Consider the following 57,671-nt stretch of genomic DNA (forward strand, 5'->3'; position numbering starts at 1 on the left):
ATACTGCTGATGCTGCCGGCGCAGTTTTCTTTGAAAATACAGGAACTATAAAAAGATCCAACTTTACACAAAACCAAGCGTCCATTGGTTATGGTGGTGCAGCATACTTTTATAGTTCAGGCATCGTTGAAGATTGCATATTTACAGACAACAAAGCCACATCTGGTGGTGCCATTTATTTTGGTGAATATGGCCATGTGAAAAATTCTACTTTTGATCATAATTCAGCAGCTTCCCAAGGTGGTGCAATTAATGAATACGGATATGTGCTGATAGAGGAATCTAATTTCACTGACAATTCTGCAGATAGGGGTGGCACAGTTTATTCCCGTAATGGAGGAGAACTGTCAGGATGCAATTTTATAAATAATTCAGCTACATATGGGGGAGCAGTCTATTTTATTGAAGAAGCTACCCTAAATAAGTGTAATTTCACAGAAAATAAAGCCAGTGCGGGAGGAGTGGCCTATTTCTATTATATGGGAAAAGTAAATCTATGTAATTTCACTGCAAACTCTGCAACAAACGGTGGAGCAATTTATTTTAGAGGCGAAGGAATAATAAATCTATGTAATTTCACTGTAAACTCCGCAACAAACGGTGGAGCAATGTATTTTGAAGGAAATGGTAATGTTAATGACTGTAATTTAACAGCAAACACTGCAACAAATGGTGGAGCAATATATTTCAATAAATTTGCAACCATGAACAACAATTATTTCACGGAAAATGAGGCTAAACATTATGGTGGCGCATTATACCTTGTCCAATCAAACACTATTGAAAAATCTTATTTCACATCAAATAAAGCTCAGGTCGGCGGTGCTTTTTATATTTCTGCAGATGGGACTGTTAAAAATAGTGAATTCAAAAATAATACAGCAAATTACGGCGCAGCATTTTTTCTGGGTTATGATAGTTCAATTTTGATTGAAGATACCGATGACGATATTGCCTCATCCGATTCAGATTCTTTTCATGCTGTACATGCAACTAAAAAATATGAAAAAAGCATTTTGGGTGATGATGAAGCTACAGTTGAACCTGTTCCAGAACCTTCAGGAACTGTTGAAAAGTGTATTTTTATTGAAAATACTGCAAAAAAGCTGGGTACAGTATATTTCAACATGCGAGGCAAAGTCTATGATTCATATTTCACAAATAATTCTGCATCAGAAAAAGGGGGAGCAATATATTTTATAGCAGACGGAAACATTGAAAATTCCGAATTTAAAAATAATTCTGCAAGAAACGGGGGTGCAGTCTACTTTGACCAGTCATCATCGTACGTTGAAGTTAATAAATGTATATTCACATTGAACAGGGCAGTAAACGGAGGAGCAATTTATACAAACGCAAAAACAAATATTAAAAACAGCAATTTCACTGAAAATATAGCAAAATATGCTAGCGATGCAATATACATATTTCATGATGGGGGAGCTATTTTTGCAGCATCCTCATCTAATGTGAATATAGAAAAATGTACATTCACATCCAACACTGCATCCGGGCATGGGGGTGCAGTATCACTTTACGGTACAGGCACTGTCACTTACTCCAATTTTATTGGAAATTCCGCATCAGGATACGGCGGTGCAATTTATAGTGAAAACAAATTTGATATTGACAATTCCCTATTCGAATACAATGCTGCAGCAATTGGATCTGCAATATATCTTAAATCTGTTGATTGCACACTTTCAAATTCTGTTCTTCTAAACAATCGGGCCAATTCATACATGATAATAATAACAAAGACAGGATTCAACATTGAAATCGAATTTCAGGGAAATGACAACATGATTAACGCAATCTATTCTTATAACGCAGATGCGCTTACATGTACAAATGTGACCTACTGGGGCGAATATGGACTAATGAACACAGGAAACAGTCCAGTTAAGACCCAAAGAAGCAATCTTGAAAAAGGTCAGAATATAAGTATAACTGTTTATGACAATGACATATTAATATTGAACACAACAAAAGTCACTGATGCAAACGGTAAGGTGGCTTTGAATGTTGTTGCAGGAAACATGACAGTAACTGCCCGCCACAACGATGATTCATATTATCGTGCAATTGAAAAAACTGAAAAATTTGAAACTGACGGCATTCAAACAGTTATGAAACTAGAAATTGACAATGATACTGCAAATGCAAAAATCAGCACAGTCTCAGGCGATAAGATTTCAGGACACATAACATTCACAGTTTCAAATGAAAGCGGAATCATAACAACTGAAAGCATATCCATATCAAACAATACTGCCGCTATGGATTTGACCAAACTGGACTTTGGAAAATACAATATAACTGTATTATTCAACGGAAATCTCAATTATTATCCAAGTACAGCCAATGAAAGCTATGAAAAAATCCTTCTGGATTCCATCATGGATATTAACGTTTCAGATATTACAGACTCACAAAAAGAAATTATCAATATCACAGTCAACGGCAAAAAAGACGAAAAAATCACAGTTTATGTAAACACTAAAGAATACTTAGTGACTGATGGTACATTGATACTGGAGGGACTTGAAGAAGGTATATATAACGTAGTGGCATATTATGATGGCAATGGATCATATTCCAAAGTATCAAACAGCACACAGTTCAAAGTTATCAGAGATTTGGCCTATTATGTTGAAATATCTAACTTTACATCAACTGAAAGAAGTATCAATATAACTGCAAAATCGAATATAAACAACAATCTAATAAATGGAAAACTTTATTTCATCCTGCCTGACTCATCAAAAATCGAAGCGCAATACACGAATGGAATATGGTGGGTGGAAAAAGCATTCAATGATGCTGGAGACTATTTAATAGATGCGGAATTTGTCGGCTTGGACAATGTTGAAATAATTAAGGCCAATGTTTCCATAAGGAATTTATCCCCATTTAAAATCACTGCCTGTGATGCATGTTATGGTCAAAATCTCTCAGTCGAAATCACACTTCCAGGCAAGGCATCCGGAAATATTACCCTATATATTGGAAATGAAAGCTATATAATCCAATTAAATGATTCCCGCCCCGATGTATTTAATTATACCATTTCCAATCTCCCAGTAGGAAATTACGCAATTTATGCTGTATACAGCGGAAACGTTAAATATCTGTCAAACACATCTGCAGACACATTTGAAATTTATACGGCATCTTCATTAATTAAAATAGATTTGAAAGATGTTTATCTTGTTGGGGAGGATATTTTAATTTCATTAACTCCAGTTAACTCAACAGGAACAATTGATCTTTCAATAAACGGCAAAAATTATGTTGTAGTTAACAATCAGGTTTTAATAAACGGAGGATTGTCATATGGGGAATATAACGTTAATGTTAAACTAAATGCTGATTCAAACCATCTTGAATCTGCTAACAGCACCATATTTGAAGTGAAGAAAGTTAATGACTATATTTTCCAAGCGAATGCAACAGACACTGTTGTGGGAGATAAATCAGTTCTAAATATAAACCTGCCTAATGACGCCAAAGGTAATCTGATAATAAACAGCAAAACCTATGCAATTAATAAAACAATTTCCCTGGATTTGGAATTGACAGCAGGCCACAAATCAGTTAACGTCACATACAGTGGGGACGACAAATATGCCGCCAAATCAATAATTGTCAATTATGCAGTTGATAAAGGCTCTTCAGCAATTAACATTGACATTAACGACATTTACTTAGTTGGCGATGATATATTAATTATATTAACAGCAATTAACTCAACAGGAACAGTTGATCTTTCAATCAACAGTACAGAATACACTGTCGTTAACAATCAGGTTTTAATAAAAGACGGATTGAAATATGGCAAATACGTCATTAATGCCAAACTAAATAATGATTCAAACTACTATGGATCAACCAATACTGCAGAATTCGAAGTAATAAAAATAAACGACTATATATTTGAAGTTATTGCATCAGACACCACTGTAGGAGACAATTCCGTCCTAAATATAAGTTTACCTCACGATGCCCGAGGCAATTTGACAATTAACGGAAAAATCTATGCAATCAATAAAACAATAACATTAAATAATGAATTAACTGCAGGAAATAAATATGTTAACGTCAAATACAGTGGAGACGACAAATATGTCGGCAAATCATTAACTGCAAATTATTTTGTCAATAAAGCTCCATCTTCAATTACAATTAGCTTAAATGGGAGTTATTATGTGGATGATGAAATTGTAATAGAATTATCTCCAGTTAACTCCACAGGAACTGTTGATTTATACATAAATGGTGAAAAATATGTGGTTAGCGATAATCAGGTAATCATTAAAGAGGGATTAATCTATGGCAGCTATACTGTTTTAGCTATTTTAAACGGCGACGACAACTATCTTGAATCATCAGACATCGCAGTATTCAATGTTTATAAAATTACACCGGAAATTACAGCAGCAGACATTGAAATTCTTCCGGGATTCGATGCAATAATTAAAATAACAAGCAAGGACGATATTACAGGAATAGTTAATGTGAAAGTTAACGGCAAAACATATCTCTTTGATGTAAATGACAATATTATCATTTCAGATTTGGATTCGGGAAATTATTCTGTGATGATTTCATATCTTGGTGATGAGAGATACTCTCCTGCCAACACTACTTCAAACATTTATGTAAAAGATGGTGACCTGATTAGAATAAGCACTGAAAATGTTATTAAGTACTATTCCGGGCCTGAAAGACTCCATGTTATCATAACCAATCATTCGATAGGAATTTCAGGCAAATCTGTATCAATCACAATCAATGGCATCACATACAACAGAACTACCAATGAAGAGGGAATCGCTTCAATTGCAGTTAACTTGAACAGCGGAAACTATACTGCCATTGTCAATGTTGAGGAGTATAATTTCATGAAAGAAGTTGATGTATTGATACTGGCGACTATACATGCAGAAGATGTTGTTAAAGTATTTAGAAATAAGACTCAATATTATGCATCATTCACTGATGCAGAGGGTAACTTGTTAAAAAATACGTCTGTTTCCTTTAACATAAACGGCATATTCTATGAGAGAATTACCAACGAACACGGAGTTGCGAAATTGAACATCAATCTCGAATCAGGCGAGTATATCCTTACTGCAAGAAATCCTAAAACTGGTGAGACAAAATCAAATAAAATTGTGGTTTTAAGTAAAATTGAATCTTCAGACCTAACAAAATACTATAAAAATGACTCCCAGTTTATAGTTCGTGTAATTGATGATTATGGAAATCCTACAGGTAGTGGCGAGAATGTGACTTTCAACATCAACGGAGTATTTTACACAAGATCCACAAATCAGACAGGACATGCGAAGCTGAACATTAACTTGGCGCCAGGTAAATACATCATTACCAGCTATTACGGCGATTGTGCTGAAAGCAATGAGATTGAAGTCCTGCCTGTTTTAACTGCAGATAATATGGAGATGACCTACAAGGACGGATCCAAATTTATAGCAAAATTGCTTGACGGTAAAGGCAGACCTCTTGCAGGCAGCAATGTTACTTTTAACATTAACGGAGTTTTCTATAATCGCATAACTGATGTAAATGGCGAAGCCAAGCTCAATATTAACCTGATGCCTGGTGAATACATTATAACATCAATTTATGATGGTGCAATGATTTCAAATACAATTAAAATCAATAAATAATGAATCCATATTCATTATTTTTCTTATTTTTTTAAATTAAATAATCATAGGCATAATATATTTTTATATTAAAAAACTAAATCATTGATAAAGCCCTTAAAATTAATTTCAGGTGATGGTTTAGGTAATGCTTTTGTTTTCAATCGACTTTTTTTTTATTTGTGCTGTTTAAAAAGCCAATCCCGTACGGGCTCGAGATTATATGCATAGTCAAATGATGCCATATGTTCTCCTGCACCCATTTTGTTGTCTGTTGAGTTTCCGGTTACAGTGCCCTGCTTAAATGATATGAAATTGATGTTGCTGTTTTTGCCAATCATCTCATTGATTTTATTGTCATTGTCACCTGATTGTGCATCAATGCCTTCTAAAACTTCATATTTGACACTTTTATTGTCAAGCATCTGTTTAACTTCTTTTTGACCTGTAGATGCTTTTTGATCTCCTTCAGACACTATATAAAAGAATTTTTGTGAATCCAGATTGCTTAATTCATTAATGTCCCATTGGCATGAAACAAACATTTCGGCCGCAAATAAATCAGGATATTGGCTTGCCAGATACAGGATTGTCATTCCTCCCATGGACTGGCCGGTACCATAAATTCTGTTTGCATCGATGCTGTAGCTGGTTGAGACGTTATCAATCAAATTCTTTGTCGCATTCAAGTATTCGCTTTTTTCATTTCCCTGCATATCATCAATGATTACATCCGAATATGTCGGAACCAGTACAATACATTCCTCCTTGCTGTTTTTTGAATCGTTTGCCCAGATTATACCTCCCAATCCCTGTTCAAGTGAGGCTTTCTCACCCTTTCCAACAAGGCTTGAATCCGCAATAAAAACCACTAGGGGATAATTTTTGTTTTTGTCATAATTGTCCGGCAGGTAAATGTTGTATGGTATTTCCAGGCCGGTTTTTGAATCATTAAATGTCTTCTGCTCAAATTTGTCTTCCACATTCTTTAAAATTCCGTCAACATCTGAACTGCTGTCAATACTGTATGCAGCACCAATTATCAGACATGCCAGAATGAGAATTGCTGATATTAATATTATCTTTTTTATGTTCATGATATTATTAAATGATTTATTGGATAAATATTTTGATGTTGGTAGGACATATCCTAAAAAGCAAAAATGTTTAGGTTATCCAATTCAATTTCTGGTAAATCCTTGAGCCTCACCGGCTTTATGATAATTTTTAATAATATGTTAAACACAATATTAGTTAATGGTGAAATTATGGACAAGAAAAATATAATAATTATTGTTCTGGCTATTGTAATCATTGCATTAATTGCAGTTGTTGCAAGCAGTTTTGTGAACTTAAGCTCTGAAAAGGGACCTGTTGTTTATAACAATACAATTGAGGGATTGGGAACTTTCAATACAACAAATGTGACCAATTTTACATTAAATGAATCAAGCAACAGTGTTCAAAACAATTATGTGGGAAATGATACGATTGCTCAAGTAACTACAACATCAAGTAGTTCCGCTGTTGATATAACAATTTCAGAAGCAGATAGAGTTAATGATTCAGCAAAAGGCCATACCATCTATAAGACCACGGCCAATATTGGTATTCATAAAGGGGAAGTCAGATATTTCTCCATATTGAAAGACCAGGATAATCAGAGATATGTTATGATTAGTACGGGTGATTATAATCTGACCTCTATGATGGTTGATTCATTTAAATTTTATTAGTTTGGAGTTTTTCCAAGCTATTTTATTTTTTTGATTATATTTTAATTTTCATGATATTCTATTTCCTAATTTAAATTTAATTTGTTATTCATTAGAATAATAATTGATTTTTTTTAAACGATCGTTATTTTTTAATATGTGTATGTATATATATTGTATTAAAGACATTGTATTTTTAACGTGTTTTATTATTATGTTGGGTTTTAGTATGGTAGAAACAAAATCAAAAGGAATTTCATTTTATAATTATCTTATTAATAATGGGTATTATTTTAATAAAGAATTAATAGAAAATTATCTTTTATCATTAAAAGTTAAACCTTTTGTGATTTTTACAGGTAATTCGGGAACAGGTAAAACAAAATTGTCCCAATTATTTGCTAAGTATATATCTTCTTTTGGTGATTTAAATGATGATTCATTAGATATTTTTGAAAGTGATGATCGTTCTGATACAATTTCGGATGAATTTGTTGTTGTTAAAGCCAAAACTAATTATTCTTCTTGGAAAAATAAAGGTTGGACTTTGGGTAAAGATGATTTTAAAAATATTTTACCAATTAGGGAATGTGAAACAAAGTTTAATATGATTGTTGATGGAATTTCTGCAATTGGATCAATTAATTTAGGCTTTCAATTGTATTATGAAAGTAATGAAATTCAAAATTATTTTAAAGAGTTATATGAAGATGACGATTCTCAAGTAGTTGATTTAAAAATAGATTGTGAATCTTTGCGTAATTTTATTTCTGATGATTATTTGGAGCCAAATGGGTCAATTATTATCACTCAAAAGTCAAATAAATCTTCTTACAATGAAAGACAATGGATGATGAATAAAGATATTTTTAAATATCTTCCTTTCCATAATGGCTATTTTGAATGTAATGTTGATGTAAATGACATTAAATCTAAAGCAAAATTTAGGATTGTTCCTAAATTATCATTTAGTCCAAATGATGAATTGCAGAATTATCTTCAAAAAAATCATGGGAAGATTGTTAATATAGAGCTTAAAATTGATAAATTTGATTTTGATAATTTTGAACAAAAATTTGATAATAATGAAGATAATTTAAAAGAAACAAATGAGTTAATTTCTAGTAATCCTATAACTCCTAAATATGCAATTATTCCGGTAGGTGCTAATTGGACAGATAATTCTAATATTTTGGGTTATTTTAATGCTATCACTGAAAAATATCAAACAACTCCTGCTTATGACTTAATTTATGAAGCGAGTTCTGATAATTATAATTCATATTTCTTAATTCTTGATGAAATGAATTTGTCTCATGTTGAACGTTATTTTTCTGATTTTTTATCAGCTATTGAAAGTAAAGAATCAATTCCTTTATATGGTGGCTCACAACTAAAATTAACACTTCCAGATAATTTATTCATAATTGGTACAGTTAATGTTGATGAGACAACATACATGTTCTCTCCAAAAGTTTTGGATAGGGCTAATACTATAGAATTTGATACATTGTCTGTATCAGATTATATTAATTTGAATTTGGATAATGATGATTTTAAGGGAGATATTAATTATCTTCAGTCTCCATTAATTGATTCAGATATTTCAAATTTAAACATTGTTGATTTAAAAGAAATTTTATCTGAAATTTCATGCACTGGTGGAAATTTATTGCAAGTCTTAACAAATGAGCTCAATTCTTTCCAATCAAAACTTAAACCTGCTGGCTTTGATTTTGGATTTAGGGTCATTAATGAAATTTTAAGGTTTATGGTTGTTGCCTGGAGATATGAAAATTCGCCAGATAATTGGGATAATTGGCAGAGATATTTTGATGCTCAAATTAAGCAAAAAATACTTCCTAAACTTCATGGATCTCAAAAAGCTATTGGTAATGTATTGAATGATTTATTTAACTCATGTTTGATTAATTCAGATAATAATGAACAAGCAAAATTATTTGATTTATCTGAAAATAATTGTAAATATTATACTTCAGCTTTAAAGCTTCAAAACATGGCTAAAGTATTGTCTGATCAAAGATATGTTTCATTTATTAATTAGATTTCAATGATTGAACAAAAGGTTATTATTCATTTAAAAGATGAGTTTTCAAATGATATTGGGACTTTAACTGTTAGTTCTATTGATTATAGGAATGATTATGGATCATTCTATCAAATATCTGATTCAATGGTCTTGGAAAATATTGATTTGGTTGATGAAGCGGATAATTTAACTCCTATTCAATATTATAATAAAGAATCTTCTCAATTTGCACATTTGATGCTTTTGGAAGAAACAGAATATCAAGTTTTATTCGAATCCGATGATATTAATGCTACTTATGATGTTTTATATTCCTTGAATAAAATTAATAAAAGTCATTTTAAAAAGTTTAGATTTGATTTAGGTAATGATAATAAATTTAAACTTGCAGGAACATTAAACTTTAGAAGTTATGTAGGTAAATCATTTTTAGATGTTAAAAAAGGTAATCTGAAATCAATTCCAATACCTATTGAGGTCAGGTCTAAAAAAATTGATTATTTTAATCAATATTCGGCAATGATTGCTGATTTATCACAACATGCATTAAGTTTAATTTTTGAAGTTAATTCACCATTATATCAAGAATTTGAATTGACTGATAGCGAAAAATTAACTTATTATGAAGATTTCATGTTTTTAGAATATTTGTTTAGACAAGATAATTTACCTTCGGTTTTTGAGTATTTATCAAAAAACTTACATTCTCAATTGATAAATCATGATGAAAGTATTCCTATTTCTTTAGCCAATAATTTAAATTCATCTTCTTTAAACAATATCGTTTCAAGACCAAATAAACTATTTAAAATAGATTCTCCAATCAAAATGGCTGAAAAGTTAAATGGTTACTTGCCGTATACAATTAATCAGACTAAACATGAAGATTCAATTGACACTCCTGAAAATCAATTTTTAAAATATTTTTTGAAAATGCTTCAAAATTTAGTTCAAAAATTATTGTTTAGTTCTAAAAAAGGTTATATTCAGGATAAATTAAAATATTTCAATGAAGAAGTTAGTTATTACTTGTCTTATAAATTTTTTAATCAAATCTCAACAATGGAATATGTACCGTTTAATTCTCAGGTATTGCAGAAAAAAGAAGGGTATAGAGACATTTTCCAATATTTCTTAATGCTTGAATTTTCATTTAGATTAAGTTGGGATGAATTGAATAATAAATTTAAAGGATTTGAAAAGAGACTGTCAGAATTATATGAATATTGGTGTTATTTTGAAATTTTAAAAGTTTTAAATGATTTAAGTATTACTAAGATTAATTTTGAAGATGTTTTTGAAGTAAATAAAACTAATTGGAAAGTTAATGTTATCAAAGGTAAACGTTCATCTAAAAAATTCAAATTAAATGTTCGTGGACATGAAGTTAATATAGAATTGTTCTATAATTTAACATTTTCAGATAAATCCGATTATAGGTCATATTCTCTTGCTTTTAAACCAGATTATACATTGTTAATTACCACTCCAGTAAAGCAACATTTTATTCATTTTGATGCAAAATATCGCTCTGAATTGGAAATCATTGATTTTTATGAAAAAATAGGTGAAAAATCCAATTCTGAAATTGAAAAAGAAATTGATAAAAGAGATGCTCTTGAAGAAAAAGAATATGTTTTTAAAGATGCTGACATTTATAAAATGCATACATACAAGGATTCAATATTACTAAGTTCCGGTGCTTATGTATTATATCCTGGAACCAAATCACAATATTTCTTGCAGGAAGATTTGGTAATTCCTTCTGTTGGAGCATTTTCATTAACTCCTGGAAATACTGAAATTGAAGAAGATAACCTAACTAAATTTATTAAAATAGTTATTGAAACATTATTGTTCCAAGATGGATTAATAATTAAAGAATGGGTAAGTTCTAATTAATTATCATCAACTTTATAACGTCAGCTGCATAATATTTAATTAGAGGTTTTAATTAAATGTTGTGCAATATATCCATTTCAACCATAAATAACAATCTATCCACTTTTTATAAAACTAATTATAATGTTAACTTATTTTATCCCTTTTTAGATAGATTGATGGAGTTTGACTTGGATAAAGATTTTTTGCATGATGAATTCAACATTCTTTTAACAAAAGATGATTTGGATTCAATTGACAGAAACAATATAAAAAATGAAGATATTAATTTTATTAACGAACTGGATAATTTATTCAAAACCAGTAAACAGATAGAAATCGAAGGCAGATTTCGCCGATTCATTAAAATAGAGGAATTAAATTGAAAACTTTAAATGTTGTTGCAGCTATTATTCACAAAGACGATAAAATCCTGGCCACCAAAAGGGGCTATGGTGAGTTCATCAACCAGTGGGAGTTTCCCGGAGGCAAAATCGAAGATGGAGAAAGCAAAGAGGAAGCTCTTAAAAGGGAAATCAAAGAGGAGCTGAACATTGAAATTGATATCAAAAACTTCGCTTTGGACATTGAGTATCAATACCCTACTTTTTATCTGAAAATGAGCTGTTTTGACTGTACAATCAAAAGCGGAACTCCAGAGCTTATTGAACATAATGATGCCAAATGGCTAACCAAACATGATTTGGACTCTGTTAACTGGATTCCTGCAGACTTGGATGCTGTGAGCTATTTAAAGGAGACCATGTTTGAAAGCGAAATCATGGAAAAGATGAAAAGAATTGATGAAGAGATGCAGAAGTGTAACTATGATTTGGATAAGCTAAAGGAGCTTTATGACAAGACTGAAGACAAGTTTGAAAGGCAAATGATTTATGCAGAAATCAGAAGCATTGAAATCTCAAACATGATTATTGTTGATAAAAATGATTAATGAGGATATTTTAAACGGGGCTAGAACTGCGTTCATTGATGAGCATATTTCATCCAGTCCTGATTTTAAGCCTAAACTGCTTTTCAATTCCCCAAACACTAAGGTAAGAAATGAACTGATAGATAACCTTAGAAATTGTGATGAATTTATTATTTCAACTGCTTTTATTACTTTAGGGGGAATTGTACCTCTTTTGGAGGAATTTAAAAACCTTGAATCTAGAAACATTAAAGGAAAAATCTTAACAACTGATTATCTTAATTTCACAGAACCTAAGGCTTTAGAAAAACTTCAAAGCTTTAAAAACATTGAAGTGAAGATGTTTACTACTGAAAGTGAGGGTTTTCACACTAAGGGATATATCTTTAAAAAGGGAGATAACTATTCAGCTATTGTGGGAAGTTCCAACTTAACCGAAGCCGCTTTAGTTAAAAACAAGGAATGGAATGTCGGTTTTACTACAACCAAAGATGGAGAAATCATCAACAATTTATTAAATGAATTCAACCAGTTGTGGGACAAATCAAAAGAGCTTTCAGATATCCTTCCTGCTTATGAAAAATTATACAATGACAATCTGAACTTTAAGCAGCTTAGAAAAACCACCGAAGAATTAAAGAAAAAGAACATCACTGATCTGGTTCCAAACTCCATGCAGGAGCAGTTTTTAACAAACATCAGAAATCTTATCAAATCAGATGAAAAAAGAGCCATTCTTGTTTCAGCAACAGGTACAGGTAAGACCTATGCTTCTGCTTTTGCAGTTAAGGATTTCAATCCTAAACGATTTTTATTCATTGTTCATCGTGAACAAATCGCAAAGCAGTCAATTAATGCCTATAAAAACGTTATCAAAGATAAAACCTTTGGGCTTTTGACAGGTAATAAAAAAGACTTCAATGCAGACTATATTTTTGCAACGATTCAGACTTTATCGAAAGATGACATTTACACCAAATTTGAAAAAGATGAATTTGACTATATTATTATTGATGAGGTTCACAAAGCCGGTGCTTTAAGCTATCAAAAGATTTTTGAGTATTTCAAGCCTAAATTCTATTTGGGTATGACTGCTTCACCGGAGCGTACTGACGGTTTTGATATTTATGAACTCTTTGATCACAATATTGCTCATGAAATCAGACTTCAGGAAGCATTGGAAGAGGATTTGTTATGTCCATTCCATTATTTCGGTATTCATGACGTAAAATTTGATGATGAGGAAATAAACGATGATTTTAGGGATTTCAATTATCTTGCATCAAATAAAAGAGTTGATTATCTTTTAGAAAAGTCAGAGTTTTACGGATATTCTGGTGATAGAATAAAGGCTCTGGTATTCTGTTCTAGAAAAGATGAAGCCAAACTTCTTTCCCAAGAATTCAATAAGCGTGGACATCCTTCAGTTGTGTTAACTGGAGATGATTCACAGGCCAAAAGGCTTGATGCAATTGACAGATTAACTAATGACGATAATCCAAACAAGTTAGAATATATTTTTACTGTTGACATTTTCAATGAGGGTGTTGACATTCCTGAAATCAATCAGGTTCTGCTTGTAAGGCCGACTGAATCTCCAATTATTTTCATCCAGCAGCTTGGAAGAGGTTTAAGAAAGTTTAAAAACAAGGATTTTGTTGTAATTCTGGATTTCATCGGAAACTATAAAAACAATTATATGATTCCGTTGGCATTGTCCGGTGACAGATCTTATGATAAGGATAAGTTAAGACGTTATTTAATGGAAGGAAATAAAATTATTCCTGGTGTTTCTTCAATTAACTTTGATGAGGTATCCAAGCAAAAAATCTATGAATCAATTAACAACACTTCCTTTTCGAGAGTTGCACTTTTTAAGGAAAAATACAATAATTTGAAGTTCAAATTAGGAAAGATTCCTCTATTGTGTGATTTTTACAATAATGCTGATTTCAATCCTGAACTTATATTGGCCCATAATCAGTTTCCTTGTTATCATTTATTTTTAAATAAGGTTGAGGATGACTATTTGGACACTTTAAGTGATGATGAGATCAATTCACTTGTTTTCATTTCACAGAATCTGGCCAATGGAAAAAGGCCTCATGAAATATTGATTCTTAAATGCCTGATGGCCAACAATTGCTTTGATGTGGATAAAATCAGTAATCTGCTCTTTAAAATGTATGGTATTGAAGATGATTTAAAATCAATCGAGTCAGCTATTAACATTTTAAAGTTGGACTTCTTTGTAGATAAGGAAAAGGCAAAATATGGCATTACAACATTTTTTGATGAGAATAATAGAATTTCTAACCAATTTAAAAATTTTATCAGCCATGATTCATATAGAAAGCATTTGGATGATGTTTTGGATTATGCTCTTTTAAAATATGAAAATGTTTATTTGGGCCAGAATGAAGGAGTCAACCTTAAGCTCTTTGAGAAATACTCCAGAAAAGATGCATGCAGGCTATTAAACTGGCCTCATGACGATTCATCAACAATGTATGGATATAGAATAAAGCATGGAACATGCCCTATTTTTGTAACCTATGATAAAAACGAAGACATTTCAGAAAGTACCAAATACAAGGATGAGTTCATATCAAAAGAAGCTTTTTCATGGATGACAAGATCAAAGGTCAAACTGGAAAGCAAGGAGGCTCAGGCAATTATAAAAGATAAGGATTTAAAAATTCATATGTTTGTTAAAAAGTCAGATGATGAGGGTCGTGACTTTTACTATATTGGGCAGGCAACTCCTGTGGAATGGCATCAGACAACAATTAAAAACGATAAGGGCCAAATTCTACCTATTGTTAATTTTAAGTATTCTCTTCACAATATTGTTGGTGATGAGCTGTATGATTATTTTACAAAGGATTTTGAAGACTAATTATTCCTTTCTTCAAGAATTTCTCTTTGAACATTTTCATCTTTCAACTTTCCAAAAGCGCTTTCATAGACTATTGCTTCACTTTCATTAATGGCAATTTCTTTTAAATGATTTTCATCATTAATCTTTTCAACTATATCCCATCGGTTGAATACGTTATCTTCTACTTTATATAAATCAAACAATGTTTCTTCATCGTCAATCTGGTTAATTGCAGTTCTTCTAATGTCCGGATTGAGGTCGTTTTTGGCGATGTCTGCTAAAAGAGTTTTATCTGTAATGTATGTGACCTTTTTTTGCCTGCGGGTGGTAATTATCTTTTCAACTTTCTCATCGTTGTCCATACTGTCCATCATTTTCAGGATATCGGCATCATAAATCTTTTCAGCTATTGTTTCTTTAAGGGATGTGTCCTTTTCGTTTAAAAATAGTTTGTATAAAACATCTTCATCGTCAATCTGGCTTATGCAGTATTCGCGAATGGGAGTGAATGAGTCGTTTATTGCAATGTTGGCTAAAATGTCCTTGTTGTGTATAAGTCTTGCAGCATTCAGTCTGACCTGCCAGTGCGGGTCTTCAAATGCGATTTTACTTAGAAGTTCCAAATCACTGTCTATTTCTTTCAGGCCTTCGATTCGAATTTCATAATCTTCATGCTGCCATTTCTGTTTTTTCAATCTGTCAAAGACTCCCATCCTATCACATTAATTATTATGTAGTTCTGACATATTATTTCTTTGCATTTTAATTAATTGCTCAGATAATCTTTTGACTACTTTTATAATTTCATCATCAAATTATCATAACATTAATTAATATAATCAATCTCTGGTGTAAATTTATTTTATTTTTGATTCGATAGCTACCATCAATAACTAAAAAATTTACTTTTATACACAACTTTTATATACTTCTTAAACACAATATATTATCATGGAATTTGAAGCTTTCAGATTAAGGGAATGTATTTCAAAAGACAAATCAAGAATTGACAAATTTCGTTTTGATGATTTTGTAGTTAATTTAATCGGGGAAAATGCACTGGTCATTGTCAGATACTACAAATATGAAGCCATCGTTAAGGACTCTGATATAAGTCAAAGACAATTGCATGAGATGATTTCTGCCGATTCTATTTTTGGACGCCAGTTAAAGGATGAAGCATTCTATAATAGGTATAATCTTTACGACCAAAAGATTGATCTTGAATATGCAGGAGATTCATATTCTTTTGAAATCAAGGGCGTTGGTCCGCAGGCAATTCAGCTTTCCAGAAATTTCACTTACGAAGATATTGTAAATGCTGATGATTCACTATCTCTAAGGTTAAATAGTATTATTCAGGAAAAATATTTGGGTTTTCTCAAGGATAAACGTTTATCAAATTCTTTATATGAAACCTGGCAAAAAGAGGAATTGGAACGAGAAAAACGCATGAAACAAATTCTGGAAGAAGAAAGAATTAGGATTAAAAAACAGCAGGAACTTGAAGAATTCCTAAATTCATAAAATAAAAAAGTTGATTATTCCAAAGGGAATAATCATACAGGTTCATTGATTTCACTGAACCAGTCTGTTTTTGTAATTGCAAGATACATTATAACAAATATCACTACTTCCATAATGATTCCGAGTATTGTGTCGGTAGTGGATATTGTTGATGTGGTCATTTCAAGTCCAAACATAACTGCGAGGGCTGAACTTAAGTTGTTGATGGTATGCACTGCGGAGCTTATTTCTATACCGTTGGTTTTCCAAGCGAAAAATCCCATAACTAGTCCTGAGATAAAAATAATGAGGACTCCTAGGTTATTGTAACCATGTAATGCTGCAAAGATTATTGCCTGAATAACAATTGTCAGAACAGGTATTTTAACCCATGATCCTATGCTTTGCATAATCAAACCACGGAAAGCAAATTCTTCAGAGATGCACTGCAGAGGCACTAAAATAAGGCATACAATAAAGAACGGTATTGAAAAATGATTTGTTCCTTTTATTCCAACAGTAAAAATGTTTATTATTTCAAAGATTACGTATATGATAATTGGAATTAATAATGCCTTGAAGTAAAGTCTGTAATTAAATCCTCCGCGTGAGGATGCATATGATGAAAGAGGTCTGTCTTTTATGACTTTTGTTGCAACATAGAGTGCCGGGAGTATAATGATAATTCCCAAATCACTATAAATTTGTCCTGCTTCTGTATTCATTACTTCATATCCGCCAAACACAATGGAACTTATCATATTTTGTCCAAATATTGCATAAAAGATTAATGTAATAATACCATTTAATATAAGATACATTATTGCTGTAACAATGAAAACTAGTATTGGCTTATACCATTTGTAGTTTTCAAATGTTGTCGGAAATGTAATAAATTCAGATATTTTATTTTTTTCTGTCATGTTATTATGTTTTTGATTAGTCAATATATGTATTTTACCATATTTTTAAAAATAGTGCTGTGATGGTCTTTAAATAATAGTTTAAGAAAAAAAGTTGATTACTCCGAAGAATAATCATAATTTAATTTTCAATTTCGCCGAACCAGTTGGTTTTCTGGCCCACATAATACATTACAGCGAAAAGTATTATTTCCAAAACTATTGCTAATATGACGTCATTTAATTTTGCTGTTGATGAGGTCATTTCAAGTCCAAACATCACTGTCAATGCAACAATCATGTTGTTTACAGTATGCAGTGCTGCACCTACTTCTAGACCGTTGGTTTTCCATGCAAAGAATCCCATAACAAGACCTGAAACAAATACTTCAAAGATTCCTAAGCTGTTGTATCCGTGTGCTGCTGCAAAGATTATGGCTTGGATGACTAGTACTAAAATAGGATTTTTAAACCATGATCCGAATGACTGCATTATTAAACCACGGAATATGTATTCTTCAGCAATACACTGCAAAGGCACCAGTACAATGCATATGAAAAGAAACAGCAATGAAAAATGATTTGTTCCTTTTGCACCATTAATGGCGAGGCTTATCGCTTCAAAGATTATGTATATGATAAATGGAATTATCATAGCTTTGAAATAGAGCTTGTAGTTCCATCCTCCACGTGAAGAGGAGTATGATGAAAACGGTCTGTCTTTCACGATTTTTGTGGCGACAAATAGTGATGGAATCAGGATGATTACGGCTAAATCAGTGAATATCTGTCCCATTTCGGTATTCATAACCTCATAGCCATGAGTCATGGACAATATGAAGTTCCATCCATAGATTGAACTGAATACAGCTATTAGTATTCCACTAAATATTGCAAACATTACTATGGTTGCAATTATAACAAGAATCGGCTTATACCATTTGTAGTTTTCAAATGATGCCGGTAATGTAATAAAATCTGATTTTTCTGTCATAATGATATGTATTTATTTAAGTTATATATTATTTTTTTTATCTAAATGATGCAAGAATACCACAACTTCTGTAAAGTTGTGGATGAATTGCAAGTTGGGTATACTATTATTTTTTTAATTTTTAAATAGTTATTTTCTTATAATAATTATTATGAGCAGTAATTTGAATAGGAATCAGCATTCAGTATACATATTAACTTATCATTTAGTATTGGTGATTAAATATCGTAGAAAGGTAATTAATGAAGATATATTCGATTCATTAATGGTTATTTTTGATAATATTGGTTTTAAATATGGTATTCAAGTTAAAGAAGCGAATTGGGAGGTTGATCATATTCATATTTTATTTGAAGCCAAACCAAGTACAAATTTGGTTAAATTCATTAATTCTTATAAAAGTGCAAGTAGCAGAATAATAAAGAAACAATATCCAGTTTTAAAAAAGAGTTTATGGAAAGGTGCATTTTGGAAAACAGGTTATTTTATTACAACAACTGGTGGAGCAAATATTGAAACAATCCGTCAGTATATTGAACGACAACGAGAAAAATAATATAATTAATCAATAATTTTCATTTGAAATGATTAGTTTTCAAATGCTCTCTCACTTTCTTTATATAGGTGTTGTTTTCTAATATATTAAACATGTCAAGTCGTATTGATGAAAATAACTATCATGGGGGAGAACAAGATGTAACTGAAGCAATCAAGATTAGATTATATCCTACCGATGAGCAGAAAAAGATAATTAATCAAAATATTGGAAATAGGGGCTTTATTTGGAATAAAATGCTTGTAAAAATCAAATATGAAAATGTGAAACCAACACAGAAAACATTAAACAATATCCTTAAAGAACTAAGAAGTGAATATCCGTTCCTTGAAAAAAGCGAATCCAGCAGCCGGCAACAGGTTTACCGGGATCTTATAAAAGCATATAATAAACATAAAAAAGAAGGTGCTGGATTTCCCAAGTTCAAATCAGAAAAAAATCCTAATATTTCATTTAGAATACAAGCCAACAACAATAACATCCACTTAAATGAACGAAAAAACAGAATACAAATACCAAAAATTGGTAAAATCAAATTCAAAACCAGCAAAGAACATAAACAAAAAATACAGGAATCCAAAATCAACAACATAACAATCAAACACGAAAACGGCATATACACAGGAATAATAAACATCAACACAAATCATACTCCCTTGGAACACAGTTTTGAAGCAGTAGGCATTGACATAGGCATCAGAAGACCATTAACCTGTAGCAACGGTTTAAAAATCGAAGAATTTGATTTAACACGAGAAGAAAAAAACGTTAAATATTATCAGCGTGAAATGAGCAAAAAACAACCGGGAAGCAAACGATATCGTATAGCTCAAAAAAGATACTGGAAAGCATTGAACAAGAAAATCAACAAGAAAAACGACCAATATCACAAAATCACACACCATATAGTAAAAAACAATCAGGTAATAGCACTAGAAACACTAAACATAAAAGGATGGTTTAAAAATAAGCATTGGGCTCCAAAATTACAACGCATATCATTATACGAGATACTAAGACAATTAAAATACAAATCAGAGCGTAACAATCGTAAAATAATTCAAGTGGGAAGATTTTTCCCTTCAAGCCAAAAATGCAGCAACTGCGGATACCAATATCATGATTTAGGATTAAGTGAAGAAGAATGGATCTGTCCGGAATGTGGAAAACATCATGATAGAGACTTAAACGCAAGTATTAATATAAAAAATGAAGGATTAAGATTAATCCGAGAAAAAATAATAAAGACAATTTCATATTGGGATTGTCATGGCCTGCGGTGCGCGGGTATCGGCTCGAAAGTATTAACATTCCACTCAACAAGGGGCATGTTAAAAAATCGAGAATCCCCAACTTCTTAAAGTTGGCGGAAGTTCAATCAATAAGTACTTGCGATATGAATTTTAATATTTCATAATATTTTTATGGAATGTCCATCATATTTTATATCATGAAAAAAATCATTTTTGTCTTGACATTAATCATGTTTTTATCAATAGCCGCTGTCAGTGCAGATGATTTAAATTGCACTGATGAATCTTTTGTTGACTTTGATGCTGCTGATGATTCGCTGCCGTCATTTGATGATGAATCTGGAAATGGAAATATTCATCAAAAGGAAAATTATACTCCCTCTTCTAATTGGGAAAATAGTACTCCTTTTTACTATCATAATCAAAATATTGAGGACTGGTTTAGTGAAATCTATAACAAATACAAAAATGATGTCCTGGTTTTGGAAAATGGTAGTCTTCATTTAAGTGTTGAAGATTGGCCTGCTGATTATTATGGCCCTGAGAATCCTCCTGTTATTCCGGATTATATTTTGAATGATCCAAGAATTTGGAATAGTTCTAATCTTTGGCCTGCTGATTATTATGATCCTGAGAATCCTCCTGTTATTCCGGATTATATTTTGAATGATCCAAGAATTTGGAATAGTTCTAATCCGTGCGCCAGGCCTGGAATGACTTTGAAGTTCATACGGGCTGATGATTTGGTTAAATATTATGGCGAAGCGAAAAACTTTGATGTATGGGCTTTTGCTATTGATTCAGACTATGTGGTATTCACCATTAACAATCAGGAATATCGAAGGACCATTGTTAATGGTTCTGCTTCATTGCCGATTAATATGGGTCCTGGAATGTATAACATCACCTCCTCTTATCCAAGGGTAAATCAGTCCATTAAAAATACTATAACTGTACTTTCAACTATAGAATCAAATGACCTGGTCAAATATTATAAAAATGCAAGCCAATTTGAAGTCAGACTTCTTGATAGCAATGGAAACCACACAAACTCATCCAAAAAGGTTACATTCAACATTAACGGAGTATTTTACACAAGACAAATCAATGATGATGGCATTGCCAGATTAAACATCAATTTAAACCCTGGCCAATACATCATAACCACCAATAATCCTTTCACTGGTGAAAACAAATCAAATGTGGTGACTGTTCTTCCATACATTGAAAGCCATGACTTGGTAAAGTATTATATGAATGATTCTCAGTTTGTTGTTCGTATAACTGATGAAAAAGGAAACTATGTTGGTGCAGGCGAGGAAGTGACATTCAATATCAACGGTGTTTTCTATACCAGACATACCAACGCAACGGGTTATGTCAAATTGAATGTTAACTTAAATCCTGATGATTATATTATAACTACTCAATATGGAGGTTGCTCTGTAAGTAATAACATTAAGGTTTTATCTGTTTTAAATGCAAGTGACTTGGAAATGTCTTATCATGACGGATCTAAATTTACTGTTAATTTGCTTGATAATGCAGGAAATCCTTATTCAAATCAAATTGTCACTTTCAACATTAATGGTGTGTTCTATAATCGCACAACTGATGCTTATGGTGATGCAAAACTTAATATTAACTTGCAGGCTGGGGAATACATAATAACTTCAAGTTATAATGGTTCAAACATAGCAAATACTATAATAATTTATGCTTAGTGGATGGATAATATTCATTCACTCTTTTTTTATTTTTCCTGTTAAAATACATTAAAGCATAAAATAAGTAATTTAAGGAATTTAAAAATACTTAATCATCAACCATATTAATGAATTCATTATTCATTTGGCACTGTCAAATAAATAGTTATATAAAATATCAGTTTATGAACTTAGGTGTATGGTGAAAATGGAATATAAAAGACTCTAATTGTGATAAGTTTGTTAGTTTGACGGTTTTATATTTTGTTTGGCTCATTTTGAAACCAAAGAAGATGTGGGATTTATAATGGATAAATTCCATATACTTCTTTTTCATAGTTTAACCATGTTTTAAGCATTTCATCTTCGATTGAATATTTTTTGTTTCTGTAACTTATTATTCCTTTATCTTTGAGGCTTGTTAGATATTTATTAAATGTTCCTCTTGAAATATTTGTTTTTTTTAGTAATTCGCTCCAGGTTAGTGAATCTTCTTCAACTAATTGTTCGACTATGTTTTTTTCGTTGTTGTTTAAGCTGCTCCAAATTTTTATCCACATTATTAGGATTTGTTCCATGTTTGTGAAAAATGTTTTTTTAACTATTTCTGGTGTGTATATTTGATTGCTGTCCATTACATTGTAAAAACTGTTTATATATAATGGTATTCCTCTTGTGCATTTGTAAAATCTTTCGAATCCTTCTTCTGTGAATTTTATTTCGCTCATTTTGTCTTTAAAGTATGCTTTTGTTTCTTCTTTACTGAATGGATTAATTGTTATTTGTTGTAATCTTCCACCAAATGCTCCGCTTTCACCATTTAATTCGTTTATAATATCTGAACTTCTTGATATTGATCCGGTAAATATGTAGCTCACATTATGTTGTGTTTGGTTGTAACTTCGAATTAACCAAAAGAATTTGTCAAGATGATTTATTTTTCTTAACATTTGGAATTCATCTATGATTATTACGAATCCATTTAATTCATCCAGTTCATCTACTATTTTTTGAGGAAACTCCATTACAAATTGACTTAATTTTCCGTAGTTGGTTTCAGTTTTAGGTATGGGCATGTCTAGTATGGTGGTTATGTCATGGAAATCATATTTTTTGAGTTTTAGGTTATTAATTAATTCAGTTATTTTTGCTTTGTACTTATTTTTGTAGTTATTTGCTTGTATGTTTTGATTCATTTCTTTTAATAGTTCTATAAGCACTGTTTCTATTGTTAATTCTTCCTTTGTTCGTGCATAAAGTTTTGCGATATCAATGTATGTGCATATTATATTGGGTTCTATTTCGGTCATTATTTTTTTTAGAAGATAGGTTTTTCCTACTCCCCTGTATCCGGTTAATAATATCTGTTGGGGTAAGGAGTAATTTAGGGAATCTATTTGGTATTTGAGTTTTTTGATATCTTCTTTTCTGTTGTAGAAATATTCATCTAAATTGTTGTGTAAAAATAATGGTTTTGAATTCATTTAATTCACCTATTAGTTTATTTATTTATACTAGTATATTAAATTATACTTTATTATATAGTATAAAAAATTATACTTATCTGGTGGAGTATAAAGATTTATACTTGTTAATTTTTTCATCAAAATATTAATCATCAACCAACGCCTTTTTTTATTTTTCATTAAAACTCTTTAAATCATAAAATAAGTAATTTAATGAATTTAAAAAATTTAATCATCAACCATATTGATGAATTCATTATTCATTTGTCACTGTCAAATCAATGGGTATATAAATATCAGTTTATCTGCCCCCGTTCTTCAAAATCGTTATATATTTATATATTGGTGGATAGACTTTTAGTCATGTTTTAGAAGTTTTAAACAAAGGACATGTATTTTTATGATTGTTTGAATGAAATAAAACATTTTTATTATACAATTTTCAGGAGTTCGGGGAGAAAATGAAATACAAGAAAATAATGTTCATGCTGGTGCTTGCTGTTTTTCTATTAAGTATAACTTGTGTTAGTGCAAGTGAAATAGATGATACTTTAGCAAGTGAGGATACAAATACTATTGGGTTATCCGTTGATAAGGATATTATTGAGGATAATCTGCAAACAAGTGAAGAAAACGATGAATTGGCTTCAACTGATTATGATGAGGCTATTGCGCAAACTGATACTGAGGTATTGGGTGCGGATTCAGCTACATATTTTGATTTGGCTGAAGAAATTGGCCAGCCAGGAAACATTAATTTAATCCATAAAAACTATACTTACGATGGGGGTGAACCCATTACTATCCTTGAGGACAATAAAGTCATTGATGGTAACGGTGCAGTCATTGACATGAACGGATCAACAATCAGGGCATTTTATATTAGTGGTTCAGGCGTAACAATTAAAAACCTAACCATTAAAAATGTTAATTCTGATGGTGGTGGAGGAGCAATTTACTTTTATAGTACTGGTACTGTGACAAATTGTAATTTTACTGATAACATTGCTTCAATTGGTGGTGCCATCACGATGTATTCTGGTACTGTGACAAATTGTAATTTTACTGGCAACACTGCAACTGTAAATGGTGGTGCAGTTTACTTCAACAGTACTGGTAATGTGACAAATTGTAATTTTACTGGCAACACTGCAACTGTAAATGGTAGTGCTGTTTTCTTCTACAGTACTGGTAATGTGACAAATTGTAATTTTACTAACAACACTGCAAATAGAGATGGTGGTGCAGTTTACTTCAATAGCAATGGTGAAGTGACAAATTGTAATTTTACTGGCAACACTGCAAATAGAGATGGTGGTGCTGTTTACTTCAATAGCAATGGTGAAGTGACAAATTGTAATTTTACTAACAACAAAGCAACTGGAACTGGCACTTATGATGGTGGTGGTGCAGTTCACCTCCAAGGTACTGGTACTGTGACAAATTGTAATTTTACTAACAACACTGCAAATAGAGAGGGTGGTGCAGTTTACTTCTTTAATCAAGGTACTGTGTCAAATTGTAATTTTACTGGCAACACTGCAAATAGATATGGTGGTGCAGTTTACTTCCAGAGTACTAGTACTGTGGCAAATTGTAATTTTACTGGCAACACTGCAACTGGAGATGGTGGTGCTGTTTTCTTTAATGGTAAGGGTGATGTGGCAAATTGTAATTTTACTAACAACAAAGCAACTGGAGATGGTGGTGCTGTTTTCTTTAATGGTAAGGGTGATGTGACAAATTGTAATTTTACTAACAACAAAGCAACTGGTACTGACTCTCGGGGTGGTGCTATCACGATGTCTTTTGGTACTGTGACAAATTGTAATTTTACTAACAACACCGCAACATCTAATGGTGGTGCAATTATTAGTGGCACAGGTACTGTGGCAAATTGTAATTTTGTTAATAACTCTGCAACTGGTGAAGGCAGTTGGGGTGGTGCCATCAGGATGTATTCTGGTACTGTGACAAATTGTAATTTTACTGGCAACACTGCTGGTGAGGGTGGTGCAGTTTACTTCTTTAATACGGGTAGTGTGTCAAATTGTAATTTTACTGACAACTCTGCTTATCGTGGAGGTGCAGTTTACTTTAATGAGACTGGTACTGTGTCAAATTGTAATTTTACTGACAACTCTGCTTATCGTGGAGGTGCAGTTTACTTCCAGAGTACTGGTAATGTGACAAATTGTAATTTTACTAACAACACTGCAACTGGAGATGGTGGTGCAGTTTACTTTAATGAGACTGGTACTGTGACAAATTGTAATTTTACTGGCAACACTGCAACCTATAAGGGTGGTGCAGTTTACTTCACTAGTACTGGTAATGTGACAAATTGTAATTTTACTAACAACACTGCAAATGATGATGGTGGTGCAGTTTACTTTAATGATAATGGTGATGTGACAAATTGTAATTTTATTAATAATACTGCTTCCAGTCATGGAGGTGCTATTTGGATATCTTCCGGCCGTGTAGAAAATTGTAATTTTACTGATAACAGAGCAACAGGTGACGGGGGCGCAATTAGGTTCAGTTCTTCAAGCAGTACTGTGTCAAATTGTAATTTTACTCATAACTCTGCTAATCATGGTAGTGCCGTTTACTTTGACAATTCAGGCCGTATTGAGAATTGTAATCTTTTTAATAACAGTGCAACAAGAACTGGAGGGGCAATTTACTTTAGGGGCAGTAATGCTTTTGTGACAAATTGTAATCTTGTTGACAACAGGGCAATTGGTAGTGATGGTGGTGGTGCTATCTGGATGAATTCAGGAAAAATAGTAAATTGTAATTTTACCAACAACAATGCTTTTGGTGATGATGGTGGTGCTGTTGTGTTGTTTGCTGGTGATGTTGAAAATTGTAATTTTATCAACAACCAAGCAATCAACGGCAATGGTGGTGCTATCTGGATGTCAACTGGCAGTGTAACAAATTCTAATTTTGTTAACCATAATGCTAGCTATAATGGTGGTGCTATCTGGATGGGTTCTGGTAAAATAGACAATTGTAATTTTACAGGCAATAATGCGACTGCCGGTTCTGCAATTTTCATATACAGTACATCAGACTCTAAAAATGTTTCCAATTCCTGTTTTTTAAACAATAGAGCAAATGCAGAAAATCTAGATGTTACTATAAATGAAAATAATATCATTACAATTACTTTCACAGGTAATGATAATCTTTTAAATGCAATTTATTCTAATGGAGATGTTGATTTTTCCAATGTGACTTATTGGGGAGCGAATAGAATTGCAAACACTGATGATTCTCCTGTAGTCAGGTCCAAAAATGAAGCCGGTCAAAACATCACTGTGGTTGGAGTTGTCAATGGCAATATCATGAATATAACTAAAGTCACAGATTCAGATGGTAAATTTGTTCTAGAAGATATTGTTGGTGATTATTGCATTATTGTTCGCCATAATACAGATTCTTACTATACTGAAGCTGAAAAAATAAGTACAAACATGAAATTATATGCAAATGTTACTCCTCAGACAACCAACAACAGGACAGTAAACATCACTGCAAAGTCCAACATTCCAAATGAAGTCATAAATGGTAAATTACTATTTATCTTACTAGATGGTACTGCCGATGGCATGGTAATTGAAGCAAATTATTCAGGTAATGGTACCTGGTGGGCTAAATATACATTTGCTGATTATGGTGAATATAAAGTCAATGCAACCTATGTTGGACTTGACAATGTCACTATCAACAATGGAACTATAACAATCAATAAAGTCAATTCAACAATAACACTTGATGATGTTACTTTAGATTATGGCGAATCCAAAAATGTTACTGTAACAACTACCGGAGCCACTGGAATCAAAGCTAATATCAATGGAACTAATGTTACTGTGATTAATAATTATACTATTCTGATTTCTGATTTAGCTGCAGGAAACTACACATTAACCGTTACAACAATCCCTGATAAGGATCATAATCCTGTAACCGCAACATCTAAAATTACTATAAATAAAGTAGAATCCACATTAACAGTTGATAATATCGAATTTGATTATAATAGTGAAGGTTCTTGTGATGTTTCTTTCACTGGTGCAAGTCAAGTTATTGCTAATGTTGTTAATCAGTCTTCTGCTGTTGTTAGTGTAAATGGTAAAAAGATTACTGTTTCTGGTTTGGCTGCTGGAACTTATACTTTGAATGTTACTACAGTTCCTGATGAAAACCATACTGCTGTAACAGAAACCGCTGGAATTACTGTTAATAAAATTAACTCTACTTTAACATTAGAGGATGTTGAATTGGATTATGGTGAAAGTAAAAACATTACTGTGGCTGCTGAAGGAGCAACAGGTATTACTGGTAAGATTGATGGCGTTGATGTAACTGTCAATAATTATACTATTCCAATTTCAGGTTTAGGTGCAGGAAATTACACATTGACTGTAACAACAATAGCTGACAAAAATCACAATCCAATAACTAAAGAAGCCAACATCACTGTAAATAAATTATCTACTGAAATCATTTTAGCTAATGAAACACTCGATTTAAAAGTAGGTGATGAGGTCCCTGTTTTAGTGAATTTAACTCCTGCAGGTGCAGGTAATTTGACTTTCACATCCAGTGATGAGGATATTGTTTTTGTTGAAGATAATGTAACTATTGTTGCTAATAGTCAAGGTCAAGCAATTATTACAGTCAGTTTTGCCGGTAATGAAAATTATACTGCTGCTGAAAATAAGACAATAACCGTTAATGTCGCATTAAACGACGCTAGTGTCAGTGTTGAAAATGATACTTTGAATTTAAAAGTTGATGAAACATACGCAATTAATGCAACTATAAAACCGGATACAATATTGCTTAAAATTAAGTACACATCCAGTAATGAATCTGTTGCCACTGTAGATAAAAATGGTATTGTTACCGCTGTGGGTGAAGGTACAGCAATCATTACCCTTGAAGTTGGTGATAATGAAATCTATGCTAAAAACTCAACAACTGTTACAGTTAACGTTAAAGATAACACAGTAAATGTCTCTGCTTCGGATTTAACTAAATATTATAATGGACCTGAAAGCTTTGTTGTCATTGTCACTGATTCTAGGAATAATCCTTTGGCTAATCAGTCTGTAATCATTAATGTTGCTGGCGTTAACTATACCAGAACAACTGATGTGAATGGTACTGCAAGCATAGCCATCAGTTTAATCAGCGGACAATATAACGTAACCACAATAGTCGGCAATAATACCGTCTATTCAAAGATCACTGTCTTGTCTACTGTTAATGCAACTGATTTGGTTAAAGTTTTCAGAAATGCAACACAGTTCTATGCAACATTTAAGGACTCCCAAGGAAATTACCTCGCTGATGGGACAATGGTAAGATTCAACATCAACGGTGTAATGTATGACCGCAAAATCTCAGGAAATAACGGTCTTGCCAAATTAAACATTAATCTTGAACAGGGTCAATATATCATCACATCAATGAATCTTGAAACAGGTGAAAATGCTGCAAACAATGTTACTGTAATTTCAAGACTCATAGAAAACAAAGAATTGGTCAAATACTACAGAAACGCAACACAATACACTGTTAAAGTCATTGGTGATGATGGTAATCCTGTTGGTGCTGGTGAGAGTGTGACATTTAACATCAATGGTGTTATGTATACTCGTCAAACTAATGGATCTGGTATTGCTAAATTAAACATTAATCTGCATCCTGGTGATTACATAATCACTGCTGAATATAAAGATTGCAGAGTATCCAACAATATTAAAGTATTGCCTGTTTTAACTGCAGATGACTTAACTAAAAAGTACGGCACTCCAGATCAGTTCATTGCAACTCTTGTTGACGGCCAGGGAAAACCTTATGCTGAACAAAGGGTTCAATTCAACATAAACGGTGTTTTATACAATAGGGTAACTGACTCTTCAGGTCAGGCTAAGTTAAACATTCGTTTGATGCCTGGAAAATATGTTATAACTTCCAGTTATAATGGTACAAACATTGCAAACACTATAACAATATCTGCCTAATGTGGATGATTAACTTCATTCACTTTCTATTTTTTAATTGTATTAATGTATAAATAAATTAATAGTTAATTTGTTAAATGCATATTTTATTAGTCTGATTTTTAAATATATTCTACTTCATTATTCATTAAAACAACAATTTATTTAACTAATTTTTAATATTATTAATCACTATATATAGTAATCATTTTATCATTGTTGAATGTATATCACATAATATATTGTAGTGATTTACAATGGTTCTATTAATTTTTTCCTTTATTTTTTAGTATATTTATTTTTGTTTCGATTTCATCACAAATTTCATGTGCTATTTTTTTGTAATCAGGGCTTATATAGAATTTTAAAATATCATCGTCATTTCTTAATCCTCTATTAAAATGAAAATCTGTTATTATGAAATCATTTTTATCGTACTCTTCCGCCACCCATTTGTAAAATTCTAATTCTTCTTCGTATTTATTTAAATTGTTTATATTATTGTATCTATTATGGTCTAAACCATTTTCATATTTTTCATAAATCTCATCTGGAAGCGGTAGATTATAATAATGTCTATCTTTTTTCTTATATTGTTTACATAAGTCTAAGAAAAAGTTTATTTCTTCTTTATCTTGAAGTAGTTGTTTTTTAAAATAGTATATTGGACTATCCATTAAGATCACCATTTCTTCTGTTCCCTGTAAAACTTTATTAGAGCTAACCGCATGATACTTGAAGTGTTTAAAGGTAGCATTTGCTGTAGTTCAATCATCCGTACCATATCTTTATCCCGCCTTATAGAAATGCTTTTTTCATACTCTTGTTTCATAATTATCAACTTATATAATTTGTTTGATGATTTACCGTGTCATTTAATCCAGTATATTGTATTTCGGGACATCATTGGGCAAATATCATATATTACATTGTTTTAAATTCTAATATATTTAAAGAGAAAATCATTTTTTATATTACTCAAGTATTTTGAATCTTATTCATTGATTTTCACATTTTTCTATTCTTATTTTCAGAATTTTTTCCAAAAAAAGTTTTTTTTATTTTTAAATCGCCATATATTTATATATCTTTTGATAAAATTTTAACTATATTTTAGGTATTTATATATAAAACGGCTTAAAATGGGGGAAAATTATGAAGAGAAAATTTTTTATAGTAATTTGTCTGGTTGTATTTATTGTTTCTGTTGTTGCTGTATCAGCGACAGAAGATATAAATCAGACAATAATCGATGATACGTTAAGTGTATCAATAGACAATGAATTAAGTGCAAAGGATGCCGGGACTTTCACGGCATTACAGGAAAAGATTAATAATGCTCAGGCGGGTTCAACTATCACTTTAAATAATGATTATTTAAGGGATGATAGTTCTGATCCAAATAGAATAAGAATTGATAAAGCTTTAACCATCAATGGAAATGGACATAAAATAGATGTTGATGGCAGTTATTATGGACAGTCCAGAATTTTCTACATTACTTCCAGTAATGTTGTTTTGAATGATATTGATTTTTTAAACGCTTATGTTATGGGTCATTATAGTGAAGCAGGTTCTTATAATGGTGGAGCTATATATAGTGAAAAAAATTTAGTTTTAAACAATTGTAATTTTATAAACTGTTATATTCAGGATGGATGCGGTGCTGCAGTTTATTCAAGTGCTGATGTTACAATAAACAGATGTACTTTCACTAAAAATTCCGGAAATTCAAATTCGGGTTATACTGCATCAAGTGTAATTTCTGCAAAAAATGTTTTTGCAAATGCTTGTTCATTTTATGATAATGATTATACTATTGCTATTGATTCAGATAATGATTTAACTGTTGAAAATTCAATATTTCGCAATAATACAGGTGCTTTAAATGCATGGGGAAAAGTCAATGTAAAAAAATCTGATTTCATAAATAATGATGCATATCCTAATAATCATGGGGATGGTGGTGCTATTGCAGCTGCAGGTGATGTAAAAGTTGAAGATTCTACCTTTACGGGTAATCATGGAGATTTGGGTGGTGCTATTAGTTTAGGAGGTAATGCAGAAATATATAATTGTAAATTTATAAATAATTCTGCTACTCGAGCTGGTGGTGCAGTCTATTTGGGAAAAGAATCTGAAGTAAGTTTAGTTAATTCAAATTTTACCAAGAATTCTGCCGGAACTGGTGGAGCTATTTTCATCAACGGTAAAAATCATATTTTGCATTCACTGAATTTCATTGAAAATAGTGCTTCCTATGGCGGAGCATTAACTTATGGAGAATGTATTAACACTGTTGTAAATAACTGTAATTTCATTAAAAACTCTGCTAATTCTTATGGTGGTGCTATTTATTTCGATTATGTTTTTAATTATATTGAAAATTGTTATTTTGCAGATAATTACTGTTGGAGTGGGGAAATGATTTCATTTGATGAGTCCCTTGGATTAATATATGAAGAGGGTAATCTGGTCTCTAAAATATCCAATATTAAAATTGAACAAAATCTTTCAAATTTGTATTCTGAAGGAATTTCATTAAAGGATAATATTTTAACCGTTCATGGATATTATAATGGTAATTTCCTTTCAGGAGACATTACTTTAAACATAGCAGGTAAAACATTTAAAAAATCTTTGGACTCAAAAGGTTTAGCTTCATTTGATTTAAATGGATTATCTGGAGGGATTCATGATGCAACGATATCCTGTGTTGGTGGAATAGGAGGTTCTACTTCAGAATTCACTATCCCAATACCAATTGAATCATCAACCAAATTGGATGTTCCGGACGTTACTAAAAATTACGGTGGTTCTGAACGTTTGGAAGTTACTTTAACTGAAGGTGGGTCTCCTGTTGCTAATGCTAATGTTAATATTAACATTAATGGTGTTGACTACACCAGAACGACTGATGCTAATGGTAAGGCTTCTTTGGGTTTAAACCTGAATGCTGGAAGTTATGATGCTACTGTAACTTATAAAGATATTTCAACAAAGGCTAAGGTTGTTATTAATAAATTAACTACTAAAAATACTTTGTCTTATGCCAAGAATTCACACAATAGTGTTACTTTAACTGCTTTGATTGATCCTTCAACTGCTTCTGGTGATGTGGTTTTCACTGTTAACGGCAAGGATTATTCTGCTAAGGTTAATGGTGGTAAGGCTACATATACATTAAATAATTTGGCTGTGGGGTCTTACGAAGCTAAAGCCACCTACAGTGGTGATATTAACCATAAATCATCTTCTTCCACTTCAGTCAAGTTCACAGTTGAGGATGTTAAAATTGAAGTTTCTGCACCTGACTTAACCAAGTACTATAATGGGTCTGAAAGATTTGTTGTTACTGTTAAGGAAGATTATAAAGCAGTTGTCGGTAAGAATGTGACTATTAATCTTAATGGCAGGTCTTATATCAGAACAACTGACAGTGATGGTCAGGCTTCAATGGCAATTAACTTAAACAGTGGAAAATACAAAATAACAACAGAATATGGTGGAATTAAAGTATATTCTACTGTTACTGTAAAAGATACTGTCATTTCAAATGACTTCACTAAAATTTTTAGAAACGACACACAATATTATGCTACATTCGTTGATTCTCAGGGAAATGTGTTGAAAAATACTCCAGTTAGATTAAACATCAATGGGGTCTATTATACAAGAACCACCAGCGATCAGGGTATTGCAAAGATGAACATCAACCTGAACCCAGGAACATATATATTGACAGCAGAAAATCCTGCATCAGGCGAACAGCACACGACAGTAATTACAGTATTGCCGTCCATTGTGGAAAACCATGATTTAACAAAATACTACAGAAATGAGTCAAAATACACTCTCAGAATTCTTGATGGTAACGGAAAACCAGTAAATGCTGGAGTAACAGTCAAACTTAACATTAATGGAGTATTTTACGAAAGAAAAACTAATGCTTCAGGATACATAAACATGAACATCAATTTGATTCCGGGAACTTATATCGTAACTGCTGAATACAATGGTTTGAGGGCATCAAACACAGTTAAAGTATTGCCAATTCTTTCAGCAAAAGATGTTAACATGAAATATCGTGACGGAACCAAGTTTGAAGCAAAACTATTGAATGGTAAAGGAAATCCATTTGCAAATCAAAAAATCACCTTTAACATCAATGGTGTCTTTTACGAAAGAATAACTGATGCAAATGGTATTGCTCGTTTAAACATTAACTTGATGGCCGGTGAATACATCATCACATCAATGTATGAAAATGGTGCAGCATTATCAAACAAAGTAACAATATCAAGTTGAGGACAATATCCTCGACTCTTTTTCTATTTTTTAATTACATTAATGCACAAATAAATCAATACTTAATTTGTTAAATGCATATTTTATTAATCTGTTTTTTAAGTATATTCTACTAGGTTATCTATTAAAACAAAAAGTCATGTTGGATATCTGCAAATATTGATTTTTCTGTCATGATAATATATTAATGATAAGATTTTGTCATTTCATGATTATAATTCATAATATATTGTTTTTCATGACAAATCAATAGATATATTAATATCAGTTTATATGACTTAGAGTCATAATCATCAACCTTAATCATCAACCATTACTATTTTTTTATTTTTTATTAAAACTCTTTAAATCATAAAATAAGTATTTTAAAGACTTTTAAAAAATTAATCATCAACCAAAAAATACTTAATCATCAACCACATATGTTATAATAATTAAGAAAAATAAGTTGATAACATGTTTGAGCCTCAGTTTAAGTATACCGATAAAATTGTAAAGTATATTGCACAAATCGCTTCGGCTAAAGAAATTATTAGCAATGCAAAAATCATCCCCTTATATGACACTAAATTGAAACAGGATGCTCTAATCAAGTCTTCACATTATTCAACATCAATAGAAGGAAATCCCTTAAACTTGGAAGAAGTAAAAACATTAATCAATAACAATCAAAAACCAACAACAAAAGCAGAACAAGATGTATTGAATTATTTCAATGTATTGAACAACTTAAATAAATATTCCGATAAAACAATTACTAAAAACACAATTTTATCTGTACATAAAGACCTCACTAAAGACTTATTAAAAAATCCAGAATATGAAGGTAAATTCAGGGACACTCGTGTATTCATTGGTAATCTACAAACTAAAAAAATAAATTATATTCCTCAGGATCCTTATAAAGTGCCTGGTTTGATAGATGAGTTATTGGATTGGTTAAACAATTCAACAGATGAAATGTATCCGGTCATTATCGCAGGAATTCTTCATTATGAATTAGTACGTATCCACCCATTTGTTGATGGAAACGGACGTACCAGCCGACTTATGGCAACATTAATATTGTCAATCCATAAGTTTAATATTGATAACTACTTCACCTTGGATGAATATTACAATCAAGATAGGCAAGCTTATGTTGATGCACTAAAAAGTGCCGATAAAAACCATGATTTAACAAATTGGTTGGAATATTTCTGTCAAGGTGTGCTATATTCAATAGATAAAGTCAAATCTGAAGTATTGAAGTTGGATCAAATCACATCAAAATATGACAATACTATTGAATTAACCCCAAATGAAATTTCTGTATTGACTCTTCTTGAAGAAAAAAAGCATATTCAAAATAAGGATATTCAAGAGATGTTAAACATTTCCCCTCAGGCCAGTTATAAAATTATTAGAAAATTAAAAAATAAAGAATTAATTAAAAGCACTGGAAAAGGTAGAAATACGGAATATAATTTAAGATAAATTTGTGATTAAAACAGTAATCATCAACCACAATCATCAACCAACACTATTTTTTTATTTTCCATAAAAATGCTTTAAATCATAAAATAAGTAATTTATGGAATTTAAAAAAATTAATCATCAACCAAAAAATATCTTAATCATCAACCAGATTATGAATTCATCATTCTTTTAGTGTTGTCAAATCAATAGTATATTAATATCAGTTTATGTGTGTATCTGTGTTTTATCATCTAGTCGCATTTTGAAAATATTTATTATTAATGAATTTGATATTTTATAGTATAAATTAGTAATAAGGAGGATTTGTTTTGGTTGAAGAAAATGAATTAGATTCTACATATGGAATTTCTGATGAAGAACTTACGGAAAGATTTAAAGCATCTATTAAAATTGATCAAGATATATGTAAAATTAAAGGACTTCCTATTGCTGGTTATGATGATGAAAATAAACGTGCTTATTTAGAGTATCCTGATGGAAGGAGAGTTTATGTCTCAGAAAAATAGGCTTCCGGAAGTTATGGTTTTTGCAGGTCCCAATGGCAGTGGTAAAACCACAATAACCCGTATGGCAAAAACTGCTGGTGTGTATATCAATGCGGATGATATTAAAAAATCAAGTTTATGCAGTGATTTGGAAGCTGCACAAAAAGCTGAAGAACTTAGAGAATTAATGCTTAAAAAAGGTGAAGATTTCACATTTGAAACTGTGCTTTCTACAGATAGAAATCTGAAGTTACTTAAAAAAGCTAAAGAAAAAGGATATTTTCTAAGATGCATTTATGTTCTCACTGATGATTATGAAATAAATATCGCACGAGTAAGAATGAGACAATCCATGGGAGGTCATGGAGTTCCTGAAGATAAGATTAAATCAAGATATGAAAAGGCTCTCAATTTAATTCCCGAATTGATAGAAACTTGTGATATTGTCCATATTTATGACAATACTGTCTCTCCATTTAGAATATTTAAGAAAAGAAAAGATGTGTATTATCACTGGGAAAATAACTATTGGAATTATTCAGATATTGAAAAGCTTACTGGAATAAATAAATATGAAAATTAATTCCTCCACTATTTGTGAGTCTCTATTTTACAATTTTTTTAATATTTCATAGGAAATATAGGATGATATTCATTAAAATGGTAGGTTTATAAATAGTAGTTTATTAAATCAAAGAATTTTTCACAATAATTTTTAATTAGATTAGAAATATACTATAATATTGAAAATGTAAATTTATATGGATGATAAAATGGTTATGGATTTGGCAGATGTTGGAATTGAAGAAGGACAGAAATATGAAGGGATTTACACTACCATGAGCAAGGACGGTGTAAAAAATGCAGCTCCAATAGGAATTGTATGCAAAGGCAAAAATAAACTTGGATGCAGGTTATTTGTCGGTACCAAAACTCTGAAAAACATCATGGAAACAAGGAAATATGTTGTAAATATTACTTTTGATCCTATAAATTTTGTAAAGTCAACCATCGGAAACCTGGATATTGAAGAGTTTACAGATGATGAAAATATTGCAATATTAAAAAATGCAGAAGCATATATCATTTGCGATGTCACAGACATTAGAAAAATGGATCCCATTAAAGACCATGTAACATCAAATGGTGAGGCTTATATCATAAGCAGTGATGTTGTAGAAATCGTCAAAAACAATCCGTGTGCAAAGGCTTTAAACCGAGGAGTTTTTGCGCTTCTTGAATGCCTTACAAACTATACTCGACTTGACCTTGTTAGTAAGCAGCAGCAGGATTATTTCATCGGAAGGTTTAATGAAAACAACCGAATGATTAAGAGGGTTTCAGGACAAGACACGATAAAAGCTATGGAGATTCTTAAAAACAGCATGATAGAAAAGGGTTTTGATGTTAAATAGGCCATGAATTTACCTTTAATTTTAGTTGAGCACAGGGGATAGTGATGAAACCAAAATAACTTTAAAAATAGTTATTCAACAGAATAGACTTAATTAGATGATTGGCTCCAGTCATCACACCTATCATCTATTTTAACTAATTTTTCATGGAATCTACAGTAATATTGGGTGCAAAGGCTAATATCAAATTCCATGTGTTTGCAGTTATAGCATTCTTTTTCATCCATGGTATTTTTCCAAATTTCATCTTTTTTAAATACTGTCTATATATTTTCTCAAAGATATGTTTTTCCCGGTTAAGAATTCAAATGTCTGCTCTTATTTTCTAAATTCGTTATATTTTTATATATTCTTTGATAAATTTTTAAGCAAGAATTGGATATTTTAAACCAAAAATTGTCTTTTAGAATGTGTGTTTTGATTATAACAATTTTTTAAAAATATTTTTTTACAATAAATGGAGAACTGAAACTCATGAAATACAAGAAAATAATGTTCTTGCTGGTACTGGTCATATTCATATTTGGTGCGACCAGTGTCTGGCCAGTGAAGATGATTCAACAATTGAATTGTCACAAGTAGATGCTGATGAGATGATGTCTTTCGAGGAAGGCAAACTAATAGGTCAAACAGGAAATGATGAACTGATAAGTGAAGGAAATAGTGGAACATTTGCTGAGCTGCAAGGCAATATTACTGCGGCAAAACCTGGTTCAACATTTACACTAACTGAGAATTACGAATGGGAAAGCGGTTTTGATATTGAAGGAATCCATATTGACAAATCCATAACAATAGATGGAAACGGATTTAAAATCAACGCAAAAGAAAAATCAAGAATATTCAAAATAACCGCAGACAATGTAATATTGAAAAACATAAGTTTCACAAATGGTAAAACAACCGGAAATGGAAGTGCAGTTTTCTTTGAAAAGTCAGGAATTGTGACAAATTGTAATTTTAGCAATAACTTCAATGATGGTGGTACAGTTTTCTTCGTGGGTAAAGGTGAAGTGACAAATTGTAATTTTACTGGCAATAATGCAACTACTGGTTCTGCAATTTACTTCTGGAATAATCGTGTAACCCATACGGTTTCCAATTCTATTTTTTTAAACAATAGAGCAAATGCAGAAGCTTTAGAAATAATTAAAAATGATAATAATATTACAATTATTTTCACAGGCCAAAATAACCTCTTAAATGCAATTTATTCTCCCGATGATGTTACTTTTACCAATGTGACTTATTGAGGAGCAAATGGAATTACAACTCTCAGTGCTTCTAGGTCTGTATCCAATAAGGAAGAGGGTCAGAACATCACTGTTGGTGTAGTTGTTAATAACGAGCTTGTTTTAAGTGATGTTATGGTCACAGATGAGAATGGTATGATTGTTTTGGATATAATTGCAGGTGAAAATTATTACATAAGCGCTCGCCATAACACAGATTCATACTATACTGAAGCTGAAACAACAATCTCAAACAACACTAAATTCAATGTGAATGTCACTTCCAAGACAACCAATAACAGAACTGTTAACATCACTGCAAAATCCAATATACCACAAGATATTTTGGAAGGTAAATATCAGTTTATATTATCATATGTTTAATAATAAAGTGAGGAGCCATATTTTTCTCTTCTTTTGTTCAGTGATGTTTTCATGCATACTGATTGTTTAGTGATGGGGGAAGTATTTGGATAAATCATGAACAAATATTTATAAATTATCAATTTATATTTTATTTGTTTAGTTATTTTTTTAATATTCTTTGGATTTGTATATTTTTAAGTAGGTAACTATATATATTATTGTGAATAATAATTTAGTAATGTTTTTAGATTTTTTTGAACAAATGGTAAATATTTTTACAATTGTTCGAATCAACTGAAACATTTTTTTTCAAGATAAAATATTTTCAGGAGACTCCTTAAAAATGAAATATTCTAAACTAATGCTAATAATGGTATTTGCTATTTTTATATGCACGGTGTCTGCGACGTGTGCTGCAGATGCAAACGAAACAACAATAGCAACCCAAGAAGATAATCAAATGGAATTAACATTAACTGACGATGAAATACAAACAAATGAAAATGACAATATGCTGACACAAACAGAGGATGCTGAAATACTCACCAGTGGTGAAGGATCATATTCTGACTTACGTAATGATATAAATTCTGGTGGAAACTTAACAAAAAGCCATTATCGTTATAATGCTGGCGATGGTGACACAATTGAAATTAACACTCCGGGTGTTATCAATGGTAACGGCGCAGTCATTGACATGGCAGGATCAAACATCCGTACATTTTATGTAAGTGCTTCAGGTGTAACAATTAAAAACTTAACCATTAAAAATGCAAACTATGACGATAATGGAGGAGCAATTTACTTTACTAGTTCAGCTACTTCAGGTACTGTGTCAAATTGTAATTTTACTAACAACACTGCTACTGTAAATGGTGGTGCAGTTTACTTCAATAGCAATGGTGAAGTGACAAATTGTAATTTTACTGATAACACTGCTTCTGAAGAGGGTGGTGCTGTCTGGATGTCTTCTGGTACTGTGTCAAATTGTAATTTTACTGGCAACACTGCAACTAGATATGGTGGAGCAATTTACTTCCAAGGTGAGAAATATACTGCTACTGTTGAAGATTGTAATTTTAAAGGTAACTCTGCACCTAGCGGAGGGGCAATTTACTTTTCAGGGAGTTATGATACTGCCACTGTGACAAATTGTAATTTTATTAACAACTCTGCTAGATATGGTGGGGCTATTGAACTTAATGGAACTGGTACTGTGTCAAATTGTAATTTTACTGGCAACAATGCAAACTTTGGTGGTGCTGTCTGGATGTATTCTGGTAGTGTTGAAAATTGTAATTTCACTGGCAACAATGCATATTATGGAGGGGCAGTTTACTTCGATAGTACTGGTAATGTGTCAAATTGTAATTTTACTGGCAACACTGCAACTGATTATGGTGGTGCAGTTTACTTCGCGGATACTGGTGAAGTGTCAAATTGTAATTTTACTGGCAGCACTGTTTCTGTAGATGGTGGTGCAGTTTACTTCGAGAGTACTGGTAATGTGTCAAATTGTAATTTTGCTGGCAACAATGCTTCTATAGATGGTGGTACTGTTTTCTTCGAGAGTACTGGTAATGTGTCAAATTGTAATTTTACTGGCAACACTGCATATTATGATGGTGGTGCAGTTTACTTCGAGAGTACTGGTAATGTGTCAAATTGTAATTTTAATAACAACAAGGCAACTGGTGATTACGGTGTTGGTGGTGGTGCTATAAGGATGTCCTCTGGTACTGTGACAAATTGTAATTTTACTGACAACTCTGCTACTGTAAATGGTGGTGCAGTTTACTTCGTGGATTCTGGTACTGTGTTAAATTGTAATTTCACAGGCAATAATGCAACTGAAAATGGTGGTGCAATATTTGCAGGTGATATAAATATATTGAATTCAACATTCAGTAATAATAATGCTATCGAATCTGGTGGTGCAGTATATGTTGAGAATGCTATTTCAAATTCTGAAATTAATTCTGTATTCACTAACAACAGTGCGTTTAATGGTGGTGCAATATACTTTAATGGTGAGGTTAATAATGTCACAATTAATGGTGATTTCACAGGCAATAATGCTGAAAGGGCAGGCGGTGCAATATATGTCCATGGACAATCAATGGATAATGATTTTTCCGCTGAATTTTATGAAAATAATGCAAGTGAAGCCAGTGGCGGAGCAATGTTTTTCTATAGTTTAGCTGAAAACAATAGTTTTGAAGGTGTTTTCACGAATAATTATGCACTTTATGGTGGAGGAATCTTTTTTTACAAAAAGGCAAACTATAATAAATTTAACTCTAACTTCACTTCCAATGTTGCTAAATCTTGTGGTGGAGCAATGTTTTTCTACAACACTACAGATAATAATAACTTTACCGGTTATTTCATTAACAATAGTGCTTTAGGTGAAGTTGATGAAACAAATGGTAATGGTGGAGCAATAACATTTAAAAACGTCTCAACAAATAGCATATTCACATGTGATTTTATAAACAATACTGCTGTTAAATATGGTGGTGCTGTAAACTATAGGGAAACTGCCCATAATATTACATTCAACAGCAATTTCATCAGTAATAATGCTTCTACGGGCGGAGGAGTTAATTTCTTTAAAAGCTTTGAAAATGTAATATTCAATGGAGAATTTATTGCAAATTCAGCAGTCAGCGGTGGTGCAATAGCTGCCGGCGAGGGTATTATTGAAGATGTTTCATTTAAGGACAATCATGCTGAAGAAGGCGGTGCTGTTTACTTTAGCGATATTGGTACTGTGGTAAACTGTAATTTTGATGATAATAATGCAACCAGAGGTGGTGCAATTTATTTTTCCTTGAGTTCTGCTGGTGATGTGATAAATTGTACTTTTACTAACAACACTGCTTCCAGTGATGGTGGTGCAGTTTACTTCTTTGGTAAGGGTAATGTAACAGATTGTACTTTTACTAACAACAATGCTTCCAGTAATGGTGGTGCTATTAGTATAGGTTTTGGTAGTCTAACAAATTGTAATTTCACTGATAACCAAGCAAGATTGGGTGGTGCAGTTCACTTACTGAATAATGCTGAAGTAACAAATTGTAATTTTGCTGATAACCAAGCAACTGGTGAGTACAGTTCTGGTGGAGCAATTTACTTCGGGGGTAATGCTAATGTAACAAACTGTAATTTTGATGGCAATAATGCAACTGTTGGATCAGCAATTTATTTCTTCGGTAGTTCATACTCTAAAACTATTTCCAATTCTAGTTTCTTAAACAATAAAGCTAATGTGGATGATACTGCTCCTTTCAATGTAACCATAAGCGAAGACAATATCGAAATCGTTTTTATGGGTAGGGATAATCTTTTAAATGCGATTTATTCTCCGGATATCGTTAATTTTAGCAATGTGGCCTATTGGGGTGCAAACGGAATTGCAAATACTGACAGTTCTAATATCACAAGATCCAATAGGGAAGCAGGTCAAAACATTACTATTGTGGGTATTGTTGATGGCAATATTATAAATGTGGCTGAAGTCACTGATGAAAACGGTACGATTGTTTTGGATGGTGCTGCTGATTATTTCATTGTTGTTCGCCACGATGAGGATTCATACTACACTGCGGCGGAAAATATGTTCACAAACATGGATTTATATGCAAATGTTACTTCTCTTGCAACAAATAACAGGACAGTAAACATTACTGCGGAATCAAATATTCCAAATGAAGTTGTAGGTGGGGAATTATTATTCATATTGCCTGACGGCACTGAAATCAATGCAACTTATGGTGATAATGGAACCTGGTGGGCAGAATATACATTTGATGAATATGGTGAGTATAATGTCAGCGCATCCCATAGCAAATTGGATAATCTGACAGTCAGCAATGGAACAATTAATATTACTAAAGCTGATTCCATAATAATTCTGGATGATATTGTCTTGAATTATGGAGAATCCATCAATGTCACTATAGAGACTGAAGGGGCTACAGCTATCACTGCTAAAATCGATGAAAATGATGTGGATGTAATTGATAACTTCACTATTCCTGTTTATGATTTGAATGTGGGAAATTACACTTTAACCGTAACAACAATAGCTGACGGCGATCATAATTCTGTTAATAAAACTGTTCAAATAACTGTAAACAGGGCACCTACGGAAATTATCCTAACCAATGAAACACTTGATTTGATAGAGGGTTATAATTCAAGCATTTCTGCTGATTTGATTCCGGCCGATGCAGGAAATGTAACTTTCACTTCAAGTAATTCTTCTGTTGTAACTGTTGATGAGGAAGGTAATGTCAATGCTGTCGGTGTTGGTAGTGCCACAATTACAGTCTCTTTTGCTGGTAATGATAACTATGCTGCAGCTGAAAACAAAACTGTTGCAGTAACAGTTAATGAGGACATTGTCATATCCGCTCCGGATGTAAGCAAATACTACAACGGCGCTGAAAGGTTTGTAGTCATTGTCACTGATTCCAAGAATAATCCTCTGGCTAACAGGTCAGTGGTCATAGGTGTTAATGGTGTTAACTATACCAGAACAACTAATGATAATGGTACTGCAAGCATTGCCATCTCTTTAGTCAGCGGACAATATAACGTAACTGCTGCTGTTGGCAATAATACAGTCTATTCAACTATCACGGTCTTGCCTACAGTCAATGCAACTGATCTTGTTAAAGTGTTCAGGAACGGAACTCAGTTCTATGCAACATTTAAAGACTCTCAAGGCAATTATCTTCCTGACGGAACAATGGTGAGATTCAACATCAATGGTGTGATGTATGACCGTAAAGTCTCTGGTGATGAAGGCCTTGCAAAATTAAACATTAATTTAGAATCTGGACATTATATTATTACCTCAATGAATCCGATAACCGGTGAAAATGCCGCAAACAATGTAACTGTCATTTCAAGACTCATAGAAAACAATGACTTGGTCAAATACTACAGAAATGATTCACAATACACTGTAAAAGTGATTGGTGATGACGGCAATGCAGTTGGTGCAGGCGAAACTGTAATATTCAACATTAATGGCGTATTTTATAGCCGTACTACCAATGAATCAGGAATTGCTAAACTAAACATTAATTTACCTCCTGGAGATTATGTAATCACTGCTGAATACAAAAATTGCAGAGTATCCAACAACATTAAAGTATTGCCTATTTTGTCTGCAAGTGACTTAACTAAACAGTACGGCACTTCAGATCAGTTCGTCGCAACACTCCTCGACGGTCAGGGAAAACCATATGTTGAACAAAGAGTTCAATTCAATGTGAATGGTGTTTTATACAATAGGGTAACTGATTCTTCAGGTCAGGCTAAGTTAAGCATTAACCTGCCGATAGGTCAATATATTATAACTTCAAGTTATAATGGTTCAAATATAGCAAATAATATAGTTATAACTGCATAGTGTGAATATTCATTCACACTTTTCTTTTTTTTTAATCGGCATGTTTTTTTCTGTACTGTTTCATTAAACAAATTAATTTCTATTAAAATATGTGGATATATGTTTTTCAAGTATATGCTGTAAAAACCGATTTTTGTGTAAATTTTAGAATACTTTATCTATAGTTCACGACACTAAAAATTATAAAAATTCATAGGAACTTCCAGAGCCAATTTTTCCAATAACTTTCATTATTAATTACTTGTTTAAATTCATTTTCAAAGATAAATTTTAGTTGTTCTATGCTAGTTATAAATTTTCTTGAAATTTTAGCTTTTATTGTTCTCCAAACTTGTTCTATTGGATTATATTTTGGAGAATATGGTGGTAAATGGATTAAATCCATGTTTAAAATAAAATGGCTTGAAACATTTATAAAAGAAGTTTGCTAACTATCTATAAAATGTTAAAAAAGAAAAATTAAGAGGATATGATAAATCCTCTTATGCAGATATGGTTATTTTGTTGGAAATTGCTGCATTTTCATATTGTGAAGTAATTATGTATTCTCCAGCCATTAAATTAATATTTAATGCTGCAACACCTTCATCGTTGGTGGTACGATAATAGAATACTCCATTAACGTTGAATTGAATTTTAGCTCCGCTTAATGCTTTACCTTGACCATCAACTAATGTTGCTTTGAACTGGGAACCGTCCTTATATTGCATAGTTAAATCTTCTGCAGTCAATACTGGTAAAACAGTAATCTTGTATGACATTTGAAGACCGGTTAAAGGATCAGTTGCGGTTAATACATATTCTCCAGGGATTAAGTTGATGTTTAATTTTGCAGTACCGTTTTCATTGGTTGTACGGTTGTAGAATACTCCGTTGATGTTCATTGTAATTGCAGTGTTAGGAACTGCATTTCCTTCACTATCAAACAATGAAATGTAGAATTGTGATTCGTTTCTGAAGTATTTAACAAGATTGTCCGCAATTAATGTAGGTAAAACAGTAATGTTGTATGACATTTGAAGACCGGTTAAAGGATCAGTTGCGGTTAATACATATTCTCCAGGGATTAAGTTGATGTTTAATTTTGCAGTACCGTTTTCATTGGTTGTACGGTTGTAGAATACTCCGTTGATGTTCATTGTAATTGGAGTATTTGGGACATAATTTCCTGATTTGTTAATCAATGAAATGTAGAATTGTGATTGGTTTTTAAATGTCTTAACGAGATTGTCAGCTATTAATGTAGGTAATACTTCAATAGTATTTAATGCAGTAATGTTACCGTATGTTGTTTTTATTGAGTATTTTCCTGGATTCAAGTTAATGTTTATGCCTGCAACGCCGCTTGCATTGCTGGTACGGGTGTAGTTTTGGTTATTGATTTCAAATATCACTGTCTGATTTGCAGCATCAATCACTGCATAGAATTGTGATTCGTTTTTATAGATTTTAACTAAATCTTCAGTTTGTAATGTTGCATCTGAATTTTTAGTAAAGACTTTTAGTGATACGGTCATCTTGTCAGAAGCTAAGTCTTTCCAAGTATCATTAACTAATATGTAAGTAGTGTTTTCTTGGTAATGTTGTCTTGAATCTTCTAATAGGTATGTACTGTCTTTTTTCATTAGAGCGGTGAAGTTATCTCCTTCTTTTACTTGAATTCCTTTTGTTAATTTAACGGTATGGAAACCATTAAATGGTGAAGTACCGTTTTGTGTGTGCATTAATTCATTATTAACATAAATTTCAAGAGTATAATCTTCGTTTGAATCAAAATATGTTCCAACTGCGCTTATGGTATCGTTTCCTTCGGATTCATAAGTCACTTTATATTCTTTAAAAATATATCTGGATAAGTCTCCCCCTAAATCTGTCTGATAATTTTTGGTGTAGTTTTCAGTATTGTTAATGATAAATCCAATAGCAAATGTTGTATTTAATAAACTGGTATCATAATATGATATGTAGTAGTATCCGTCTATTCCGGAGTCTGCACCCCAACTGTTTTTAATGATGAATGCTCCATCTCCGGCAGGTTTCATTGCGAAGTTGCTTGCAGAATAGTTATCATCCCAACCAACAAGTGAAATAGCATGATTTGTTCTTGACATATTGTTTTGGTAATATGCTGAAGTGTTTTTGTTGAAATATGGTGCATCATCGTATGCATAGTATCCTGTTGTAACAGATCCGCATTCAATTATCGCTCTTTTAAGTGCATCATTGTCTGTTGCATTTTTACGTGAAGGGACAAAGAGGGCATCCTGGATATGGATATTTAATCCAGTGTCTATTAATGGGGATATTTTACCTAATTCATCATAGGCATCTGCTTCTGTAGGAAGTACTCCCATCCAGCTTATGATATAAACTAATCCTTGTTCCCTATTCCCTCCTTCTGTAGAACCTTTTACTCCATATTTTGAATATTGCAACATGCTGTTTTGCATGTTGTTTTCTGAGAAATCATATTCTATTCCTGTTGCTTTTTTCAATGCAGCTTCCAGTGCTCCACATGTACCGAAAGTCCAACAGGAACCCATATCGCCCTGATTTTTAACAGAACTTGTCCAGTTATAGTCACGTGCATCAAATTTAACTGGTAAATCTTTTATGGTGATATTGCTGCCGTTAAGTTCTATTTTTGCACCAGTTTCATCTACAAGGGTAATATAATCAGTATTATTTAAGTTTATTGTGTCTTCTCCATCATTATCTTTTATTTCATAGTCTCCTGCAAATACAGCATATATCGCTTCACCATTATTTTCAAATATGTTGGACACAACTTCAAAGTTGCTGTCATAAATATAAATTGCATTTTTGGTGTTGTTCATAAATTTGTTATTTTCAAAGATGGATTTTTGAGAATAATCAAGATATATTCCTCCACCATTTCCGTAATCTGGTCTATTAATTTTATTTCCAGCAATTAGGCTATTATCAATACCAAATCTTGCATTTGATGTATAAATTGCTCCACCACCATAGTATGCAGTGTTTTCTATGATTGTTGAATTTTCTATAATTAAAATACCACCTAAATTACAGATTGCTCCTCCATAATCTCCGCTTGCATTCATGACTGATACATTAGTTAATGTTAATCCAAATGATGCATTTTCAGAATTGTCGCTTGAGAAATCGCCAAATATTGCTCCACCATTCTTTTTAGCATGGGTGTTGATAAAGATGGTGTCTTCAATTTCCACGGATTTTTCTCCTTTAAATGCAACTGCTCCTGCAGTGAATTCTGCAGATAAGTTTGAAAATACAGAGTCTTTAATTTTTGTTTTCCCACTACTGTATACTGCTGTCGCATATTTTGATGTTGCATTTACAAAAGCACAATCATTGATTGTAAGTGTACCTGTAGCATAAACCATTGAAAATTTTAAATTGGTTGTATTTGCAAATAGTGAATTTTCAATTTCCAAATTTCCACTTTCTGAATATACAACTCCTTTTTCTGCATGATTGTCAGTAAAGTTACTATTTTCGATGATTAAATTTGTACCTGCTATTGCAGCACCAAATTCTGCAGTGTTGCCCGTAAATGTAACGTTTTCAAAGTTTGTTAAATTGTTGCTTAAAATAGCTCCACCTATTTTATTATTTCCGTTAATCAAATTAAGATTTTTCAGGGTAACATTGGAACCTATAATTGAAAATATTCTGCTTTGGTTTGAACCGTCAATAGTGTGGCCGTTACCGTTTACAACAAAATTATTTTCTTCAATAACTATTCCATTTTTCAATTCGCTGTCCGTCGTATTGTCATATACATAGTCTTGAGTTAGTTCAATGCTACCAGTACTTGTAGTTATATCTGTCTGTAATGATGTGAAGTTTCCATCATCAGCAGAAACTGCACTGATAGATATGAAAAGAACTAACAATATTAAAAAATATTTTATTTTTTTCAATTTATTTCCTCCTTAATTATAATATTATATAATATGTTGTTAAAATAGTTTTACATATTTTGATAAAATTTATTCGATAATTTCAGTTTCAAAAAAATAGTATACTGGAAAGACAATTAGTTAACTAGTTAACAAAATATTTAAAGTGTTAATAACATATCTATATATGATATTCTTAACCGGATATGGGGGAGTTATTATTAAGTTTGAAAAAGTTGTTGAATCCCATACTTATGACAGATTTGGTGAAATATTATATATTCTTCATAAAAACAATAGAAAATACTTGAATGATTCACTTGCTGAACATGACTTAAACCTGCTTCAGGCAATGTGTATGCTGATTCTTTTGGGAAAGGAAACCTGCACTCAAAAGGAATTGACTGAATTTTTATTTTTAACGAAAAGCGGCGTTACAAAAGCCATTACCAAATTGGAAAAGGATGGATATATATCCAAGGAAAAATCCCCTAGTGACAGCCGCCAATATGTATTGAGATTAACTAAAAAAGGAATGGAAATGATTCCTACTCTTATAGAAATAAATAATCGATGGGAAGAAGAAGTCGGTCTAAATGATTTGGATGATGAATTTTTTGAAAAACTAAAAACTCTGGCTTACAATGCCATTGAATTGAATGAAAAAAATCAATAGTTTTCAGGAGAACTCTCCTTTAAATCTTTTTTTTAAATTAAAAAATAAAAAAGGATAAGAGCATGCTTATCCTAATGCATTACCATTTTTATCAAATATCAATGTTGTAATTAAATTATTTTTTGAATCATATACAGGAACATTCCAATTTCCGTTGCTGTTTAATGTTGCAGTTCCTACTTTGAAGTTATCATTGTTAATTGAAGTTTTTGCAATGTTTTCAATTTCACTTCCAGTAAGGGTATGATCATTAACTGTAACAGTATTTGAAATTGAACATCCGTTGTATGTTGAAGTAATGATGTATGATCCAGGTTCTAAATTGATATTTAATTTGGCCACGCCTGCACTGTTGGTGATACGGTAATAGAATACTCCATTTATGTTAAATTCAATTTTCTGATTTGCACTTGGGGTTCCTTGACCGTCAACTAATGTAGCTTCAAATACAGATCCGTCTTTATAGTTCATGTGGAGATCGTTTGCAGTTAAAACTGGCAATACCTTAATGTTGTTTGCAACTTTACATCCACCATATTCTGCAGTGATGATATATTCTCCAGGTTTTAAGTTAATGTTTAATTTAGCTATACCAGATGCATTGGTTTCACGGGTGTAGAATACACCATTTATGTTGAATATAACTTTTTCGCCTGCACTGGCAGGATTGCCATCATCACCGATTACTTTAACAGTGTATTGGGTTTCGTTTCTGAAGTATTTGGTTATGTCATTGTTTTCAATGATTCTTGAAATGACAGTAATTTTATTTGCACCATTTTCACCAGTGACCAGGTTTGTAGCGGTAATAATATATTCTCCCTGTGGGAGGTTAATATTTAATTTAGCTAAACCCTCATTACCATTTACTTTACGATTATATAATACACCATTAATGTTGAATTGTACTTCAGTTCCGTCAGCTAAGTATTTTCCATTAGAATCAACGAATGTTGCGTAGTACTGGGTTCCGTTTCTCAATACTTTAACAATATCTGTGCCGTTCACGGTAGGCAATATTGTTACTTTTCCAGTACTGTTTGTTCCGTTTACTTCAGCAGTAATTTCATATTCTCCGGATCCTAAATTGACTGCAAATGATGCAGTTCCATTTTCATCAGTGGTTCTGGAATATGATTTTCCGTTGATGGTAATGTTCACTTTCTGATTAGCATACGGGACTAGTTTACAGTCTGTTACTTTCAAATTAACTTTTTCATCATTGCCGTAATATTTGATTAAATCTTCCACAGTCAATACAATTCCTTTTTCTGTAACCATAGGTACGACATCTTCAAATCCTATGTATGTGTCATCTCCAGGATAAAAGATGGTTGCATTTTCAGGACCTAATGGAACATCGGTTATGTTAAATGTAGCAGTTCCGTTAATGAGAGGTGCCTTGATGACTGTACCATTAATGTCTAATGTTATTTCACCAGTTGCATCTTCGGGAAGGGTTACAACAACAGTTGTTCCATTATATTTGTAGTCTAATTCATATTCAAGTTTTAATATTTTGAATGTGCCGTTAGCGGTTGATTCTAAGAAATATTCATCGCCGTTGTATGTTGCAGTTATATTGTATTCTCCTGCAGGCAAATCTGTGTTTCTTAGAGGCATTACTAAAATACCATTTAATCCTCTAACTGTTGAAGAGTTAATATCAACAACATATTCCTTACCATTAACGTTAATTGTGATGTTACCTGTAGCAGCACCGGGCATGGTGATTATTGCAACTGGAGAGTCCTTATCAGTAACGTTTATGTCTTGAGTATTCATTGAAATTTCTGATTTCATTTTAGTTATTTCTAAAGAAGTTTCATTTGATTTAGATGCATATACATTGTCACCTTCGTAATCCATTCTAACTGTGTAGTTTCCCGGTTTTTTAAGGGTGGTTGATGCTTCTCCATTTTCAACAGCAACTGTTTCGTATAACTCTCCATTAACATATACTGCAACGTTACCTGTTGCATCTTCAGGTAAAGCTAAAATAACTTCGTTAACATCACTGGATATGTTAGCATCATATTCATCTATTTTCATTACTTCAACAGTGATTGTTGCATTGGATCCTAAATATTTGTCGTTTTCAGTAATGATGATTTGTGCTGTTGTATTTCCTGCGATAATACCTTTAATCAAGCCATCGTCAAATGAAGCAATACTTTCATCAGCAATTGTGAAGTTAACAGGAATATCATCATTGTTTGGAGTTATTTCATATAAAACAGTTATGTTTTCTTTAGCATAAATTTTATAGCTGTTTTCATTTAAACTAATTGAAGTAGCATATTTGGTTATTTCAAAGGAATATTCTTCAGAGGTTGCTGGAGTATATTTTCCGGTTTCATCACTGAATTCAGCATATACAGTATAGTTTCCAGCTTCAAGTTCTCCTAAGTCTATGCTTGCTGTTTTATTGTTCACACGGACTGTTTGATTTTTCTTACCGTTAACATATAAAGTAAGGTTCCCTTCTTTTGCCGTTACGTTAGCAATAATTGTTTTAGCATCACCAACTTTAGCATCATCCGCACCGATTAAGTTTAATTGGGTGTTAACAACAAGTGTTGTGGATGCATCTTCATATCCTTCGGTATGGAAAGTAATATCATATGTTCCTGATTCTACAGATGATAAGTCTGATACAAAACTTCCTTTGTCGTCAGTTGTATTTGTGGTGAATATGTCTTCTCCAACTGTCACTGTAATTTCAGTTCCTTGTGGGATGGTGTTGTTCAATGCTTTAATGACTGCTTCATCTATTTTTCCACCTAAATCTATGGTAATGTTTTCCAAATCAACTATTTTTTCATCATTGAAGTACCAGTCACCTTTGTTGTAGATTTCAAATAAATGAGTTTCAATTGTGTCTTCGTTTGTAACACCATAATTTTGACCGATAATCAATTCGCTTGTTCCATTATTTTTTAATGTGATTGCGATTGTTACGGTTTTGCCTCCGCCTAATGTAATGGTGGTTGCATTGATTTCGGCATTGTCATTTGAAAGTGCAACAGGAATTTCAAATTCAGGCAATTTGTCGTTATCAATGCTTAATGTAATTGTACCGGTTTCACCGATATATTTGATTTCAGGATAATCAATGTTTAAACTGGCATAAGTAAAAGCGAAGCGGTGAGGAACTATCATTGCATATTCTTTCATAACGGATTGAGCATCATTTGTACCCCAGTAATTACCTTCCATTATTAACTTTTCCCTAGCATTTGAGTACAGGTATTGGTTGGCAAGGAATACATTGTCATTTACAACAATTTCTTGTGTGCTTTCAAATCCGTCCATAGTATTGTTAATAATTCTATTTGAATTTATTGTCATTACTTTTGATAGGAAAAGTGTATAGACAGTATTGTTTATGATATCACTGTTTTCGATAGTCATTGATCCGATTTCATCATCCAATCCAATAAATGGACTCTTTTCATATTTATTATTTATCAGTTTACAGTTGTTAAGATAAACTGCAGAGTTATTGTTTAATAAAATGAGTGGACTGTTACCGTCACCGGTAATTATTGTATTTTTTATAGTTACACTAACATTTTCACTTATATTGAAGAGTTTACCGCTAGATGTTGGATAAATGCCGTTTCCATTACCATCAATAGTGATGTCTTTTGTTATGTCAATATACCCATTATTTAAAGCAGCTTCGTCAGATTCATTATATTGGTAATCAGATTCTAGTGTTATGCTGTCTTTACCGTTAATGTCATTTGACAAGTCAGAAAATGTCTTCGCATCTACACTAAGAATTGCATTATCATCAGATGAATATATGATAGATTTGTCATCGTTCAATTCAGTTGCGCTTACAGCTGAAAGTGATATTAATACGAATATCACAAGTAATAATGAAAATATCTTTTTATTCATTTTTTTCCTCCGTTGTTTTGTAAAATTAAATAGATTAACATGTTTCATCATTGCCAATCCGTTTTGGCATTTTTAAATCATATTTTTCTATTTGTATAGTACTAATTATTCTAGAATAATATACATAAACCAAATATGGTAAGAAATATATTATATAATTATTTTTTTAATTAATTAATATTAATAATTTACTTATTAATTTCAAAAGCTGTGTCTTTTTAGTTATTTAAAAAATAATTTGGAGGAAATCATTTCCTCATATAAAAATAGTAAAATTTATCGGTCACTTAATAACTCGCCAGCTACTCCAATACTCTCCTTTGGATATGCTTGGACTAAAACTGTTATTGCTTCAATTGGCAAGTCATATGCATCTGCAACAGTTTCAGATACTTTTTTAACCATTTCTCTTTTTTTCTCAACACTAATTCCATCGTTTCCAGCTATTGTAATTACAGGCATTTTTTCATCCTCCAATTAATTATATTAAAAACCAATTATAAAAATTAATCTGATAGGAGATATTGATTATGCTTGGTGAAGACGAACTTGTTAAGGTTTTTCCTGATTTCGCGGATTTGGTACAGCCTTCTGGAATTGATTTGGAATTGGACAAAATTTTTAAACAAACATCTGAAGGTTCTTTAATAGATAATGAAAAGAATTTGCCTCAATTGGAAGAAATTAAAGGTCCAATTTACACATTAAAGCCACACACTGCCTATTTGGCAAGCATTAAAAGAAAGGTTAAAATTCCAAAGGGTTATACTATGCTATATCTTCCAAGGTCAACTCTTTTGCGTTCATTCATTTCAGTTCAAACTGCGGTGGGTGATCCAGGATTTTATGGAACATTGATGTTCATGATTTACAACCATGGTGACTTTGAATATAAAATCAAATCTGGAGACAGGATTGCTCAGGCTGTTGTATTTGAAGTTAAGGGTTCCGGTGAATATGACGGTTCCTATCAGGAGGATGAATAATGCAGGTAGCTGAAAGGCTGGTTGAAATTCTAGAAGAAAATGGCATTACCCATATCTTTGGAATTCCTGGCGAACAGATAATGCCTATGTATAGGGCACTGTCCAAATCAAAGATTAATCATATTTTAACAAAACATGAACAGGCCGCCGCACATGCTGCAGATGCATTTACAAGAACTTCTGATGCTGTTGGGGTTTGCATGGCAACTGCAGGTCCTGGAGCGCTGAATTTGGTGATGGGTGTAGCCGCAGCATATAAGGACAATATTCCAATGCTTGTTTTAACTGGAGACAATGACCTGAATATTCGCGATACTGATGCATTCCAGTCTTTCAATCTAAGGGATATCTTTTCAAACATCACTCATGAGAATTACTCCCCATTAAACGGTACTGAAGCGGTATATGCACTTAAGGCAGCATTATATGGTCTTAAGAATAATCCGAAAGGACCTATTCACATTAACTTGTCAAGGGATGTTTTATTGAGTGAAGAGTTTCAGGATTTTGATTTATGTTACCTTTGTGAAAGCGATATGTCTTCTCTGGATGCTGCTCAGGAACTTATCTTAAAAGCCAAAAAACCTTTATTTGTTTTGGGAGCAGGAGCCATCTCTCAGGCGGAAAATATTAAAATGCTTGCAGAAATGTATCAGATACCTGTTGCAACTACATATAATGGACGAGGAATCATTCCTGAAGATAATCCGATTAATTTAGGTTTGGTTGGCATACGGGCTACTCCAAGAGCAAAATATGCAATTGATGAATCCGATTGTGTTATTGCATTAGGTTCAATTGCAAGTGAGAGAACATTTCCCGTTTTGGATGAGGATAAATTCATTCATGTTAATATCAACAAGGATGTCCTGAAAGGTAAATATCAAATTCAGGGCAATGTTGAAGAAGTAATAATGACATTGGAATTCAATAAGGTCGATTGGATTGATGAATTATTGAAAATTGATAATTCAATGATAATTGAAGGAATTGAGGATGATTTAAAACCTCAAGCAGCTATTAAAATTATTTTGAAGACTTTTGAGGATAATATTATCGTTGCTGATGCTGGATCCCACACTACCTGGACAACATTGCTGTACAATGCCAAAAAGCCTAACCACTTTTTATTCCCTGCAGCAACCGCACCAATGGGTTATGGACTTCCTGCAGGAATTGGGGCGGCTATTGCAACAGATGAAAAAATCATTGTCATTAATGGTGATGGCGACTTTCAAATGAACTTGCAGGAGCTTGCAACTTTAAAGGAGAACTCTTTGGATGTTATAGTATTCATTTTAAACAATTCTGAATATGGAATCATAAGACAGTGGCAGGAAGATTTCTATGATATGGATGCCTATCAGATTGACTTGGAAAATCCTGACTTTACAAAACTGACGGCATCTTATGGAATTGATGCTGTTCAAATCAACACACTATCTGACCTTGAATACTTTTTAAAAAAAGATTTGAAAGGCCCATTGATTGTTGAAGTCATGGTTGACAGAGAAAATATTCCTCTTCCTAACTAAATTTTTACTTTACATTTACTTTTTTTCAATTCTTTTAAAATTTTTATTTTCATTTAAATTTTCTATTAATGGCTTTATTTTGTATTAAGTAAATAATATTGACTTATTTTAACAATTAAATTTATATAAGGTTTAATATAATCTAATAAACAACAATTAATGGTTAATGGTGGTGAAAATATAAAAAATAGTGATGAAAATTATCGGATGAAATATCCGTTGGATGTGCTTAACAAAAGACAATTTGGGTATTTGGGCGATATTGCACATAAATATTATAATTTTCCAGGAAAATATGATTCTCCATGTTTTAATGAATATCCTAGTGTAAATGGTTCTGCATTAAGAACAGATACATCATATTTTATTGTAATGGAAGATGGTCAAAAAAGAATAATGAATGTTGAGGATGAAAGTGGCAATGTTAACAAAAAGGTTCTCAGAAAGATTGCAAAATATCGTGATAATATGAGATATACATTTAAATGTCCTGTCAACTCAGCAATAAAAACATCTAAATCATTAGAAAACTGTTTAACATGTTTAAAGTTATCAGAAACAGATATCATTACGCCTATATTCAGACCTATTGTACTGGTTGATTCGAGAGAAATTTTAAATAATATTTTGGACAGAATAGAAAATAATTATACCTTCACTGAAATTGAAGCATTTGAAATTTTGGATGTTGTTAGGATGTTTGAAAACAACAATCATGAAATGCTTGAAAAAATTTGTTATGCATTGCCTAAAATTAATATAGATTCTACAGAATTTTTTAAACTCGAATTGATTTTTGGGATGAGATGTGTAATTCATAAATATGCAAAGACAGTTGAGGATATTAAACGATTAGGGGAGGTGATTGGTTTGCCTAATACGAAGACTGCTCGTCAGTTTTTTGAGGATAAACTGTTTAATGAGGGTAAGGCTGAAGGTTTTTCGGAAGGTCGTACTGGGGGTCATTTAGAGATGGCTGTTAAGTTTGTTGAGAAATTTGGTGTTGATGCAGTTGCTGATGCCAGTGGTTTTTCTCGTGATGAAATTTTAAAACATTCTAAGAAATAAATTTCAAAGCAAATTTCTTCACAGTTTCTTCATCAAATTCTTCATCATTCAAAGGACACCAGTAATATTCCTTATTAATTTTTAAAATAAAGCAGACAGGTTTCAAATCAACGGATGTTAATTTACCTAACATTATTTTTTGACTTTCGCGAAAAGCAAAGTAAATTGTTTTATTAGGGTTTATTTCAATGGATTTGAATAGTATCTCATCAATATTTTCTATTTCAAATATATCATTAATTGCCTTTTCGAAGTTATCCATTTAAAACACCCTTGATCAATTCGCGAATTTCTTTTTTCAAAATCAGTTTTATGGTGGGAATGATTAGTTTTAAAAGATAAATGTCAATGTTCATTTGTCCTTTAAAATTCAATACTTCTCCATTGAATGATGGCTCGGCACTTAAACGAGAATTTGGAAGTATTCCTGTAAGAATTGAGGATATTGCCCAAACATATCCAATGTATTCTCCTGTTTTGGCGAAATTTGAAAAGCCTATTACAAGATGATTTTCCAATCTGTTGATGTTTATTGCATTCATGGCATCTTTCAGGAATGTTTTCAAATCATTAAAGCAGGGTTTGGCTAGTTCATATAACTTTTTAAAATCTCTTTTTTTATCTTTTTCGCCAGATTTATCATCTTTATTATCATCTGACTTTAGATTATATGTATAGACAGTTAATTTTTTTAAAATAAGAATTTTTACACATCCATCATATTCATCATTTATTTTCAGCCATTTAACTGTCAATCTAATGCCTAAAAGTAAAAAAATGAAAATGAGTATGATGATTAATAATATAATCATCAATAGGATGTTTAACATAAAATATTAGTCCTATTCTTTTTCTTTTTCTTCTTTTTCGTTTTCATCATAGGTTGTAAATTCAGGTTCAATAAACTCTTCTTCGTTTACATATTCACCTTCATTCATTGTTCCCATGTAGCCTTTAACCAAATCAGTAATAATCAATCCCAAATCAGATAATGCTTTGTTGGTCTCGGTTCCTTTACTTAAGTCAAGTACACGTACTCCTTCAGCATCATTTCCTTTTTTAGGAATCATAACCATGGAAATTGGTTCTACACCTGCTGCTGCACCTGCAACATCATTTCCTTCGTTTCCTAAAAGGCTTTCACCAGCACCAAAACCTACACCCATTCTCATTACTGGAATAAGTATTTTATCTTCGGTTTCAATTGGTGAACCAATTACATTGTCAACATTAATGAGTTTACGTAATTCTTCAACAGTTGTTTTTATATTTTCAGCCATAATGTCACATCCTAAATTATTATTAGATATGGTAGTTGTATTTAAAATACTTTGTTAAATTGA

Annotated in this window: 37 protein-coding genes and 1 pseudogene (1 of these 38 only partly in view); 24 read left to right on the forward strand and 14 right to left on the reverse strand. The window is 32.0% G+C overall.

Going from position 1 to position 57,671, the window contains the following annotated elements; all coding sequences use genetic code 11:
• Window positions 1–5,693 carry the 3' portion of an Ig-like domain-containing protein gene (locus SM9_RS01240; RefSeq protein WP_058738408.1) on the forward strand. 430 nt of this gene lie to the left of the window's left edge, so the window shows 5,693 of its 6,123 coding nt (coding positions 431–6,123); its start codon lies beyond the left edge, outside the window; the stop codon is at window positions 5,691–5,693.
• Between the two features lie 155 nt (window positions 5,694–5,848).
• Here the strand turns inward: SM9_RS01240 and SM9_RS01245 are convergent, their stop codons facing one another.
• Window positions 5,849–6,769 carry a carboxylesterase family protein gene (locus SM9_RS01245; protein WP_058738409.1) on the reverse strand — a complete coding sequence of 307 codons (921 nt, stop codon included), beginning with the start codon at window positions 6,767–6,769 and terminating at the stop codon, window positions 5,849–5,851.
• A gap of 171 nt (window positions 6,770–6,940) precedes the next feature.
• Here SM9_RS01245 and SM9_RS01250 point away from each other — a divergent pair, with 171 nt between their 5' ends.
• The 6 genes and pseudogenes from SM9_RS01250 (at window position 6,941) to SM9_RS01275 (ending at window position 15,148) form a co-directional block, all read left to right on the forward strand.
• Window positions 6,941–7,408, forward strand: a complete 468-nt coding sequence (locus SM9_RS01250; RefSeq protein WP_058738410.1) for a hypothetical protein — start codon at window positions 6,941–6,943, stop codon at window positions 7,406–7,408.
• 208 nt (window positions 7,409–7,616) lie between these two features.
• Complete coding sequence (locus tag SM9_RS01255) at window positions 7,617–9,452, forward strand: hypothetical protein (protein ID WP_058738411.1); 1,836 nt, start codon at window positions 7,617–7,619, stop codon at window positions 9,450–9,452.
• 6 nt (window positions 9,453–9,458) lie between these two features.
• Window positions 9,459–11,339, forward strand: a complete 1,881-nt coding sequence (locus tag SM9_RS01260) for a DUF2357 domain-containing protein (RefSeq protein WP_058738412.1) — start codon at window positions 9,459–9,461, stop codon at window positions 11,337–11,339.
• Between the two features lie 170 nt (window positions 11,340–11,509).
• On the forward strand, window positions 11,510–11,704 hold the full coding sequence (locus tag SM9_RS11845; protein ID WP_157064625.1) for a hypothetical protein: 195 nt from the start codon (window positions 11,510–11,512) through the stop codon (window positions 11,702–11,704).
• Window positions 11,701–12,084, forward strand: a pseudogene (locus SM9_RS01270) ((deoxy)nucleoside triphosphate pyrophosphohydrolase); the annotation flags it as partial. The gene SM9_RS11845 and the pseudogene SM9_RS01270, both read left to right, overlap by 4 nt.
• Window positions 12,085–12,262: 178 nt before the next feature.
• Window positions 12,263–15,148 (forward strand): DEAD/DEAH box helicase, encoded by a 2,886-nt coding sequence (locus tag SM9_RS01275; protein ID WP_058738414.1) that lies wholly within the window; start codon window positions 12,263–12,265, stop codon window positions 15,146–15,148.
• On the opposite strand, the gene SM9_RS01280 is transcribed toward SM9_RS01275, so the two are convergent.
• Window positions 15,145–15,843, reverse strand: coding sequence for a hypothetical protein (locus SM9_RS01280; protein WP_058738415.1), 699 nt, complete (start codon window positions 15,841–15,843; stop codon window positions 15,145–15,147). The genes SM9_RS01275 and SM9_RS01280 overlap by 4 nt on opposite strands.
• A 238-nt stretch (window positions 15,844–16,081) precedes the next feature.
• Here SM9_RS01280 and SM9_RS01285 point away from each other — a divergent pair, with 238 nt between their 5' ends.
• Window positions 16,082–16,657: a hypothetical protein gene (locus SM9_RS01285; RefSeq protein ID WP_058738416.1), complete on the forward strand. Its 576-nt coding sequence runs from the start codon at window positions 16,082–16,084 to the stop codon at window positions 16,655–16,657.
• Window positions 16,658–16,689: 32 nt separating this feature from the next.
• Here SM9_RS01285 and SM9_RS01290 read toward each other — a convergent pair whose 3' ends face one another.
• The gene (locus tag SM9_RS01290) at window positions 16,690–17,559 is read right to left on the reverse strand and encodes a CPBP family intramembrane glutamic endopeptidase (protein ID WP_058738417.1); all 870 of its coding nucleotides are present in this window, start codon (window positions 17,557–17,559) and stop codon (window positions 16,690–16,692) included.
• A 121-nt stretch (window positions 17,560–17,680) separates the two neighbouring features.
• Window positions 17,681–18,532 (reverse strand): CPBP family intramembrane glutamic endopeptidase, encoded by an 852-nt coding sequence (locus SM9_RS01295; RefSeq protein WP_058738418.1) that lies wholly within the window; start codon window positions 18,530–18,532, stop codon window positions 17,681–17,683.
• Between the two features lie 151 nt (window positions 18,533–18,683).
• Here SM9_RS01295 and tnpA point away from each other — a divergent pair, with 151 nt between their 5' ends.
• The 3 genes from tnpA to SM9_RS01310 all read left to right on the forward strand — a co-directional run bounded on the left by tnpA (window position 18,684) and on the right by SM9_RS01310 (window position 22,065).
• Window positions 18,684–19,088, forward strand: a complete 405-nt coding sequence (gene tnpA / locus SM9_RS01300; RefSeq protein ID WP_058738419.1) for an IS200/IS605 family transposase — start codon at window positions 18,684–18,686, stop codon at window positions 19,086–19,088.
• A gap of 92 nt (window positions 19,089–19,180) precedes the next feature.
• On the forward strand, window positions 19,181–20,449 hold the full coding sequence (locus tag SM9_RS01305; protein WP_058738420.1) for an RNA-guided endonuclease TnpB family protein: 1,269 nt from the start codon (window positions 19,181–19,183) through the stop codon (window positions 20,447–20,449).
• 89 nt (window positions 20,450–20,538) lie between these two features.
• Window positions 20,539–22,065: an Ig-like domain-containing protein gene (locus tag SM9_RS01310; protein WP_157064627.1), complete on the forward strand. Its 1,527-nt coding sequence runs from the start codon at window positions 20,539–20,541 to the stop codon at window positions 22,063–22,065.
• Between the two features lie 284 nt (window positions 22,066–22,349).
• Here SM9_RS01310 and SM9_RS01315 read toward each other — a convergent pair whose 3' ends face one another.
• Entirely contained in the window at window positions 22,350–23,531 is a 1,182-nt protein-coding gene (locus SM9_RS01315; RefSeq protein ID WP_058738422.1) for an AAA family ATPase, read from the reverse strand.
• A 443-nt stretch (window positions 23,532–23,974) separates the two neighbouring features.
• On the opposite strand from SM9_RS01315, the gene SM9_RS01320 reads away from it, so the two are divergent.
• Entirely contained in the window at window positions 23,975–29,560 is a 5,586-nt protein-coding gene (locus tag SM9_RS01320; protein ID WP_058738423.1) for a beta strand repeat-containing protein, read from the forward strand.
• 245 nt (window positions 29,561–29,805) lie between these two features.
• Here SM9_RS01320 and SM9_RS01325 read toward each other — a convergent pair whose 3' ends face one another.
• Window positions 29,806–30,216 (reverse strand): hypothetical protein, encoded by a 411-nt coding sequence (locus tag SM9_RS01325; protein ID WP_058738424.1) that lies wholly within the window; start codon window positions 30,214–30,216, stop codon window positions 29,806–29,808.
• Window positions 30,217–30,694: 478 nt separating this feature from the next.
• Between SM9_RS01325 and SM9_RS01330 the strand changes: the two genes are divergently transcribed.
• The 5 genes from SM9_RS01330 (at window position 30,695) to SM9_RS01350 (ending at window position 37,226) form a co-directional block, all read left to right on the forward strand.
• The gene (locus tag SM9_RS01330; protein ID WP_058738425.1) at window positions 30,695–33,847 is read left to right on the forward strand and encodes an Ig-like domain repeat protein; all 3,153 of its coding nucleotides are present in this window, start codon (window positions 30,695–30,697) and stop codon (window positions 33,845–33,847) included.
• A gap of 456 nt (window positions 33,848–34,303) precedes the next feature.
• Window positions 34,304–35,323, forward strand: a complete 1,020-nt coding sequence (locus SM9_RS01335; RefSeq protein ID WP_058738426.1) for a Fic family protein — start codon at window positions 34,304–34,306, stop codon at window positions 35,321–35,323.
• Window positions 35,324–35,634: 311 nt separating this feature from the next.
• A complete protein-coding gene (locus tag SM9_RS01340; protein WP_058738427.1) occupies window positions 35,635–35,832 on the forward strand; it encodes a hypothetical protein in 198 nt (65 codons plus the stop codon).
• Window positions 35,816–36,394, forward strand: a complete 579-nt coding sequence (locus SM9_RS01345; RefSeq protein ID WP_058738428.1) for a zeta toxin family protein — start codon at window positions 35,816–35,818, stop codon at window positions 36,392–36,394. The genes SM9_RS01340 and SM9_RS01345 overlap by 17 nt, the downstream gene beginning before the upstream one ends.
• Window positions 36,395–36,572: 178 nt before the next feature.
• On the forward strand, window positions 36,573–37,226 hold the full coding sequence (locus SM9_RS01350) for a DUF447 domain-containing protein (RefSeq protein WP_232299146.1): 654 nt from the start codon (window positions 36,573–36,575) through the stop codon (window positions 37,224–37,226).
• A gap of 89 nt (window positions 37,227–37,315) precedes the next feature.
• Here SM9_RS01350 and SM9_RS12255 read toward each other — a convergent pair whose 3' ends face one another.
• Entirely contained in the window at window positions 37,316–37,453 is a 138-nt protein-coding gene (locus tag SM9_RS12255) for a hypothetical protein (RefSeq protein ID WP_232299147.1), read from the reverse strand.
• 183 nt (window positions 37,454–37,636) lie between these two features.
• On the opposite strand from SM9_RS12255, the gene SM9_RS01355 reads away from it, so the two are divergent.
• From SM9_RS01355 to SM9_RS01365, 3 genes are all read left to right on the forward strand, one after another.
• Window positions 37,637–38,479: a right-handed parallel beta-helix repeat-containing protein gene (locus tag SM9_RS01355; protein ID WP_058738429.1), complete on the forward strand. Its 843-nt coding sequence runs from the start codon at window positions 37,637–37,639 to the stop codon at window positions 38,477–38,479.
• Window positions 38,480–38,593: 114 nt separating this feature from the next.
• A complete protein-coding gene (locus tag SM9_RS01360) occupies window positions 38,594–38,842 on the forward strand; it encodes a hypothetical protein (RefSeq protein WP_058738430.1) in 249 nt (82 codons plus the stop codon).
• A 379-nt stretch (window positions 38,843–39,221) separates the two neighbouring features.
• The gene (locus SM9_RS01365; RefSeq protein WP_198144404.1) at window positions 39,222–44,249 is read left to right on the forward strand and encodes a beta strand repeat-containing protein; all 5,028 of its coding nucleotides are present in this window, start codon (window positions 39,222–39,224) and stop codon (window positions 44,247–44,249) included.
• Between the two features lie 190 nt (window positions 44,250–44,439).
• Here SM9_RS01365 and SM9_RS12560 read toward each other — a convergent pair whose 3' ends face one another.
• Entirely contained in the window at window positions 44,440–44,634 is a 195-nt protein-coding gene (locus SM9_RS12560; RefSeq protein ID WP_083495797.1) for a transposase, read from the reverse strand.
• Window positions 44,635–44,731: 97 nt separating this feature from the next.
• Entirely contained in the window at window positions 44,732–48,175 is a 3,444-nt protein-coding gene (locus SM9_RS01370) for a C1 family peptidase (RefSeq protein ID WP_058738432.1), read from the reverse strand.
• A 166-nt stretch (window positions 48,176–48,341) separates the two neighbouring features.
• Between SM9_RS01370 and SM9_RS01375 the strand changes: the two genes are divergently transcribed.
• Entirely contained in the window at window positions 48,342–48,830 is a 489-nt protein-coding gene (locus SM9_RS01375; protein WP_058738433.1) for a MarR family winged helix-turn-helix transcriptional regulator, read from the forward strand.
• Between the two features lie 66 nt (window positions 48,831–48,896).
• Here the strand turns inward: SM9_RS01375 and SM9_RS01380 are convergent, their stop codons facing one another.
• Entirely contained in the window at window positions 48,897–52,739 is a 3,843-nt protein-coding gene (locus SM9_RS01380; RefSeq protein WP_058738434.1) for an Ig-like domain-containing protein, read from the reverse strand.
• Between the two features lie 276 nt (window positions 52,740–53,015).
• On the reverse strand, window positions 53,016–53,201 hold the full coding sequence (dmpI, locus tag SM9_RS01385; protein ID WP_058738435.1) for a 4-oxalocrotonate tautomerase DmpI: 186 nt from the start codon (window positions 53,199–53,201) through the stop codon (window positions 53,016–53,018).
• 68 nt (window positions 53,202–53,269) lie between these two features.
• Between dmpI and SM9_RS01390 the strand changes: the two genes are divergently transcribed.
• The 3 genes from SM9_RS01390 to SM9_RS01400 all read left to right on the forward strand — a co-directional run bounded on the left by SM9_RS01390 (window position 53,270) and on the right by SM9_RS01400 (window position 56,328).
• Window positions 53,270–53,725 (forward strand): dCTP deaminase, encoded by a 456-nt coding sequence (locus SM9_RS01390; RefSeq protein ID WP_058738436.1) that lies wholly within the window; start codon window positions 53,270–53,272, stop codon window positions 53,723–53,725.
• A complete protein-coding gene (locus SM9_RS01395) occupies window positions 53,725–55,260 on the forward strand; it encodes a thiamine pyrophosphate-binding protein (RefSeq protein ID WP_058738437.1) in 1,536 nt (511 codons plus the stop codon). Before SM9_RS01390 ends, SM9_RS01395 begins: the two co-directional genes overlap by 1 nt.
• A 159-nt stretch (window positions 55,261–55,419) precedes the next feature.
• Complete coding sequence (locus SM9_RS01400) at window positions 55,420–56,328, forward strand: hypothetical protein (protein WP_058738438.1); 909 nt, start codon at window positions 55,420–55,422, stop codon at window positions 56,326–56,328.
• Here the strand turns inward: SM9_RS01400 and SM9_RS01405 are convergent.
• The 3 genes from SM9_RS01405 to SM9_RS01415 all read right to left on the reverse strand — a co-directional run bounded on the left by SM9_RS01405 (window position 56,318) and on the right by SM9_RS01415 (window position 57,608).
• Entirely contained in the window at window positions 56,318–56,590 is a 273-nt protein-coding gene (locus SM9_RS01405) for a hypothetical protein (protein WP_058738439.1), read from the reverse strand. The two genes, SM9_RS01400 and SM9_RS01405, sit on opposite strands and share 11 nt — an antisense overlap.
• The gene (locus SM9_RS11850; RefSeq protein ID WP_198144406.1) at window positions 56,583–57,083 is read right to left on the reverse strand and encodes a DUF2953 domain-containing protein; all 501 of its coding nucleotides are present in this window, start codon (window positions 57,081–57,083) and stop codon (window positions 56,583–56,585) included. Before SM9_RS11850 ends, SM9_RS01405 begins: the two co-directional genes overlap by 8 nt.
• 87 nt (window positions 57,084–57,170) lie before the next feature.
• On the reverse strand, window positions 57,171–57,608 hold the full coding sequence (locus SM9_RS01415) for a GerW family sporulation protein (RefSeq protein ID WP_058738441.1): 438 nt from the start codon (window positions 57,606–57,608) through the stop codon (window positions 57,171–57,173).
• Window positions 57,609–57,671 lie beyond the last annotated feature (63 nt).

The sequence above is a fragment of the Methanobrevibacter millerae genome, from assembly GCF_001477655.1.
Classification (GTDB): Archaea; Methanobacteriota; Methanobacteria; order Methanobacteriales; family Methanobacteriaceae; genus Methanocatella; species Methanocatella millerae_A.

What these genes read in the sequence shown, in the direction of transcription:
- SM9_RS01315 (WP_058738422.1), bottom strand. Translation starts at nt 23,531, where the DNA reads ATGAATTCAAAACCATTATTTTTACACAACAATTTAGATGAATATTTC.
- SM9_RS01285 (WP_058738416.1), top strand. Translation starts at nt 16,082, where the DNA reads ATGGAATTTGAAGCTTTCAGATTAAGGGAATGTATTTCAAAAGACAAA.
- SM9_RS01375 (WP_058738433.1), top strand. Translation starts at nt 48,342, where the DNA reads ATGATATTCTTAACCGGATATGGGGGAGTTATTATTAAGTTTGAAAAA.
- SM9_RS01310 (WP_157064627.1), top strand. Translation starts at nt 20,539, where the DNA reads ATGAAAAAAATCATTTTTGTCTTGACATTAATCATGTTTTTATCAATA.
- SM9_RS01290 (WP_058738417.1), bottom strand. Translation starts at nt 17,559, where the DNA reads ATGACAGAAAAAAATAAAATATCTGAATTTATTACATTTCCGACAACA.
- SM9_RS01260 (WP_058738412.1), top strand. Translation starts at nt 9,459, where the DNA reads ATGATTGAACAAAAGGTTATTATTCATTTAAAAGATGAGTTTTCAAAT.
- SM9_RS01360 (WP_058738430.1), top strand. Translation starts at nt 38,594, where the DNA reads ATGGTCACAGATGAGAATGGTATGATTGTTTTGGATATAATTGCAGGT.
- SM9_RS01395 (WP_058738437.1), top strand. Translation starts at nt 53,725, where the DNA reads ATGCAGGTAGCTGAAAGGCTGGTTGAAATTCTAGAAGAAAATGGCATT.
- SM9_RS01335 (WP_058738426.1), top strand. Translation starts at nt 34,304, where the DNA reads ATGTTTGAGCCTCAGTTTAAGTATACCGATAAAATTGTAAAGTATATT.
- SM9_RS01400 (WP_058738438.1), top strand. Translation starts at nt 55,420, where the DNA reads ATGGTTAATGGTGGTGAAAATATAAAAAATAGTGATGAAAATTATCGG.
- SM9_RS01320 (WP_058738423.1), top strand. Translation starts at nt 23,975, where the DNA reads ATGAAATACAAGAAAATAATGTTCATGCTGGTGCTTGCTGTTTTTCTA.
- SM9_RS01250 (WP_058738410.1), top strand. Translation starts at nt 6,941, where the DNA reads ATGGACAAGAAAAATATAATAATTATTGTTCTGGCTATTGTAATCATT.
- SM9_RS12560 (WP_083495797.1), bottom strand. Translation starts at nt 44,634, where the DNA reads ATGGATTTAATCCATTTACCACCATATTCTCCAAAATATAATCCAATA.
- SM9_RS01405 (WP_058738439.1), bottom strand. Translation starts at nt 56,590, where the DNA reads ATGGATAACTTCGAAAAGGCAATTAATGATATATTTGAAATAGAAAAT.
- SM9_RS01255 (WP_058738411.1), top strand. Translation starts at nt 7,617, where the DNA reads ATGGTAGAAACAAAATCAAAAGGAATTTCATTTTATAATTATCTTATT.
- SM9_RS01325 (WP_058738424.1), bottom strand. Translation starts at nt 30,216, where the DNA reads ATGGATAGTCCAATATACTATTTTAAAAAACAACTACTTCAAGATAAA.
- SM9_RS01305 (WP_058738420.1), top strand. Translation starts at nt 19,181, where the DNA reads ATGTCAAGTCGTATTGATGAAAATAACTATCATGGGGGAGAACAAGAT.
- SM9_RS01350 (WP_232299146.1), top strand. Translation starts at nt 36,573, where the DNA reads ATGGATGATAAAATGGTTATGGATTTGGCAGATGTTGGAATTGAAGAA.
- SM9_RS12255 (WP_232299147.1), bottom strand. Translation starts at nt 37,453, where the DNA reads ATGGATGAAAAAGAATGCTATAACTGCAAACACATGGAATTTGATATT.
- SM9_RS01390 (WP_058738436.1), top strand. Translation starts at nt 53,270, where the DNA reads ATGCTTGGTGAAGACGAACTTGTTAAGGTTTTTCCTGATTTCGCGGAT.
- SM9_RS01245 (WP_058738409.1), bottom strand. Translation starts at nt 6,769, where the DNA reads ATGAACATAAAAAAGATAATATTAATATCAGCAATTCTCATTCTGGCA.
- SM9_RS01275 (WP_058738414.1), top strand. Translation starts at nt 12,263, where the DNA reads ATGATTAATGAGGATATTTTAAACGGGGCTAGAACTGCGTTCATTGAT.
- SM9_RS01280 (WP_058738415.1), bottom strand. Translation starts at nt 15,843, where the DNA reads ATGGGAGTCTTTGACAGATTGAAAAAACAGAAATGGCAGCATGAAGAT.
- SM9_RS01380 (WP_058738434.1), bottom strand. Translation starts at nt 52,739, where the DNA reads ATGAATAAAAAGATATTTTCATTATTACTTGTGATATTCGTATTAATA.
- SM9_RS01330 (WP_058738425.1), top strand. Translation starts at nt 30,695, where the DNA reads ATGAAGAGAAAATTTTTTATAGTAATTTGTCTGGTTGTATTTATTGTT.
- dmpI (WP_058738435.1), bottom strand. Translation starts at nt 53,201, where the DNA reads ATGCCTGTAATTACAATAGCTGGAAACGATGGAATTAGTGTTGAGAAA.
- SM9_RS01295 (WP_058738418.1), bottom strand. Translation starts at nt 18,532, where the DNA reads ATGACAGAAAAATCAGATTTTATTACATTACCGGCATCATTTGAAAAC.
- SM9_RS01415 (WP_058738441.1), bottom strand. Translation starts at nt 57,608, where the DNA reads ATGGCTGAAAATATAAAAACAACTGTTGAAGAATTACGTAAACTCATT.
- tnpA (WP_058738419.1), top strand. Translation starts at nt 18,684, where the DNA reads ATGAGCAGTAATTTGAATAGGAATCAGCATTCAGTATACATATTAACT.
- SM9_RS01345 (WP_058738428.1), top strand. Translation starts at nt 35,816, where the DNA reads ATGTCTCAGAAAAATAGGCTTCCGGAAGTTATGGTTTTTGCAGGTCCC.